Here is a 56,305-nt window from a genome sequence, read left to right as displayed (position 1 = left end):
GAGGTCGGCCGAGGTGTTCCACCTCATGCACCGCGCCAAGGAGTTCGGGCTCAAGGTCGAGAAGCCGGACTTCGACTTCGACGCCGTGGTGAAGCGGTCGCGCGGCGTGGCCAAGCAGCTGTCCTCCGGCATCGGCCACCTGATGAAGAAGAACAAGATCGAGGTGGTGATGGGGACCGCCCGGCTGGCCGGGAAGGGCCGGGTGACGGTCACCACCGCCAAGGGCACCGACGATCTCTCGGCCCCGGCCATCATCCTGGCCACCGGCGCGCGCGCACGGTCCCTGCCGGGCATGGAGCCCGATGGTGATCTGATCTGGAACTACAAGCATGCGCTCCAGCCGCCGCGGATGCCCAGGAACCTCCTGGTGATCGGCTCGGGCGCCATCGGGATCGAGTTCGCGAGCTTCTTCAACACCATGGGTGCCCAGGTCACCGTCGTCGAGGTGGCCGACCGCATCCTGCCCATCGAGGACGCCGAGGTGTCGGCCTTCGCCAGGAAGCAGTTCCAGAAGCAGGGCATGACCATCGTCGAGGGCGCCAAGGTCACGCTCACCAAGGGGCAGGGCCAGGTCACGGCCCGAATCGAGGCGGGCGGCAAGGCCGAGGACAAGGTCTTCGACACCGTCATCTCGGCGGTCGGCATCGTCGGCAACGTGGAGGATCTCGGGCTCGAGGAGGTCGGCGCGAAGGTGGAGCGGACCCACGTCGTCACCGACGAGTTCTGCCGCACCGGCGTCGAGGGGCTTTATGCCATCGGCGACGTGGCGGGGGCTCCGTGGCTGGCGCACAAGGCCTCGCACGAGGGGGTGATGGTGGCGGAGATGATCGCCGGGCAGCATGTCCATCCGATCAAGCCGGGCGCCATCGCGGGCTGCACCTATTGCTATCCGCAGGTCGCCAGCGTCGGCTACACCGAGGCCCGCGCCAAGGAGCTGGGCTTCGAGGTCAAGGTCGGGCGTTTCCCCTTCATCGGCAACGGCAAGGCCATCGCCCTGGGCGAACCCGAGGGATTCATCAAGACCGTCTTCGATGCCAAGACCGGCGAGCTTCTGGGCGCCCACATGGTCGGGGCGGAGGTGACGGAGCTGATCCAAGGATATATCGTCGGCCGCTCTCTCGAGACCACGGAGGCCGAACTGATGGAGACGGTTTTCCCGCATCCGACGCTGTCCGAGATGATGCACGAGTCCGTTCTGGATGCCTACGGCCGCGCCCTGCATTTCTAGGACCGGGGCCAGGTCCAGGGGCGCCACGATTCTGGCATTGCTGCCCTAATCTCGCCCCATTCCACCCCTGATTGAGAGCCGAACTGCCGCAACCGAGATGTCGGTTAGCGGCAGTTTCTTTATCCAATCTACTCTGAGGAGAAACATCCGGGAGTGCTGCTCCCGTCCTGCGTGAAGAGCCTCCGGTGGGAGGATCAATTTCTCTAAGCCCGTCATATGGTTAACTTATGTGTTCCAAACCGGGCTGAATTGTGGCTTTTTTGGTTGGCTGCGCTCCCAATTGTGTTACTTTCATGCTGCGCTCGCACACTGTTGGGCGAGACTTCTTGCTTGGGAATTTGGGAGGGCTTCATGCTCAAGACTTGGAAGGCAGCGGCGCTGACGGCGGCTATGCTGGCAGCTCCGCTTTCCGCTTCGGCGACGACCATGGTCTCGCCGGGCGGCAGCTACGATCTCCTTGCCGACGACTACTTCTTCGACGGTCAATTCGAGATCGGGCAGGAGGCGGGGTCCGCCACCTTCACGTTCTACAACAGCTCGGACCGGAACTACGTGCTGGCCCTCCTGGGCGGCACCGTCCAGCAGCTGTCGGCTGCCTTCGCGGGTGGCGTGAACGTGTCCTTCGGGTCGCTCGGCCCGGTGGCCATCGGCCAGGACGAGACGACCGGCTTCGAAGAGTCGATCACCGTCGCCGCCAACGAGACGATCGAGCTCGTCCTGAACTGGGGTGACGTGATCGACACCGGCCTCCGCACGGGTGGCATCGCCGACATCGACTTCGCCGTCGAAGCCGCTGTGGTGCCCGTCCCCGCCGCTGGCCTGCTCCTGCTGTCCGGCCTCGGTGGCCTGGCCGCGGTGCGCCGTCGCAAGTCCAAGGCCGCCTAAGGCCTGATCGATCTCGGAAGGGCCGGCCACCTGCCGGCCCTTCTGTCCGACCACAAAGCTCCGAAGCAGGCGGGTGCGGCAAGGCCGGACCCGCCTGTTCGCTTTTGCGGCATACTGTTCCTGTGTTCCGCTAACGTTCTCTCATTCCGCTTGGCCCGGCCAATCGTTTCCGCTATGTAACCTCGTCCATCCGGAGGCCTGCGCATGGCGGAGCAGAAGTTCATCGAGGTGCGGGGCGCCCGCGAGCACAACCTCAAGAACATCGACGTGAACATTCCCCGGGACGAGCTTGTCGTCATCACCGGGCTCTCGGGGTCGGGGAAGTCCTCCCTCGCCTTCGACACCATCTATGCCGAGGGGCAGCGCCGCTACGTGGAGTCGCTGTCGGCCTACGCCCGCCAGTTCCTCGACATGATGGAGAAGCCGGATGTGGACCACATCTCCGGCCTCTCGCCCGCGATCTCGATCGAACAGAAGACCACCTCGAAGAACCCTCGTTCGACCGTCGGCACGGTGACCGAGATCTACGACTACATGCGTCTGCTGTTTGCCCGCGCCGGCACGCCCTACAGCCCGGCCACCGGCCTGCCGATCGAGGCGCAGCAGGTCCAAGACATGGTCGACCGCGTGATGGCCATGCCCGAGGGGACGCGCGGCTTCCTCCTGGCGCCGTTCGTGCGCGACCGGAAGGGGGAATACCGGAAGGAGTTTCTCGACCTCCGCAAGCAGGGCTTCCAGCGCGTCAAGGTAGACGGCGCCTTCTACGAGATCGACGAGGTGCCCGCGCTCGACAAGAAGCTCCGCCACGATATCGACGTGGTGGTCGACCGCATCGTGGTCCGGGCCGGGCTCGAAACCCGCCTCGCGGATTCGTTCCGCACCGCGCTCGACCTGGCCGACGGCATCGCCGTCCTCGAGACCGCCCCGCGCGAGGAGGAGGGCGAGCCCGAGCGCATCACCTTCTCCGAGAAGTTCGCCTGCCCGGTCTCGGGCTTCACCATCCCCGAGATCGAGCCGCGCCTCTTTTCCTTCAACGCGCCCTATGGCGCCTGTCCGGTCTGCGACGGCCTCGGGGCGGAGCTGTTCTTCGACGAACGGCTCGTGGTTCCCGACATCACCCGCAAGCTGAACCAGGGGGCGATCGCGCCCTGGGCCAAGTCCAAGTCGCCCTATTCGACCCAGACCATCGAGGCGCTGTCCAAGCATTACGAGTTCGACAAGAGCTCCCGTTGGAAGGACCTGCCCGAGCGCGCCAAGGAGGTGCTCCTGCGCGGCTCCGGGGCCGAGGAGATCGTGTTCCGCTACGACGAAGGGGGGCGCGTCTACCAGGTGCGCCGCCCCTTCGAGGGCGTCATCCCCAACATGGAGCGGCGCTACAAGGAAACCGATTCCGCCTGGGTCCGCGAGGAGTTCGAGCAGTACCAGAACGAACGTCCCTGCCACGCCTGCGGCGGCTTCCGTCTCAAGCCCGAGGCGCTGGCCGTCAAGATCGGCGGCCAGCATGTGGGCGAGGTGGTCCGCATGTCGATCAAGCAGGCCTATGACTGGGTGCAGACCGTCCCCGGCAGCCTGTCGAACCAGAAGAACGAGATCGCCCGCGCCATCCTCAAGGAGATCCGGGAACGCCTGGGTTTCCTGAACAACGTGGGGCTCGAATACCTGACCCTGTCGCGCAACGCCGGCACGCTGTCGGGCGGTGAAAGCCAGCGCATCCGCCTGGCCTCGCAGATCGGCTCGGGCCTGACGGGGGTGCTCTATGTGCTCGATGAGCCGTCGATCGGCCTTCACCAGCGCGACAACGACCGCCTGCTCGCCACGCTCCGCTCCTTGCGGGACCAGGGAAACACCGTCGTCGTCGTCGAGCATGACGAGGACGCGATCCGCACGGCGGATTACGTCTTCGACATCGGGCCGGGCGCCGGGGTGCATGGGGGGCAGGTGGTGGCCCATGGCACGCCCGAGGAGATCGCTGCCAATCCGAACTCCGTGACGGGCGAGTATCTGTCGGGCCGCCGGGCAATCCCTGTCCGGTCCGGCCAGCGGCGGCCGGGCAATGGCAAGACCCTCACGGTGGTCAACGCCACCGGCAACAACCTCAAGAACGTCACGGCCGAGTTTCCGCTGGGCAAGTTCGTCTGCGTGACCGGGGTGTCGGGCGGCGGCAAGTCGACGCTCACCATCGAGACCCTGTACAAGAACGCGGCCATGAAGCTGAACGGTGCGCGCGAGACGCCCGCCCCCTGCGAGACGATCACGGGGTTCGAGCATCTCGACAAGGTCATCGACATCGACCAACGGCCCATCGGGCGGACGCCCCGGTCGAACCCGGCGACCTATGTGGGGGCCTTCACGCCCATCCGCGACTGGTTCGCCGGCCTGCCGGAAAGCCTGGCGCGCGGCTACAAGTCCGGGCGCTTCTCCTTCAACGTGAAAGGCGGGCGCTGCGAGGCCTGCCAGGGCGACGGCGTCATCAAGATCGAGATGCACTTCCTGCCCGACGTCTATGTCACGTGCGAGACCTGCAAGGGCAAGCGCTACAACCGCGAGACCCTGGAGGTCCTGCACAAGGGCAAGAGCATCGCGGACGTGCTCGACATGACGGTCGAGGACGCGCAGGAGTTCTTCCGTGCCGTGCCGTCCATCCGTGAAAAGATGGACGCGCTTGTCCGCGTCGGCCTGGGCTACGTCAAGGTCGGCCAGCAGGCGACGACCCTGTCCGGCGGCGAGGCGCAGCGCGTCAAGCTGTCCAAGGAGCTGTCGCGGCGATCCACGGGCCGCACGCTCTACATCCTGGACGAGCCGACGACCGGGCTGCACTTCGAGGATGTCCGCAAGCTTCTTGAGGTGCTGCACGAGTTGGTGGACCAAGGGAACACCGTCGTCGTCATCGAACATAACCTGGACGTGGTGAAGACGGCGGACTGGGTCATCGACATCGGTCCCGAAGGGGGCGACGGCGGTGGCCGGATCGTGGCCACCGGCACGCCCGAGGAGGTCGCCGTGAATGCGGACAGCCATACGGGGCGCTATCTCAAGCCGCTGCTCGACGAGCGGAAGGTCGCAGCCGAGTAACCGAACGCTCGATGCCCGGAGCGAGGGGGTCATGGTCCAGCCATGGCCCCCTTTCACTTTTGAAGATCGGGACATCATCAGTCTGACCAGAAACACGGGCAGCTGCCGCACCGAAGCTGGCGCCGACCGACCGATGGGATGAGCCGCGCGTCAGGGCGCGCAGCCAGGCCCGCTCCGGTGGCTCTGGACCAGCTTACGGCATCAGAAACGCCGTATCCGTCCCAGGTTTATGGCAGGAATACGGCAAAACTGGCCTAAACCATGGGCGCAGGGACGCCGATTGTGGCCAAACCATGTCTATTGTTGATTGGAGTGGTCCCACTACCGCCTTAGTGTAGCCAAATTGGTTAACGAAGCGTGCAGAGGACTGGGACATGAAAACGCTTGTGCTAGCGGCGGGAACGAGCCTCGCTCTGATGGCGACGGCTGCGACAGCCGCCACCGTCGACTTTACCGGGGCCGGCAACCAAGGCGGCGGCTCCTATACCGAGGATGGTTTCCAGTTCGACGATGTGCGGATCGTCAGCGGCAACTGCCCCGGCGATGCGCCCTGCGGCGCCCTGAACCCGAATGAGACCTCGACCCTGACCAGCGTCATGGGCAGCGTCTTCGACCTGACCTCGCTGGCCGTGACCATCGTGGGGAACTCGCCGGCGGTGCTGGAACTGACGACCGACTTCGGCTCCTTCCAGATCGACACGGATGGCGTCTTCGACTTCGCCAGCAACGCGCTCTTCCAGGGCATCTCGTTCCTGACGTTCGACAACGTCACGGACAAGGGCAACATCCGCTTCGACAACATCGAGATCGCGGAAGGCCCGGCTCCCATTCCGCTTCCGGCCGGCGCCGTCCTGCTCGGGACCGCTCTGGTGGGCCTGGGCGCCGTGCGCCGTCGCCGCAACGCCTGAGCGACACGACCCCCAAACGACAACGAGCGGCCCCCGGGCCGCTCGTTTCATTTCTGACCTCGGGTTCGGGCTCTGGCCGTCCCCGGAGGGCGGCCAGAGCGCCGGACGCTTACTCCATCTGGCGGAAGTTCAGCGCCGCGCCTTCCTTGATGCCCGAGGGCCAGCGCGAGGTGACCGTCTTGGTCCGCGTGTAGAAGCGGATCGAATCCGGCCCGTGCTGGTTCAGGTCGCCGAAGGCCGACTTCTTCCAGCCGCCGAAGGTGTGGTAGGCCAGCGGCACCGGGATCGGCACGTTGATCCCGATCATGCCCACGTTCACCCGGGCCGCAAAGTCGCGCGCCGTGTCGCCGTCGCGGGTGAAGATCGCGGTCCCGTTGCCGTATTCGTGGCTCATCGCCAGCCCCAGGGCTTCCTCATAGGTCTTGGCGCGCACCGTGGACAGGACCGGCCCGAAGATCTCCTTGCGGTAGATGTCCATGTCCGGGGTCACGCGGTCGAAGAGGTGCGGGCCGACGAAGAAGCCGTTCTCGTAGCCCTGCAGGTTGAAGTTCCGACCGTCCACGACCAGTTCCGCGCCCTGCTGCACGCCGGATTCGACGAGGTTCAGGATGTTGGCCTTGGCGGCGGCGGTCACGACGGGGCCGTAGTCGACGTCCTTGCCGGCGGTGTAGGGGCCGACCTTCAGCTTCTCGATGCGGGGCACGAGCTTCTCGATCAGGCGGTCGGCGGTTTCCTCGCCCACCGGCACGGCGACCGAGATGGCCATGCAGCGTTCGCCCGCCGCACCGTAACCCGCGCCGACCAGCGCGTCGGCCGCCTGATCCAAGTCGGCGTCCGGCATGACGATCATGTGGTTCTTCGCGCCGCCGAAGGCCTGCACGCGTTTCCCGTTCGAGGCCCCGCGCCCGTAGATGTACTGCGCGATCGGCGTGGAGCCCACGAAGCCCACGGCCTGGATCACCGGATGGTCAAGGATGGCGTCCACCGCTTCCTTGTCGCCGTTGACCACCTGCAGGATGCCCTTGGGCAGACCGGCCTCTTCCATCAGCTCGGCCAGCATCAGCGGCACGGACGGCGCGCGCTCGGAGGGCTTGAGGATGAAGGCGTTGCCGCAGGCGATGGCCGGGGCGAACATCCACATCGGGATCATGGCGGGGAAGTTGAACGGGGTGATCCCGGCGCAGACGCCCAGCGCCTGACGCATGGAATACATGTCGATGCCCGGGCCGGCGCCGTCGGTGAACTCGCCCTTCAGGAGGTGCGGCGCGCCGATGCAGAACTCGACGACCTCGAGCCCGCGCTGGATATCGCCTGCGGCGTCGGGCAACGTCTTGCCATGCTCGCGCGACAACGCCTCGGCCAGCTTGTCCATGTCGCGGTTGAGGAGCGCGACCATCTTCATCATCACGCGCGCCCGACGCTGCGGGTTCACGGCGGCCCATTTGGGCTGCGCGGCGGCGGCAACCTGGACGGCGTGGTCCATCTCCTCGACCGAGGCGAGCGGAAGGCGCGCCTGCACCTCGCCGGTGGCCGGGTTGAAGACGTCGGTGAAGCGGCCCGAGGTGCCCTTCACGTGCTCGCCGTTGATGTAGTGGGTCAGTTCCTGCATGGTATCCTCCCGGGGGATGTTGGGGTGTCTCTAGCCTTGCGTTTTTCGAGGTAACAGAGCCATCATCCCAAAACCGTCATGCAGGAATGCAAGATGCTGGACTGGGACGACATGCGGGTCTTCTTGGGCGTGGCCCGTGCGCGCAGCCTGTCCGGGGCGGCGCCCAGCCTTCGCATGGACCCGGCCACCGTGGGCCGCCGCATCGCCCGGCTCGAGGAGGCGCTGGGGGCCGCGCTCTTCCTCAAGAGCCCGCAGGGCTATGCGCTGACCGACCTGGGCGCCCGGCTCCAATCGCGGGCCGAGGAAGCCGAGGAAGCCATGAGGCTCGCGCTCGAGGAAGGGCAGGGCGCGTCCCAGGGCCTGACGGGGCAGGTGCGGATCGGCGCGCCGGACGGTTGCGCCAATTTCCTGCTCCCGCAGGTCGTGGCCCGCATCCAGGCCCGAAACCCGGGGCTGGAGATCCAGATCCTCGCTTTGCCCCGCGTGGTGAACCTGAGCCGTCGCGAAGCCGACATCGCCATCACGGTCAGCCCGCCCGACGCGGGCCGGCTGACCGTCCAGAAGATCGCCGATTACCGGCTGCATCTGGCCCAGCGGCGCGATGCCCCCGCCGTGGCGACGCTCTCGGATCTGAAGGGGCGGCCCGTCGTGGGCTATATCCAGGACATGATCTTCGACCGGGCCTTGGACTATCTGGGCGAGTTGGGCCTTGGGACCGTTCAGCTCGCGTCCAACTCGGTGCCCGTGCAACTCATGCTGCTCCGGCAGGGGGGGGTCGGGGTGGTCCACGACTTCGCGTTGCCCTTTGCGCCCGAACTGACGCGCATCCTGACATCCGAGGTCAGCCTGACCCGCGCCTTCTATCTCGTCCGCCACGACGCGGACCGCCGGAGCGAACGGATGTCACGCCTTGCGGCGGCAATCATCCGAGAGTTGCGGGAAGAGGTGGCGCGGCTCGAAGCTCACGTTAACTTGACAGAGGTGGGGTCGGGAGACGAGCCTTGACCCAGGCAGCGCGAGGGAGGTCGCCATGCTTGTTAGTCAGATCCTCAAGTCCAAGGCCGATGACGGCGTCCTCACGGTGCAGCCCGACGCCACAGTCGGCGACGCCGCCCGGATCCTGTCGGAACGCCGCATCGGCTCCCTCGTGGTCAGCCGGGACGGACGCCAGGCGCTCGGCATCCTGTCCGAGCGGGACATCGTGCGCGAGATCGGCCGCCGCGGTCCCGGGTGCCTGAACGACAGCGTGGAGTCGATGATGACCCGCGACCTCGTCACCTGCACGCGGTCCGACATGGCCGACACCGTCCTGGCCCGCATGACCGAAGGGCGGTTCCGGCACCTTCCGGTGGTCGAGGACGGCGACATGGTGGGCCTGATTTCCATCGGCGACGTCGTGAAGGCTCGCCTGTCCGAGCTTTCCATGGAAAAGGATGCTCTCGAAGGGATGATCAAGGGCATCTGAATGCGCATTGGACTTTACCCGGGCACCTTCGACCCGGTGACGCTCGGCCATACGGACATCATCCGCCGGGCTTGCAGTCTTGTGGACCGGCTCGTGATCGGGGTCGCGATCAACCGCGACAAGGGCCCGCTTTTCTCGCTCGAGGAACGGGTCGGCCTGCTCGAGCAGGAGATCAGCGCGATCGCGGCGGCCTGCGGGACCGAGATCGTCGTGCATCCCTTCGAGAACCTGCTGATCGACTGCGCCCGCGATGTCGGGGCCTCGGTCATCGTGCGGGGCCTGCGGGCGGTGGCCGATTTCGAATACGAGTTCCAGATGGTCGGCATGAACCGGACGCTCGACGACTCGGTCGAGACGGTGTTCCTCATGGCCGAGGCCCGCCATCAGGCGATCGCGTCCAAGCTGGTCAAGGAGATCGCCCGCCTGGGTGGCGACGTGTCCAAGTTCGTGCCCCCGGCTGTCCATGCGGCGCTGGCCGAACGGTTGGGCCGGAAATGAAAAGGCCGCCCCGGGGGCGGCCTTGAACGAATGAACCGGTCGGATCGCTCAGCCGTAGACGGCTTGGCGCGCAAGACGCTCGGCGTCGCCGGGATAGATGTTCAGGTCGTCGGCCAGATGGGCCGGGATTCCGCGAAGTTCATGGAGCGTACGACGATAAGCGGCGCGCTTCTCCATCGCGGAGCGGAGATGCGTAAGAAGGGACATTTTCTTCCTCGGGTATGCCGGGCGCAGGATCGCGTTCCGGTGACCCCCATATGGGTCATGCCGCAGCGCAGCGCCACTGACGTTTGGCGCATCCCGCCATGCATGAATCGCATATCTTTTGAGCGCAGATGTCGCAAATTCGACACATCAGTCTGATCCGGGCCGCCGGCCGTCCTCCTGGACCGTCTCCTTCTTGACAACTCGGGCCGACCGAAGGGCCGAACCGATGTCGCCATCGCATCATCCCGACCCTTTTCCCTCCTTGGACGGTCGCGATGGCGACCGCCTCGGCGCAGGCACGACCGGTCCCCCAATGACAAAGGGCCGCCCCGGAGGACGGCCCTGGCCTGACGCGCGCGTCCGCGATGGTCAGATGAGCTTGCCCATCGCAACGGCGGTGTCGCCCATGCGGTTCGAGAAGCCCCACTCGTTGTCGTACCAGGACAGAATGCGGACCAGGGTCCCGTCCATCACCTTGGTCTGGTCCATGTGGAACACCGACGAGTGCGGATCATGGTTGAAGTCGGACGACACCAGTTTCTCTTCGGTGAAGCCCAGGATGCCCCGCAGCGGGCCTTCGGCGGCGCTGCGGATCGCCTCGTTGATCTCGTCCTTCGAGGTGGCGCGCTTGGCGACGAACTTGAAGTCCACGACCGAGACGTTTGGCGTGGGGACGCGGATCGAAACGCCGTCCAGCTTGCCGTTCAGGTCGGGCAGCACCTTGCCGACGGCCTTGGCGGCCCCGGTCGAGGTCGGGATCATCGACAGCGCGGCGGCGCGGGCGCGGTAAAGATCCTTGTGCATCGTATCCAGCGTGGGCTGGTCGCCCGTGTAGCTGTGGATCGTCGTCATGAAGCCGTGATGGATGCCGATGGCCTCGTTCAGCACATAGGCCACGGGTGCAAGGCAGTTGGTCGTGCAGGACGCGTTCGAGACGACATGGTCCTCGGCGCTCAGCGACTCGTGGTTGACGCCGTAGACGATGGTCTTGACCGCCTTGTCGGTCGCCCATTCCTCGCCCGAGACGGGCGCCGACACGAGAACGCGCTTGGAGCCGTTCTGGAGGTGCAGCGCCGCCTTGGCCCCATCGGTGAAGATCCCGGTGCATTCCAGCGCGATGTCGATGTCCTGCCAGGGCAGCTTGGCGGGGTCGCGCTCGGCCGTCACGCGGATGGGGCCGCGGCCCGCGTCGATGGTGTCCGCCGTGGTCGTGACCGTCCCCGGAAAACGCCCGTGGACCGAGTCGTAGCGAAGCAGGTGCGCGTTGGTCTCGACCGGGCCGAGGTCGTTGAGGGCGACGACTTCGATGTCGGTGCGGCCCGACTCGATGATGGCGCGCAGCACGTTGCGCCCGATGCGGCCGAAGCCGTTGATCCCCACCCTGACCGCCATAACCCATCCTCCTGTGCCTGGCGCCCGACGCGCCGTCGGGCGGCAACATGGCGATTTCAGGGGGAAGGTCAACCGAGAGCCGCGTCCCCGGTGGCCCTCGGGCCGGTCCGCCCGAGGCCCGGGCCGGGCCGCGCGGGCGGACGCAGGATCACCGCCTTCCGTCCCGCGCGGGCCGTGGGGTCACAGCAGCGACTGGGCGACCCGGGCCACGTTCGCCGCGGTGATCCCGAACTGCTCGTAGAGCACTTCGGCCGGGGCCGAGGCGCCGAAGCTGTCCATCCCGACGAAGGCCGACTTGGCTTCGCGTCCGCCGTTCCCCAGGAGCCAGCGGTCCCAGGGCTGGCGCACGCCGGCCTCGATGGCGACCCGGACGGTGCCGGGCGGCAGCACGCGGCGGCGCACCTTCTCGTCCTGGGCGGCGAAGAGCTCCATCGAGGGCATGGACACGACGCGCGTGCCGATGCCCTGCGCCTCGAGCTGTTCGCGCGCCGCCATGGCGATCTCCACCTCGGACCCGGTGGCCATCAGCACGACCTGCCGCTTGCCGGTGGCGTCGGCCAGCACATAGGCGCCCTGGGCGGACAGGTTCCGGTTGGTGTGCTCGCGCCGGACAGGGGCGAGGTTCTGCCGCGACAGGGCCAGCACCGAGGGGCCGGGCTCCGTCAGGGCGAGTTCCCAGGCTTCGGCGGTCTCGACCGTGTCGGCGGGCCGGAAGACGCGCAGGTTGGGCGTGGCCCGCAGCATGGCAAGGTGCTCCACCGGCTGGTGGGTGGGGCCATCCTCGCCCAGGCCGATCGAATCGTGGGTGAAGACGTAGACCACCCGCGCGCCCATCAGCGCCGACAGGCGCACCGACGGGCGGGCGTAGTCGGCAAAGCACAGGAAGGTGCCGCCATAGGGGAACAGGCCCCCATGCAGGGCGATCCCGTTCATCGCGGCGGCCATCCCATGCTCGCGGATGCCGTAATGGATGTAGCGGCCCTTGCGGTTGCCCGGCTCGAAGATGCCCAGGTCCTTGGTCTTGGTGTTGTTCGAGCCGGTCAGGTCCGCCGACCCGCCCAGCGTTTCGGGCATGACGGCGTTGACGGCCTCGAGCACGATCTCGGAGGACTTGCGGGTCGCCACGGCCTTGGACTCGGCGGCGGCGGCCTTCTTGACGTCGCGGATCGCCCCGGCCAGGCGGCGCGGCGGCAGCCCTTCGGCCACGCGCTTGAACTCGGCCTGACGGGCCGAGGGCAGGGCGGCCAGCCGCTCCTCCCATTCGGCGCGGGCCTGGGCGCCACGCTGGCCCATCTGCTCCCACCGGGCCTTGATGTCGGCGGGGATGTCGAAGGGGCCGTTCTCCCAGCCATACACCTCGCGGGTGTCGGCGATGAGCTTGGCGTCCGTCAGCGCGCCATGTCCCTTGGACGTGTCCTGAGCCGAGGAGCCCAGCGCGATATGCGTCCGGCAGGCGATCATGGACGGGCGGGGATCGGCCTTGGCGGCGGTCAGGGCGGCGTCGATGGCGGCGGGGTCATGGCCGTCGATGGCCTGGACGTGCCAGCCCGAGGCGGCGAAGCGCGCGCCCTGGTCGGTTGCGTCGGCGATCGACACCTTGCCGTCGATGGTGATGCCGTTGTCGTCGAAGAGCACGATCAGCCGCGACAGCTGCTGCTTGCCGGCGAGCGCGATCGCCTCCTGGCTCACGCCCTCCATCAGGCAGCCGTCCCCGGCGATCACGTAGGTATGGTGGTCCATGACCTTCGCACCGAAGCGCGCCCGCAGCGCCTCCTCGGCGATGGCGAAGCCCACGGAGTTGGCCAGGCCCTGGCCCAGCGGCCCGGTGGTCGTCTCGACCCCGGCGGTGTGGTGGACCTCCGGATGGCCCGGCGTGCGGGAGCCCCATCGGCGGAAGTCCCGGATCTGCTCCAGCGTCATGTCCGGGTAGCCGGTCAGATAGAGCAGGGAATAGAGCAGCATCGAGCCATGCCCCGCCGACAGGATGAACCGGTCGCGGTCGGGCCAGAACGGCGCCTTGGGATCGAACTTCAGGTGCTTGTCGAACAGCACGGTCGCCACGTCGGCCATGCCCATCGGCATGCCGGAGTGGCCGGAGTTGGCCGCCGCCACGGCATCGAGCGTCAGGGTGCGGATCGCGGCGGCAAGCCGCCAATGCTCGAAGTGGGCGTTGCGCAGGCTCGCGATGTCCATGATCATGTCTCCTCCGGGGTGCCACCCTGACTTACCAACGTGACGGACAAGATCAAGCACGCCCTCCAAGTCATTCCCGGAAAAGGGGAGTCGCCGATTGCGACTTGCGCCTGTTTCTCTTAGGTTCGCGGAAAGCCTGGGCGGCGCGGGCTTCCGGCGCCGCAGATAACACGAGGGATGCATGGACGTATCGGGCGATCTGGGTGACCTTCTCGAGGCGCGCCGGCGCATCGTGGCCGCCTTCGAGGGGATCGCGGCCGGGGCCGAAGCTCTGGCCGAGCAGGCCGCCCTCGCCTCCGAGAACGAGCGTCTTCGCGCCGAGATCGACGAGGAGCGCGTCGCCAACGCCCAGCTTCAGGAACGCGTGCGTGCCCTGCGCGAGCGTGAGGCCGGCCGCGCCGCCCTCGAGGAGGAGCTGACCCGCCTGCGGGCCGAGGTTGCCGCCCTCCGGGCCGCCCGGGACGCCGAACGTGGCGAGCTGGACGCCGTCCTCGCCGAACTCATTCCCATCGTCGAGGAGGCCCGCTGATGCCGCAGGTCGAGATCGTCATCGGCGGCCGCAGCTTCGAGGTCGCCTGCCAGCCCGGCGAGGAGCCGTTCCTGCTGTCGGCGGCGCAGATGCTGGACACCGAGGCCTCCGCCCTGTCCGAGCAGATCGGGCGGATGCCCGAGGCGCGGATGCTCCTGATGGCGGGGCTCCTGCTTGCCGACAAGACCGCGGGGCTCGAGGACAAGCTTCGCGAGGCCGAGCAGCGGATGGCGCAGCTCGAGGCGCGGATCGCCGCCGGGCCTCCCCGGATCGAGGTGCCGGTCGAGGTGCCTGTGGAAGTCCGGATCGAGGTGCCGGTCATCCCGGCCGAGGTGCGCCAGCTCTTCATCGACGTGGCCGATGAGGCCGAGGCCCTGTCCCATGCGGTCGGCCAGCTCGTCCCCGAGGGAAGGGCGCCCGCCGCCTGACCCTCAGGGCCCGATCAGCCGCGCCAGATCGAGGGCCAGGTCCACGAAGCGCTCCATCTGGTCGGGGCGGCGGATCGGATAGCGCAGCCTCAGGCGCATGCCCTCGGGCGTCAGGATCAGGATCGGCTGGCCGCGGGCGCCGCTCGCGACCGGGATCCACTGGCTCAGCGCCCGGCTCAGGTCGTGAAGATCGATCCGCCGGGCCAGGTTGCCGTCCACGAGCGCGGTGACGCCCGCGACGCCTTCATGCCGTTCGAGCTTGGCAGCCTGACGCGCGACCTCCTCGCCCAGGAGGTCCCGCAGCGCACGCTCGCGCTGGCGGGCGGCAAGGCCGGGATCGCCCTCCGGAGACCCATCGAGGGGGGAGGGCAGGTCGGGCTCGGCCGCGATGAGGATCAGGACGCCTTCGGACCAGCGCGGCTCGGCGGAGTCGAACTCGGTGACGGGACCTTTCAGCCGGCCATCCTTTGGACGAACCTCGGTGATCCAGGGATGGCCGCCCCGTGGCACCAGCCGCAACGTTCCGGCGCGGCCCAGCCGTTCGCCGGTGACGGTCAACGCCCAGCCCCGTCGCGCGGCCAGGGCCTGGAGGCCGTCCCGCCGCACCGTCTCGAGCTGGAGGCGCCAGTAGTGGAACACGCCGCCAACGGCCCCCGTGAAGGCCACCCCCAGGATGAGGTTCAGCAGAAGCGACATGGCGCCGGGCGCGACGCCGGCACGGCCGCAACCTCTGCCCAGGGCAGCATGCAGCCGCGCAGCAGGGGCGGTGGTCGAAGGTGCAAGGCGGACGTCCAGGAGCTGTGGCAGCAGTCGCCCCCAGCTAACCATGCCGAACCTGCGCGTGCCTAGCGGCAAGGCGGTCCGGGAGTCCGGGCCGCCCAAAACTGTTGCAAATGCGCCAAGGGCTTGGGCGGCGATCCGCCCGCCACGCCTCAGGCGTTGGCCGCCCGGATCTCTTCGGCGCGGGCCTTGTCGTAAGCGACGCCCTTCTGTTCGAAGAGCGCGTCGAGCTCGCCTGACAGGGTCATCTCGGTGACGATGTCGCAGCCGCCGACGAACTCGCCCTTGACGTAAAGCTGCGGGATGGTCGGCCAGTCCGAGAAGTCCTTGATGCCCTGCCGGATATCCGGATCGGCCAGCACGTTCACGTCCTGGTACTCGACGCCCATGTAGTTCAGCACGCCCGCCACGCGGGACGAGAACCCGCATTGCGGCATGGCCTTGGTGCCCTTCATGAAGAGCACGACATCGTTGGTGTTGACCGTCTCGCGGATCTGGTCCTGCGCGGTGGTGGTGGTCATTTCGAGATCCTCTCGTCTCGGCTCTGCCCGATCGGCAGATATTGCTGAAGTCCGGCCCTGATGATGGATGGACCCGCACCGGGTCCCCCGCGATGGTCGATCCGTGTCAGGGCCCGTTCATCATTCCGGCGCCTTGGTGGTAAGCGCGAGGGCATGAAGCTCTCCGTTCGGCCCGTCCATGCGGCCCTTCAGCGCGGCATAGACGGCGCGCTGCTGCTGCACGCGGTTCATTCCGCGAAAGCTCTCGTCCACCACCTCGGCGGCGTAGTGGTTCCCGTCGCCTGCAAGGTCCGTGATGCTGATGCGCGCCTGGGGAAAGGCGGCGCGGATCAGGGCCTCGATGTCGTGGGCTTGCATGGCCATGGAAGGGGTCCTCGTGCGTTCGGTTCAATGTAGGAAAGCGCCGGGACCCCCGCAAGCGGACTAGGCCACCGCCGCTTCGAAGGCCGTCCGCCAAAGCGCGGCCAGGTCCAGCATCGCCGCGTGCTCGTGGCCCATCCGGAAGGCTCCCCCGCCGAAACGGCCGACGACGCGGACCGGCACCCCGGCCTCGCGCGCGCGGTCCAGCAGCGCCTCGGCCTGCTCGGGCGCACAGGCCAGCAGGTAGCGGCCCTGGTCCTCGCCAAAGAGGGTCGGGAGATCCCCGGCCTCGAGCTCGAGCCCGGTTGCGGCCGCGTCCGCCATCTCGAAGCCTGCCAGGGCAAGCCCCCCGTCCGCGAGGTCGGTCGCCGCCCGGATCAGGCTGCGGCTGGCCAGCACGAACTCGCCGTTCCGGCGTTCCACGGCCAGGTCGACGGCGGGCGCGTCGCCAGCCTCGGTGCCCAGGGCGGCCAGCAGCGCCGACTGGCCCAGGTGCCCCCGGGTCTCGCCGACCAGCACGGCCAGGTCGCCGGGATGGGCCAGCCCGCCGATCATCTCCTCCAGAGAGCCCAGCAGCCCGACGCCGCCGATGGTGGGGGTGGGCAGGATCGCGCTGCCGTCGGTCTCGTTGTAAAGGCTCACGTTCCCCGACACGATGGGGAAGTCGAGCGCGCGGCAGGCCTCGCCGATGCCCTGGATGGCGCCCACGAACTGGCCCATGATCTCGGGCTTTTCGGGGTTGCCGAAGTTGAGGTTGTCGGTCGCGGCCAGCGGACGCGCGCCCACGGCCACGAGGTTCCGCCAGGCCTCGGCCACGGCCTGCTTGCCACCCTCGACCGGGTTCGCCTTCACATAGCGGGGCGTGACGTCCGAGGTGAAGGCCACGGCCTTGCCGGTCCCATGCACCCGCACGATGCCCGCGCCCATGCCGGGACGGCGCACCGTGTCCGCGCCGACCTGGCTGTCGTATTGCTCCCAGACCCAGCCCTTCCAGGCAGTGCTCGGGTCGACCAGCAGCGTCTTGAGGGCCTCCACGGCACCGACCTGCGGCACGGCGGGCGCCTCGGCCGGGGCAGGGGTGGGCACCCAGGGCCGGTCGTATTCGGGGGCCGAGGACGACAGCTGCGACAGCGGCAGGTCGGCCTTCACCTCGTTGCCGAGAAGGATCAGGAACCGGTCCTCCGGGATCGTCTCGCCCACGATGGCGAAGTCGAGGTCCCACTTCTCGAAGATCGCCCGCGCGATCTGCTCCTTTTCGGGCTTCAGGACCATGAGCATCCGCTCTTGGCTTTCCGACAGCATCATCTCGTAGGCGGTCATCCCCTCCTCGCGGACCGGAACGCGGTCGAGGTCGAGCCGGATGCCCAGGCCGCCCTTGTCACCCATCTCCACGGCGGAACAGGTCAGCCCCGCCGCGCCCATGTCCTGGATCGAGATGACGGCGCCCGAGGCCATCAGCTCCATGCAGGCTTCCATGAGGCGCTTCTCGGTGAAGGGGTCGCCGACCTGCACGGTCGGGCGCTTCTCCTCGATGGTGTCGTCGAACTCCGCGGAGGCCATGGTCGCGCCGCCGACGCCGTCCCGGCCCGTCTTGGCACCGAGATAGACCACCGGCATCCCCACGCCCGAGGCCGCGGAATAGAAGATCGCATCCGTCCGTGCGAGGCCGGCGGCAAAGGCGTTCACGAGGCAGTTGCCGTTGTAGGCCCGGTGGAAGCGGACCTCGCCGCCAACCGTGGGCACGCCGAAGGCGTTGCCGTAGCCGCCCACGCCCTCCACGACGCCGGCCACCAGCCGCTTGGTCTTGGGATGCGAGGGCTCCCCGAACGACAGCGCGTTCATCGCCGCGATGGGCCGCGCCCCCATGGTGAACACGTCCCGCAGGATGCCGCCCACGCCCGTCGCCGCGCCCTGGTAGGGCTCGATGTAGGACGGGTGGTTGTGGCTCTCCATCTTGAAGACAAGCGCGTCGCCATCGCCCAGGTCCACCACACCCGCGTTCTCGCCCGGCCCGCAGATGACCTGGGGGCCTTCGGTGTGGAGCGTCCGCAGCCACTTCTTGGACGACTTGTAGGAGCAGTGCTCGTTCCACATCGCCGAGAAGATGCCGAGCTCGGTGAAGGTCGGCGTCCGGCCGATGATGCCGAGCAGCCGCTCGTATTCGTCGGGCTTGATGCCGTGGGCCGCGACGAGCTCGGGCGTGATCTCGGGTTCCGGGCGCATGGGGATCTCCGCTACGGTGACTTGGCGCCCTTTAGGGGGTCGCGGCGTCCGGCGGAAGAGAGCGCCTGCGATCCAGCGGCAGGGCGCGCCAAAAAAAACGCCGGGCACAACGGCCCGGCGAAGTCCAACAGGGAGGTTGAAGATGATGAGCGCAAGGCATCATCGGCTTCGATTGCCCAAATAGAAGGCGATCCTGGTATCATCAAGGCGCAATCGTGATCGCTAACAGCAAAGCCGCCATGCGTTTCCTGCATGACTCAACCGCAAGTTGTCATGCGGCGTCGCGAATGCGGCGCCGGTGCGCGATGACTTCCTCCTGCACGAAGTCCCGGAAGGCCGTGACCCGCTTGGACTGCCGAAGCTCCTCGGGGTAGGCCAGGAAGACCGGAACCTCGCCCGACTCCACGTCCGGCAGCACGCGGACGAGCTCGGGGAAGTCCTCGGTGATGTAGTCCGGGATCACGCCCACGCCCAGGTCGCTGAGCGTGGCCTGGAGCACGCCGAAGTAGTTGTTGATGGTCAGCAGGCTTTGCACGTCGTAGCTGAGCAGCTGCTGCGCCAGGCTCGCCCCGGCGGCGACCTGCGCCGAGCTCGGCCCCTGCGTGATCACCCGGTGATTGGCGATGTCCTCCATCTTCTCGATGGGGGCCGCGCGCTCGAGGTAGGTCTTGGAGGCATAAAGGCCGATGCGGATGCCCATCAGCTTCTTGCGGATGAGATCGGCCTGCGACGGCTCCTTCATGCGGATGGCGACGTCGGCCTCGCGCATGGGGAGGTCGAGCACGCGCTCCTCGAGCATCAGGTCGATCTTGAGGTCCGGATAGCGCTCGTAGAGCTTGGTCAGCCGCGGTGCGAGCCACAGCGTGCCGAAGGCCAGCGTGGTCGTGACCCGCAGCTCGCCGAAGACCTCCTCCTCGCTGTCGCGGATGCGGGCGGCGGCGGTCTCGAGCCGCTTGTTCATCGCCCGGGTCGCCTCGAACAGCAGCTCGCCCTGCTCGGTGAGGATGAGCCCCCGCGCATGGCGGTGGAACAGGGTGGTGTTGAGGCTCTCCTCGAGCGCCCGAATCTGGCGGCTGACGGCGGATTGGCTCAGGTGGAGGCTGTCGCCCGCATGGGTCAGGCTTCCGGCATCGGCGACCGCGTGGAAGATGCGTAGTTTGTCCCAGTCCATCATCGATGGTCTCCCGCCCCTTCGCGAACCGCATGACAGTAGCACGGAACTAGGTAGTCCGTGCGAAATTTGCAAAGGTGCCATGCAAATCCTGCGTAGTTGGCTGCGCAACTGCATGTTTCCAGATGGTGGCACAAGAGCGGCTGCGGCCTGCCGTGGCGCTAGTCCCGAGGGCTCCGGCGCTCGGCCGGCGACGCCGGGGCGCAGGGGGCAGGGCCGCGATGGATTTCCGCCGCGACTCCTCCTATCACCTGTCCTCACGGCCAGGGCGGGCCAACGACCCTGGCGGGCGCTTTGACGGCAAAGGGGCAGGCGATGGCGGTAGGCATCTTCGACAGCGGCTTGGGCGGTCTCACGGTTCTGGACGCGGTGGCGCGGCGCCTTCCGGACCTGCCGCTCGCCTATTTCGGGGACAACGCCCACGCCCCCTACGGCGTCCGGGACGCCGAGGACATCTACCGGCTCACCACCGCCGCGACGCAGCGCCTGTTCGACGCGGGCTGCGATCTCGTGATCCTGGCCTGCAACACCGCGTCCGCCGCCGCGCTGCGCCGGATGCAGGAAACTTGGGTGCCGCCGCACAAGCGCGTGCTGGGCGTCTTCGTGCCCCTGATCGAGGCACTGACCGAACGGCAGTGGGGCGACAACTCCCCCCCGCGCGAGGTGGCGGTCAAGCACGTCGCCCTCTTCGCCACCCCCGCCACCGTCGCCTCCCGCGCGTTCCAGCGCGAGCTGGCCTTCCGCGCCATCGGCGTGGACGTCGAGGCGCAGGCCTGCGGCGGCGTGGTCGATGCGATCGAGGACGGGGACATGATCCTCGCCGAGGCGCTGGTGCGGTCGCATGTCGACGCGCTCAGGCGCAAGATGCCCGACCCGGACGCGGCGATCCTGGGCTGCACCCATTATCCGCTGATGGAACAGGTCTTCCAGGACGCCCTCGGGCCGCAGGTGAAGGTCTTCTCCCAGGCCAACCTCGTGGCCGAAAGCCTGGCCGACTACCTGCGCCGGCATCCCGGCATGGTCGGGCCGGGCACCGAGTCGATGTTCCTGACCACCGGCCGGCCCCGCCAGGTGTCCGACCGGGCGACCCAGTTCCTTCGGCGCCGGATCGAATTCCAGCCCGCCTGACCTCCGGACGCGCTTGCGTGGCACCAAACCGCACCGGCCCGCGTTGGGGGGCCAGCCGCTCACGCGGCATGCGCCACAACAAGGAGACCGCAGGATGGCGGATGCAAGCAGCATCAGGGAGCACATGGAAGTCATCGGGGCCGATGACGTCCATGTCGGCACGGTGGACAAGGTCGAGGGCGACCGCATCAAGCTGACCAAGCGCGACAGCGGCGAAGGCCAGCACGAAGGCCATCACCACTTCATCTCGCTCGGCCTCGTGGCCGACGTGGAAGGCGACCGGGTCCGGCTTTCGGCCAACGGCGCCGTCGCGGCCGAACTCTTCGAGGAAGAGGAAGGCGGCAGCTCCACCTGAGCGCCTCCGGCCCGGCACGGCCCGCGACACCCTGCGCCGTTGCGCGCAGGGGACGCAGGTCGTAGATCCCCCTTCCAACGAAGGGGGACTCGCATGACCGCCAATGTCGCCATCCTGGGCGCCTCGGGCTACACGGGGGCGGAGCTTGTCCGCCTCATCGCCACGCATCCCGACATGCGGATCGCCGCCCTGACCGCGGACCGCAAGGCCGGCCAGTCGATGGCGCAGGTCTTTCCGCATCTGCGGCACCTCGACCTGCCGCAGCTCACCACCATCGACCAGGTGGATTTCGCCGGCATCGACCTGGCCTTCGTGGCGCTGCCGCACGGCCTGAGCCAGGCGCTGGTCAAGGACCTGCCGCGCACGCTCAGGGTCGTGGATCTCGGCGCCGACTTCCGCCTGACCCCCGAAGGCTACCGCAGCTGGTACGGCGCCGACCATGTCGCGCCCGAGCTCCAGCAGGAGGCCGTCTACGGCCTGACCGAGTTCTACCGCGACCGCATCCGGGGCGCCCGCCTCGTGGCCGGGACCGGGTGCAACGCCGCCACGGTCCAGTTCGCGCTCCGGCCCCTGATCGAGGCTCGCCTGATCGACCTCGACGACATCGTCTGCGACCTCAAGAACGGCATCTCCGGCGCCGGCCGCTCGCTCAAGGAGAACATGCTCTTCGCGGAACGCAGCGAGGACGTCGCCGGCTACTCCCAGGGGGGCAAGCACCGCCACCTGGGCGAGTTCGACCAGGAGTTCTCGGCCCTGGCCGGGCGCGAGGTGCGCATCCTTTTCACGCCCCATTTGATTCCGGTCAATCGCGGCATCCTCGCGTCGTGCTACGTCAAGGGCGATCCGCAGGCGATTCATGCGGCCCTCGCGGCCCGCTACGCCCCGGAGCCGTTCTGCGTCGTCCTGCCCTATGGGGAGCTGCCCGCCATGTCCCATGTCCAAGGCTCCAACTTCGTCCACCTGGGCGTGGTCGGCGACCGGGTGGCGGGCCGGACGCTGGTCGTCTCGACCCTCGACAACCTCAACAAGGGCTCCTCGGGCCAGGCGATGCAGAACGCCAACCTGATGCTGGGCCTTCCGGAAACGGCGGGCCTGATGCTCGCCCCCATCTTCCCATGAGGCGCCTGCCATGATGCCCCTCAAGAAGAAGCGCCGCATCCAGATCATCGCCCTGGCGGCGGCGTCCCTCCTGCTGTCCACGGGCCTGATCGGCTACGCGATGCGCGACGGGATCAACTACTTCCGCTCGCCCAGCCAGCTCCTGGCCGAGCCGCCCTCCGCCGCCGAGGTGTTCCGCCTGGGCGGCCTCGTGAAGGACGGCAGCATCAAGCCGGACGAGGGCGTGCACTTCTTCTTCACCGTGACCGATGGCGGGGCCGAGATCCCGGTCCACTACGTCGGCGACAACCTCAAGCCGGACCTCTTCGACGAAGGGCAGGGGACCGTGGCCACCGGGCGCTTCGTCGACGGCACCTTCGAGGCGACCGAGATCCTGGCCAAGCACGACGAATCCTACATGCCCAAGGAGGTCATCGACGCGCTCAAGGACCAGGGCGTCTATGTCGAGCCGGGCGCGGACGGCGCAACGCACGGTGCTCCAGTAACCAATTAACCCGTCGGCGCGATCCTGGCCCCCATCCACAACAGGGGGACCCCCATGCCGACCGTCGAAGACATCGCCCGAGAGATCGTCGCCCGCGAGGGCGGCTGGTCCGACCGCCCCGGAGACCCGGGCGGAGCCACCCAGTACGGCGTCACCATCGAGACGCTGCGGCGCCTTCGCCTCGATCTGGATGGCGACCGCCGCGTGACCGAAGCCGACCTGCGCCGGCTGACGCCCCAGCAGGCGGCCGCCATCTTCATCCGCCATTACTTCCAGCAGCCCCGGCTGGACGAACTGCCCCAGGCGCTGCAACCCAGCGTCTTCGACATGCAGGTGAACGCGGGGCCGCAGGCCATCCGCATCCTGCAGACGATGCTGACCGGGATGGGGCATCCCTGCGCCGCCGACGGGATCGTCGGGCCCCGGACCATCGCGGCTGCCCACGAGGCGGCCCGGACCGCGCCCGACCACATCGTGGACGCCTACGGCATCGCGCGGCGCAACTACTACTACGCCCTGGCCGAGGCCCGGCCCGCCTGCCGGCAATTCGCCTGCCGCCGCGACGGCGGAAAGGGCGGCTGGATTACCCGGGCGGAGTCCTTCATCGCCCCGCGCTACCATCTGACCGACGCCGAGCACCGCGAAAGGACCAGGTCATGGCACTGATCGTGAACCCGCTGGGCTGGCTCTCGGGGGCGCAGGCCATCGACATCGCCGACCAGCTTCGGCGGCAGGCCGAGACGTCGGGGATGCCCCCGGCCGTCGACCACCTCGGCCAGCGGCCGCGCGCCGCCTTCGACCGCGTGGTGGACGCGCTGAACCGGCTGCCCCGGCCCGTCTCCGCCCTGGGGACGCTCGCGCTCCTGGGCGCGGCCGTCGTCGCGCCGGACTGGTTCTCGGACCGCATGGAGGCGCTGGCCCGCATGCCCGAGGGGCTTTGGTGGCTGATCGGGGCGGTGCTGTCGCTGCATTTCGGCGCACGCGTCCAGGCTCATGCCCAGGAGTTCCAGCGCGAGATCCTCGCCTCCGCCACCGCGCCCCGGCCGGTCGCATCCCTTCGGGCCGACAGCCCGTCCGCCGCCGAGCCGGGGGGCGACGCCGCTCTCACCCTCGGGACGCTGGCTCCCGCCGCGAACGCCGCCCTGGCCGACTGGCAGCGCGTCCGAGCGTGACGATCTGCCCCGGCCCGCCGTGCTTGGCGCGCCGGGGCCCAACATGTATATGCGCAACATGATCGTCGAACTCGGACATTTCGCCCTTATCCTGGCCTTCGGGACCGCCCTGCTCCAGACCGTCGTGCCGCTCGTCGGGGCGCAGAAGGGCTGGCGCGGCTGGATGGAGATGGCCACGCCTGCCGCCACGGCGCAGTTCCTGCTGATCGCCTTCGCCTTCGGCGCGGTCAGCTGGGCCTTCCTCACCTCCGACTTCTCGGTTCTCCTCGTCTACGAGAACTCGCATTCGGCGAAGCCCTGGCTCTACAAGCTGACGGGCGTCTGGGGCAACCACGAGGGCTCGATGCTCCTCTGGGTGCTGATCCTGTCCGCCTTCGGGGCGGCGGCGGCGATGTTCGGGACGAACCTGCCGCTCCCCCTCAAGGCGCGGGTGCTGGCGGTCCAGGCCTCGATCGGTGTGGCGTTCCTGGCGTTCATCCTGTTCACGTCGAACCCGTTCCTGCGGATCGAGGTGCCGCCGATGGACGGCCGGGATCTCAATCCGCTCCTTCAGGACCCCGGTCTCGCCTTCCATCCGCCCTTCCTTTACCTGGGCTATGTCGGGCTCTCGATGTCCTTCTCGTTCGCCGTGGCCGCCCTGATCGAGGGGCGGGTGGACGCGGCCTGGGCCCGCTGGGTCCGGCCCTGGACGCTCGCCGCCTGGATGTTCCTGACGGTCGGCATCGCCCTCGGAAGCTGGTGGGCCTACTACGAGCTCGGATGGGGCGGCTTCTGGTTCTGGGACCCGGTCGAGAACGCGAGCTTCATGCCCTGGCTCCTTGCCGCCGCGCTGCTCCATTCCGCGATCGTGGTCGAAAAGCGCGAGTCGCTGAAATCCTGGACGGTCCTTCTCGCGATCCTGGCCTTCGGATTCTCGCTCCTGGGGACGTTCATCGTCCGCTCGGGCGTCATCACCTCGGTCCATGCCTTCGCCATGGACCCGGCCCGCGGCGTCGCCATCCTCATCGTGCTGGCCCTGTTCGTGGGCGGCGCGCTCACTCTCTTTGCCGCGCGCGCGACGGCGCTCGAGGCCAAGGGGGTCTTCGGCATGGTCAGCCGGGAGGCTGCTCTCGTGCTCAACAACATCCTGCTGGCCGTGGCCGCCTTCGTGGTCTTCGTCGGGACGATCTGGCCGCTGGTCGCGCAGATGCTCCTGGGCCGCGTCCTGTCGGTCGGCGCGCCATTCTTCGAGGCTGCCTTCACGCCCTTCATGGTGGTCCTGGCCATCGTCCTGCCTGTCGGCAGCCTCCTCGCCTGGAAGCGGGGTGACCTGACACGCAGCCTGCGGGCGCTGCTGCCGGCGCTGATCCTCGCCTTCGCGCTGGCCGCCCTGGCCTGGACCGTCGGAACCGGGCGCTCGATCCTGGCTCCCGTCGGAACGGCGCTGGGCGTCTGGATCATCGCCGGCGCGGCCGTGGACCTGTGGCAGCGCACCGGCACGTCCGGGGCCTCGCGGCTCCTTCGCCTGCCGCGCGCGGATTGGGGCAAGGCGATCTCCCATGCCGGGCTGGGCGTGACGATCCTTGGCATCTCCCTCCTCATGGCCTGGCAGGAGGAGGACATCCGGACCGCGGCCCTGGGCGAGTCGTTCCAGGTCGGCGCCTACGAGCTGACCCTGAACAGCGTGGACGAGGTGCCCGGGCCCAACTACCGCAGCCTGATGGCGGACGTGACCGTGACCCGCGACGGAGCCCAGGTCGCCCGCCTCCATCCCGAGAAGCGGTTCTACCCCGTCGCGGCCATGCCGACGACCGAAGCCGCGATTCAGAACGGCGTCCTGCGCGACATCTATGTCGTGATCGGCGACGCGCAGGAGGGGGGCGGTTATGCCGTGCGGACCTACATCAAGCCCTTCGCGAACTGGATCTGGGGCGGAGCCATCCTGATGGCGCTGGGCGGACTCATGTCGCTGTCGGATCGGCGCCTTCGCGTGGCAGCCGGCGCCGCCCGACTGTCCCGCGCTGCGGTGGCCGCGGAATGAGGGCCCTTCTGTTCGCGCTCCTGTTGTGGCCCACGGCGCTCCTCGCCGTGGAGCCGGACGAGGTGCTGTCGGACCCGGGGCTCGAAGCGCGGGCGCGGGAGATCTCGACCGGCCTGCGTTGCCCGGTGTGCCGCAACGAATCCATCGACGAATCGCACGCCCAGGTGGCCCGGGACATCCGCCTCCTCGTGCGGGAGCGTCTCGAGGCTGGCGACAGCGACAATCAGGTCCAGGCGGCGGTGGTGGCGCGCTACGGGGAATACGTGCTCCTGCGCCCGACCGCCGAGGGGGCGAACCTCCTGCTCTGGCTCGCGGGGCCGGCGATGCTGGTCGCCGGGCTCGGGATCGGCTGGGCCGTGGTCCGCGGCCGAAGCAGGGGGCCGGAGCCGGAAAGCCTGACCGCCGACGAGAAGGCCCGGCTTGAGGATCTCCTGCGCCACTGACGCGAAGGGTGCCCCAGGAAAGTGAAGGGCCGCCTTGTGGCGGCCCTTTGGGTGGTCAGCGGTTCTCGATCTCGATGTAGTCGCGCAGCGACTCGCCCAGGTAGAGCTGCCGCGGCCGCCCGATCTTGAGCTGCGGATCGGCAAGCTGCTCCTTCCATTGCGAGATCCAGCCCACCGTTCGCGCGAGCGCAAAGATCGGAGTGAACATCGCGGTCGGGAAGCCCATCGCCTCGAGGATGATGCCCGAGTAGAAGTCCACGTTCGGATACAGCTTGCGCTGGATGAAGTAGTCGTCCTGCAGCGCGATCCGCTCCAGTTCCTGCGCCACCTGCAGGAGCGGGTTGTCATGGACGCCGAGAAGCTCGAGCACCTCGTCGGCGGTCTGCTTCATGACCTTGGCGCGGGGGTCGAAGTTCTTGTAGACGCGGTGCCCGAAGCCCATCAGCCGCACGTTGGACGACTTGTCCTTCACCTTGGCGATGAAGTCGGGGATGTTCTCGGGCGTGCCGATCTGGCGCAGCATCTCGAGGGTGGCCTGGTTCGCGCCGCCATGGGCCGGACCCCAGAGGCAGGCGATCCCGGCCGCGATGCAGGCGAAGGGGTTCGCCCCCGAGGACGACGCCAGCCGCACCGTCGACGTCGAGGCATTCTGCTCGTGGTCGGCGTGCAGCGTGAAGATCCTGTCCATCGCACGGGCGAGGACGGGGTTCACGTCATAGGGCTCGGCCGGGACGGCAAAGCACATGTGCAGGAAGTTGGCCGCGTAATCGAGGTCGTTGCGCGGGTACACGAAGGGCTGGCCGATCGAGTACTTGTAGGCCATCGCCGCGATGGTCGGCATCTTGGCGATCAGGCGGTAGGCCGCGATCTCGCGCTGGCGCGGGTCGTTGATGTCGAGGCTGTCGTGGTAGAAGGCCGACATGGCCCCGACCACGCCCACCATGGTCGCCATCGGATGCGCGTCCCGCCGGAAGCCCCGGAAGAAGTTGTGCATCTGCTCGTGGATCATGGTGTGCCGCGTCACCGTGGTCTCGAACTTCTCGAGCTCGGCGGCGGAGGGCAGCTCTCCGTACAGGAGGAGGTAGCAGACCTCGAGGTAATGCGAGCGTTCGGCCAGTTGCTCGATCGGATAGCCCCGATGGGTCAGGATGCCCTTGTCCCCGTCGATGAACGTGATCGTCGAGTCGCAGGCGGCGGTCGAGGTGAAGCCGGGGTCGTAGGTGAAGACGTCCGCCTGGCCATAAAGCTTGCGGATGTCGATGCAGTCGGGCCCCTCGGTGGGGCTCAGGATCGGCAGGGCGTACTCCTTGCCGTCGATGGTGAGCGTGGCGGTCCTGTTCTCGGCCATGAAGGCGCCCCTCTGTTGTTCCACGGTCTCTCTACCCCTGGCGTGCTAAGGTGTCGTGAAGTCGCGCGACGGTCTCGTCCCGGCCAAGCACAAGCATCATGTCGAACACGCTGGGCGCCACGGCCCGCCCTGCCAGAGCCGCCCGCAGCGGCCCGGCCAGCTTGCCGAGCGTCGTCCCGTGCGCCTGTGCCCCAGCCGCCACGACCCCCTCGAGGGCCTCGCGCTCCCAGCTAGCATTTTGCAGCTGCGGCGTCAAATCCGCCAGTATACCGTGGGATACCGGATCGAGCGTCTTGGCTGCCGCCGGGTCGACCTCGATCGGACGATCGACGACGGCGAAATGCGCCTGATCGAGCAATTGCGGGAGGGTCTTGGCCTTCAACTTGGCGAAGGGCAGGGCGCGAAGGATCCGGTCCCGATGGCCGTCGGGGAGCGGAGGCTGGCCGGTCGCCGCGAGGAACGAGTCCAGCTCGGCCAGGAGGATGTCATCGGGGGTCCGCGCCATGTGCTGGCCCGAAACGTTCTCAAGCTTCTTGAAGTCGAATCGGGCCGGCGACTTCCCGATTCCATCCAGCGAGAAGACGGCCATCGCCTCCTGGTCGTTGAAGACCTCCATGTCGCCGTGGCTCCAGCCCAGGCGGGCGAGGTAGTTGCGCATGGCCGAGGCCAGGTAGCCCATGGCCTGGTAATCGGCCGTTGCCGTGGCGCCGTGGCGCTTGGACAGCTTTTTGCCGTCCGGACCGAAGATCAGCGGAACATGGGCCATCACCGGCACCGCCCAGCCCATGGCTTCGTAGATCATCTTCTGCCGGAAGGCATTGGTGAGGTGGTCGTCCCCCCGGATCACATGCGTGACGCCCATGTCGTGGTCGTCCACCACCACCGCCAGCATGTAGAGCGGCGTGCCGTCCGCGCGCAGCACCACCATGTCGTCGAGCTGGTCGTTCTGGATCGTGACCTCGCCCTGCACGGCGTCGTGGATCGTGGTCGCGCCATCGCGCGGAGCCTTGACCCGGATCACGTAGGGGGCGTCGGGATGGTCGGAGTCCGGCACGTCGCGCCACGGAGAGCGGTAGAGGGTCGAGCGCCCTTCGGCCCGGGCCTGCTCGCGGAAGGCCTCGATCTCCTCGGGCGTGGCGAAGCACTTGTAGGCCTGTCCCCGCGCCAGCATCTCGCGGGCGACCTCGGCGTGCCGGCCGGCCCGGGCGAACTGGCTGATCGGCTCGCCATCCCAGTCGAGGCCCAGCCAGTTGAGGCCGTCGAGGATCTTCTGCGTGTTCTCGGGCGTGGACCGGGCGCGGTCGGTGTCCTCGATCCGGAGCAGGAACTTGCCCCCGCGGCCCCGGGCGAAGAGCCAGTTGAACAGCGCCGTCCGCGCGCCGCCGATATGGAGCGCGCCCGTCGGCGACGGGGCGAAACGGGTGACGACGGGGGCGTCGGTCATTGCGGTTAACCTCTCGTTCATCATCCGCGATGTAACTTCATGCGTGCGGATTAAAGAGCGGTTGAGAGCAGGACAAGTGGACCTCGACCCGTCCGTCGATCTCGGATCTGGTGCGGCGGGCGCCATCGCGCGCCTTCGCGGTCGGGCCGAAGCCGTCCTTCTGGCGCAGAGCGGCCATCTGCTCCCCTGGGCTCCGGTCGCCCTTGGGGTCGGCATCGGGACCTACTTCGCCCTCCCGGTCGAGCCCGGCCCCTGGGCCTGGGTGGCCCTGGCCTGCGTCACGGCCCTGGCCTTGCTGGCCACGTGGTGCCTGCCTGCCGCGTTTGCGCCCCTGGCCCTCGGCCTTGCGCTGGCTGCCGCGGGGCTGGGCCTCGCGGGTTGGCGGACCTGGGTCGTGGCCGCGCCGGTCCTGGAGTTCCGGTACTATGGCCCGATCGAGGGCCGGATCGTCGAGATCGATCGCTCGGCCTCGGACGCCCTCCGTCTCACGCTGGATCGCGTGGTGCTGGAGGATGTGCCGCCCGACCGCACACCGGAGCGCGTCCGCATCTCGGTGCGTGGCGATCAGCGCTGGCTCGTGGCAGAGCCGGGGCGGACCGTGATGCTCACCGGGCATCTGTCGCCGCCGTCCGGACCCGTGGAGCCGGGCGACTTCGACTTCCGGCAGTTCGCGTGGTTCGACCGCCTGGGCGCGATCGGCTACACCCAAAGTCCGGTCCTGACCCGCGCGCCCCCGGATGGGAGCCTCTGGATCGGGCGCCTCCGGACTGGCTTGTCCAAGGGGATCCGCGATCGGATCCCGGGCGATGCCGGCGGGCTCGCGTCGGCGGTGGCCACAGGCGACCGGTCCGGCCTGTCCGCGCGGGCGAACCAGGCGATGCGGGATTCGGGACTCTACCACCTCGTGTCGATTTCCGGCACCCACATGGGCCTGCTCGTGACGTTCATCTTCGGCCTGGTGCGGTCGGGGGTGGCCCTGGTGCCTTCACTGGCGCTCCGGGTCAACGGAAAGAAGCTGGCCGCGCTGCTCGCTTTGCCCGCTGGCGCTTTCTACCTGGCGCTCGCAGGCCGCGACATGGCGACCGAGCGGTCATTCATCATGGTCGCGGTGATGCTGGGGGCGATCCTGTGCGACCGGCGGGCGGTGACCCTGAGGTCCGTTGCGATCGCCGCGCTGATCGTTCTCGTGACCCGGCCCGAAGGCCTCGTGAATGCCGGGTTCCAGATGTCCTTCGCCGCGGTCACGGCGCTTGGCGTCGTGTTCGGCTCGGCGACCCAGGCCTGGGCGCGGCGGTGGCGCTGGGCGGGGCCGGTCGCCCTCGTTCTGCTGTCCTCGGTGGTGGCTGGCCTTGCCACCGCGCCCTATGCCGGGGCCCAGTTCAACCGCTACAGCGCCTACAGCCTCGTCGCGAACCTGCTTGCCGCGCCGGCCATGGGAATCCTGGTCATGCCGGGCGCGGCGCTGCTGGGACTGGGCGCGGGCCTTGGCCTGGCCCAGCCCGCTCTCCTCATGCTGGAGCTTGGCTGCCGCTGGATCCTGCTGGTGGCCGAGCTTGTCGGGGGCTTGAAGGGCGCCGTGGGTGGCGTCCCAAGCGCACCCTCGGCCGTCCTGCCGCTGCTGACCATCGGCGGGCTCATCGTGATCCTCTGGCAAGGACGGGGCCGCTGGATCGGACTTCCCGTTCTGGTCCTGGCCCTGGCCCTGTGGAGCGCCGCGAGCCGCCCGGACCTGCTCATCTCCGGCTCGGGCGGGATCATGGCCGTCCTGGGGGCCGAGGGGCGTGCGGTGTCCCGACCCACCGGGGCCGGCTTCGAGGTGGAGCAATGGCTGGCCGGCGATGGGGACCTCGCCCCCCAGGACGAGGCGGCTGGACGCCCCGGCGTGATTCGAGGGGACCGCACGGCCCAGGCCGTGGTGGGCGGACGTGACATCCTCCTCGTGCGCGGGGCGCGTGCCCTGGCGCAGGTCAAGGGATGCGACGGCGCGGATCTCCTCGTCACGGATCAGGTGGCCGAGGGGCGGCCGTGCCTGGTGCTGGATGCGTCGATGCTGGCCCGCACCGGAGCGGTGGCAGGATGGGCGGAGGGGGGCGGGCTGCGGCTGATCGCGACGGAGCTTTGGGCCGGGGATCGCCCCTGGACCCGCCATCGGAGGCAAGAGCCGCCTCCGCCGCTTGAGTTCGGCCCCTAGCGCCGTCCAAGGCCGGCCATTAGGTTGGAAGACCCGAGGAGGACGATATGCAGATTACCGGAGACAAACTGATCGCTGCCGCGCCGGACGTGGTCTGGGACGCGCTGATCGATCCGGAGTTCCTTAAGACCCTGATCCCAGGCTGCGAGTCGATGAAGGGCAGCCCTGCCAAGGGCTACGACATCACGGTGGCCCGCAAGGTGGGCGGGATGGAGGCACGCCTGTCCGGCCGCTTCGACCTGACCGAGGTGGAGCCCGGCCGCGGCTGTCTCCTGATCGGCGAAGGGCGGGGCGGGGCGGCGGGCCTGGCCAAGGGGGCGGCTCGCATCCGGCTTGATCCCGCGGACTCGGGCACGAAGTTGTCCTGGGACCTGACGGCGGAACTGGGGGGCAAGCTGGCCAGCATGCCCAATTTCCTGGTGGAGATGGCGGCCCGGAAGGTGGCCGACGGCTTTGTCGAACGCTTTGCCGCCGCCATCGAGAACCGCCCGGTGCAGGCCAAGGGGTGGCTGGGCCGCCTGACGGGCCGGTCCTGATCCGACCCGCTCCGGCCGGCCGCAGCACGCGGCGGGCCGTGCTGGCCTTCGTGGGGCGCGTCCAGGAAGGCCCGGGCGCGACGCGGAAGGGTCAGACCCCCAGCTGAGCGGTCAGGCCGCCATCGATGCGGACATCCGTGCCGGTGACGAAGGCGCCTTCCGAGGAGCAGAGCCAGGCCACGAGGCCTGCAACCTCCTCGGCCGTGCCGATGCGGCCGATCGGGTGGCCCCGTCCGAACATCGCGATCACATCCTCGGGGTCGCCGTCCGGTCCGGCGATCTGCGCCGCGCCATACTCGAGCAGCGGCGTGCGAACCGAGCCGGGGCTGATCGACACCACGCGCACCCCGTGCCGGGCGCAGTCCACGGCCATGGCGCGCGTCATGGCATGGACCGCGCCCTTGGTGGTCGCGTAGCCGAGGACGTTCTTCTGGTTCGCGAAACCCTGCACGGAGGAGATGTGGATGATCGCGCCGTTGCCCCGGGCCTTGAGATAGGGCCAGGCGAAGTGGCTGGCGGTGAAGAAGGCCCGCAGGTTGACCGACATGACTCGGTCCCAGTCGGCGATCGTCGTCGTGTCGAGGTCGCCGTAGGTCTGGATCCCGGCGGCGTTGACGAGGTGGTTGATCCCATCGGCGTCGCCCGCGGCGCGAACCCAGGCGTCCACATCGTCGTCGCGCGTGAGGTCCACGCGGGTCACGGTCACGGGCAGATCCCCGACCGCCTCGCGGGCGGCCTCGTTCAAAGCCTCGTCGATCCCGCAAAGATGCACCCGGGCCCCCTCGCGCGCGAGGCGCAGGGCCGAGGCCAAGCCCATGCCGCTCGATCCGGTGATCAGGGCCGTCTGGCCCTCGAAGCGGCCGGTCATTGGAGCACCCCATAGGTCGGGTGGGTCAGGGTGGCCAGGATTCCGCGAAGCTCGGCCAAGCCCTTCAGCCGACCGATGGCCGAATAGCCGGGCAGGGTGGTCTTGTCCTGATCGTCCAGCAGCAGGTGGCCGTGGTCCGGACGGAATGGGATCAGGTGGTCGCTCCGGCCCTCCTCGCGGCGGCGAGCCTCCTCCCGGAGGAGAAGGGCGAGCAGCCGCACCATGTCGGCGTTTCCGACCAGGTGGTCGTCCTCGACGAAGGAGCCGTCGGGCTCCGTGGACACGTTGCGGAGGTGCACGAAGTGGACCCGCTCCAGATGCGCCTCGAGCAGCGCCGGAAGATCGTTGTCGGCCCGTGCGCCGAAGCTGCCTGCGCAGAAAGTCAGGCCGTTCTCGCGTTCGGGCACCGCGCCGAAGATGGCGTCAAGGTCCTGGGCGGTGGACACCACCCGCGGCAACCCGAAAAGCGAGAAGGGCGGATCGTCGGGGTGGATGCAGAGCCGGACCCCGACCTCGCGCGCGACGGGCACGACGGTCTCGTGGAACGTCCGCAGGTTGGCCCTCAGGTCGTCGGGGCTCAGGTCGGCGTAGCGGGCGATGACGTTCGCGATGCCTTGGCGGCTGTGACTGTCCTCGGCACCCGGAAGGCCCGCGATGATCGTGGCCTCGAGCCGCTGAACCTGCTCGGGCGTGAGGACCCCGACGCGGGCCTCGGCCTGCCGGAGAAGGTCCGGCGGATAGTCCCTGTCCGCGCCAGCCCGGGCCAGGATGTAGGCGTCGTAGGCCACGAAGTCCGTCATGTCGAAGCGAAGCGCGAGGCCCGTGGACGGCATCGGGTGACGCAACTCGGTCCGTGTCCAGTCCACGACCGGCATGAAGTTGTAGCAGATGGTCTGCAGCCCGGCGCGGGAGAGGCGTCGCATCGTCTCGGCAAAGGCGGCGGTCGCCTCGCGCGCGGGTTCGCCGCCCAGCTTGATGGCGTTGGGCACGGGAATGCTTTCGACCACCGACCAGCGCAGGCCCGCGGCCTCGATCACGGCCTTGCGCTCGGCGATGGCGTCCTCGGGCCAGACTTCGCCGCGGTAATGGTCGTGCAGGGCCGAGACGATTCCCGTCGCGCCCGCCTGCCGCACATGGCTCAGGGGAATCGGGTCCTTGGGTCCGAACCAGCGCCAGGTTTGTTCCATGTCGTGCCTCCTTCGTCGGGCGCGAAGAAAGCGGAGCCCGCGTCCGCTGTAAACCCTGCGGCCATTGACCAGGAGGTCGTTTGAGGGTTCCTTCGCGACCGGACAGGCCGGGCCCGCCCCGGGAAGAGGAGAGATCGACATGCCGAACGTCACCCGTCTGGGGGAGCCCCGGGGCGAACCCATGACCGACGACCTGAAGGGTTGGGTCAAGATCGAGGGAAACCCGAGCATGCGGACTTGGGTCCAGCATACGGCCGCCGACGGGACCATGATCTCGGGCACCTGGGAGGCGACGGTCGGCTCGTACCACACGACCTATGCGGCCTACGAGTTCGTGCACATCATCGAAGGGCGCATCACCATCACCGAGGACGGCGGCGAGCCCGTCACCGTGGGGCCGGGGGATGCCTTCGCCGTCGAGGTCGGCTTCAGAGGCGTCTGGCGGATCGAGGAGCCGGTGCGCAAGCACTTCGCGATCCGGCTCAAGTAGTCAGGGGGCCGGCATCTCGGGCCGGAGCGGCAGCCGCCCGTCCTCGGTCAGGAGCCAGACATCCCGTCCGTCCACGACGGCCGGGACGAGGGGGCGGCCATAGCCCGCCCCCGCATCGAGATTGACGCGGTTGCCGTAGTGGAACGGCTCGTCGAGCGCGGTATGGCCGTGGACCACCAGAAGGCCGTGGTCGGTCCTGTCGTCGAGCCACCCCTCGCGGATCCACATCAGATCCTGCGGCACCTGGGCGATCAGGGGAACGCCCGGGCGGATCCCGGCATGGACGAAGACGACCTGATCGGTCCTGTGCAGCAGGGGCAGGTTGTCGAGGAACACGCGGTGGGCCACGGGCACCCTGGCCCGCGCTTCGGCCCAGAGGTCCATGGGGTCGCGGTCCGGGGACGCGTCGACGCCATAGCTCGCCAGGGTCTGAAGGCCGCCCAGGCGTTCATGCAGCCAGGTATAGGCCGGGTTCAGGCCGGGGTCGCGCGCCAGGGGATCGTCAAGGAACAGCCGGAACATGAAGTCGTGGTTCCCGCGGATCGTGATCCAGGGACCACCCTGCATGGGACCCTGGCGCAGGTAATCGACGACCTCGGCGCTGGCCGGGCCACGGTCGGTCAGGTCGCCAAGATGGACGACGGGCGCATCCTCCCCGGTTTGGGCGCGGTCGGCCGCGATCAGGGCGTGGGCATGCCGAAGCTGGTCGATCTGCCCATGGATGTCGCCCAGGACGTAGGTGCGCGCCATCAGAACACGAGGTCGGGGAGAGAGTCGAACGCCTGCTTCAGCGCATCGCCCCAGCCGTGGCTGATGGTCTGGAAATAGGCGTCGTTCCCCTTGATCCGTCGTGTGAGCCCGCGCTTGAGGCTGTCCTTCTCATAGACCTGGAGATCCAGGGGAAGGCCGACCGACAGGTTGGCCTTGATCGTGGAGTCGAAGCTGACCAGCAGGAGCTTGACGGCGGCCTCGAAGCTCATGTCCGGGTCGAAGGCGCGGACCAGGATGGGACGGCCGTACTTGAACTCCCCGATCTGGAGAAAGGGCGTGTCCTCCCCGGCCTCGATGAAGTTGCCTTCCGGGTAGATGAGGAAAAGGCGCGGCTCGCTGCCCTTGACCTGGCCGCCGACGATGATCGTGGCATTGAAGTAGCTTTCCGCCCGTTCGCCCGCCTCGGCGTGCTGGGCGATCACCTCCTTGAGGGTGTTGCCGACGTATTTGGCCACCTGGAACATCGATGGCAGCTGCAGGATCGCGGGGTGCCGTTCCGAGGGGGCCCGGTTGCGTTCGTCGATCAGCGACACGACCGACTGCGTGGTGGCGAGGTTGCCGGCGGTCATGATGGTGATGACGGTTTCGCCGTCGTCCACCCAGGTGAACATCTTGCGATAGGTCGAGATGTTGTCGAGCCCCGCATTCGTGCGCGTGTCCGACATGAACACGAGCCCCCGGCTGAGCCTGAGCCCCACGCAGTAGGTCATGAATCCTCCTCCGGGCGCCTACTGCGCCCGTACCTCGACCGAGACGGACAGTTTCTCGCCTCCGGTCCCGTGACGCGCGCCTGATACAGGAGCGGCCTCGCCATAGTCGAGACCCGTCGCGACGCGCACGTAACGGTTGTCCGGGGAGATCCCGTTCGCCACATCGAAGCCGACCCAGCCCAGGTCCGGGACCCAGGCTTCGGCCCAGGCATGGGATGCATCCTGCTCCTCCTTTTCCATGAGGAGGTAGCCCGACACATAGCGGGCCGGAATGCCCATGGCCCGGGCGCAGGCGAGGAAGACATGGGTCTGGTCCTGGCAGACGCCCCGGCCCTCGTCCAAGGCCTGCTCGGCCGTCCAGCCGACCTGGGACACGCCGGTTTCGTAGCGCACGGCCCCGGCCACGGCCGCGGACAGGTCATGGAGGCGAAGCAGGAGCTTGGGCTCTGCCTTCACCGAATCGACGAGGGCGGCGCAACCCGGGCCGGCCTCGGTCCGGGGAGTGGGCCGCTCAAAGAGCCAGAGCGGGCAGTAGCCGGCCTGCGGGCCGACGATCCCGGCCGTATCGATCGCCTCCACCTCGCCTTCGCAGGTGATGCGGAGCGAGGTGGCCCCGGGCTCGACGCTGACCAGGTCCACGGTGTTGCGGTGCTGATCCTCGAAGGTCGCCTCGTGCTGCGCCCCCTCGTAGGACAGGGTCCAGTTGATGATGCGCTGCCATTTGTGCGCCTGCGGGGTCAGTCGGAGCTGCTGGAGGCCCCAGGGAACGGGGGTCTCGTAGTCGTAGGTCGTGACGTGACGGACATGGAGGCGCAGGGGGTCATGCATAGAAGCGGTAGTCCACCTCGGTCTGGGAGCCCACCTCCGCGACGTCGCGGAGGAAGGCCTGGATGAACTCGTGGAGCCCCGCATCGAGGATCTCGTCGATCCCGACCGCCAGGAAATCCGAGTGCAGAGCACCCGCCTTGGCGTGGCTGTCCAGGCGGGTTCCGTAGCAGTCGGCCAGGTAGCCGTAGTTGTCGACCAGCTTGCCCACCGAGAAGGCCAAAGAGCGGGGCATCCGGCGGTCGAGGATCAGGAACTGCGCGATGTTGCGGGCCCGCACGTCCTGGCCGTAGGTCATCCGGTAGGCCCCTTCGGCCGACACGGAGCGAAGGATCGTCTCCCACTGCACGTTGTCCAGCGAAGAGCCCACCGCGCTGGCCGAAGGCAGCAGCACGTAGGATTTCACGTCCAGAAGGCGGGCGGTGTTGTCGGCGCGTTCGATGAACGTGCCGAGCCGCGCGAAGTTGTAGATGTCGTTGCGCAGCATCGTGCCGGCAAAGGCCCCACGCACATGGGCGCTGCGGTTGCGGATGAGCGTCAGGACCTGGGGAAGCTCCCGCTCGCCCACTTTCTGGGACAGGGCGTCCTTGAGCGTCATCCAGGATTCGTTGACGCTTTCCCAGACCTCGCGCGTGAGCGCGGTCCGCACGAGGCGGGCGTTGTTGCGGGCGGATTCGATGACCGTCATCACCGACGAGGTGTTGTCCCGGTCGCACAGCATCCATTGAATGGCGTTGTCCCGCGTCACCTCGCCGTAGCGCGCGCTGTACGAATCCAGCGTCGCGGTGGTCTCGAGGACCGAGATCCATTCGTCGTCGGCGTGGCTGCGGGTCAGGGCGATCCGCTGTCCCGCCGCCATCAGTCTCGCGGTGTTCTCGCTCCGCTCGAGGTAGCGGAACATCCAGTACAGGCCCCCGGCCGTCTTTCCGAGCATCACTCTTCCAGCACCCAGGTGTCCTTGGTGCCGCCGCCCTGGGACGAGTTCACGACGAGGCTCCCTTTCTTCAGCGCAACCCGGGTCAGGCCTCCGGGCGTGATCGTCACCCCGTCAGGAGAGACGAGGACATAGGGCCGCAGGTCCACATGGCGTGGGGCGAGGCCCGCGCGCGTGAAGATCGGCACGGTGGACAGCGCCAGCGTGGGCTGCGCGATGTAGTTGCCGGGATTGGCCAGCAGCTTCTCGCGGAAGGTGGCGATCTCCTTCTTGGAGGAGGTCGGGCCCACCAGCATCCCGTAGCCGCCCGAGCCGTGGACCTCCTTCACGACGAGGTCATGGAGGTTGTCGAGCACGTAGCGCAGGGCCTGCGGCTCATTGCAGCGCCAGGTGGGGACGTTCTGGAGGATCGGCGCTTCGCCCGTGTAGAAGCGCACGATCTCGGGCATGTAGGAATAGACGGCCTTGTCGTCGGCGATCCCGGTGCCCGGGGCGTTGGCGATGGTGATGCCGCCGGCGCGGTAGACGTCGAAGATGCCGGGCACGCCGAGCCCGCTCTCTGGGTTGAAGTTCAGCGGATCGAGGAAGTCGTCGTCCACGCGGCGGTAGAGCACGTCGATGGGCTTGTAGCCCTCGGTCGTCCGCATGGCGACGCGGCCGCCCACGACGCGGAGGTCGTGCCCTTCGACCAGCTCCACGCCCATCTTGTCCGCAAGGAACGAGTGTTCGTAGTAGGCCGAGTTGTAGAGCCCCGGCGTCAGGACCGCGACGACCGGGTCGCCCCGAGTGGCGGCCGGGGCGCAGGCCGCCAGGCTGCGGCGCAGCGCCAGCGGGTAGTTCGACACGGGCCGCACCCGGTTCCGGGAGAACAGCTCCGGGAACATCTGGAGCATGGTCTCCCGGTTCTCGAGCATGTAGCTCACGCCCGACGGGGTGCGGGCATTGTCCTCCAGGACGTAGAACTCATCCTCGCCGGTCCGCACGAGGTCGATGCCGACGATGTGTGTGTACACGCCGCCCGGCGGCTCCACCCCGATCATCTTGGACAGGAAGGCCGCGTTGCGCGCGATCATCTCCACGGGGATGCGGCCGGCGCGGATGATTTCCTGGCGGTGGTAGATGTCGTGCAGGAACGCGTTGATGGCGCGGACGCGCTGCTCGATGCCCTTGGCCAGGCGGGCCCATTCGCGGCCCGAGATGATGCGCGGGATGATGTCGAAGGGGATGAGCCGCTCGGCCGCCTCGGCCCGGCCATAGACGTTGAAGGTGATCCCGGTGAGACGGAACACCTCCTCGGCCTCGTGCTGCTTGCGCAGGAGACGTCCCGGGTTCTCGCCCTTCAGCCATGCGTCGAAGGCGGCGTAGGGCGGGCGAAGCCCTTCGTACATCGTCTGGGCCTGGGTCATGCGGCTGGAGCGGGAGTTCGGTCCGCCGGACGCGCCATCGTCGCTGGCCGTGGCGCTGTGGCCCTGGGACTGGCCCATGCCGCGTCCCCACATTTCGTCGAAGGTCGTCGTCATCTGCATGAATCGGATCATATGGGTCGCCGTGGAGGGCACAATGCCCCAGTGGGGTCCGCTTCCACGAGGGGGAAGCCGCCGGCCCCGTGCGGAACGGCACCGACGGCCGGCATCGGCTGGCGTCCGGCTCAGTGGAAGTCGCGGCTTTGGGGCACGATCCGGGCGTCCCGGGGGTGGCCCTGGGACGAGCCCCGCGCGCTGCCCTGGACCGGCTTCACGACCTCGTCCGCATGGCTGAGGGCGGGTGAAAACCCTTCGGGCGCAAGGCGGAACAGCGCGTCCGTGCGGTCGATGAGCCGCTCGGCCACTATGTGGACGATCTCGACCTCGCGCTGGACATAGCCTTCTATGACAAGAAGACGGGCCTGCATGACCACCTTGCGGAAGGTTTCCATGACCTTGGGCCAGACCACGAGGTTGGCGCTTCCGGTCTCGTCCTCGAGGGTGATGAAGCACACGCCCTTGGCTGACCCGGGCCTTTGGCGCACCAGCACGAGCCCGGCCAGCTTCACGCGCTGAAAGGGCCGGCTGCCCGCAAGTTGGGCGGCGGTGATGTAGCCTTGGGCAGACAGCGAACGCCGCAGAAAGCTCAGGGGGTGCGCCTTCAGCGAGAGTCGCAACGTCTGGTAGTCGGCCACGACCTGCTCGGGCAGGGGCATGGGCGGAAGGGGGACGGCCGGCTCCTCGCCCTCGTCGGGGGAGCCTTGGAACAGCGGCAGGTCCGGGGCATCGCGGAGCGCCCCGGCCTCCCAGAGCGCCTGCCGCCGGTCGATGAACAGGGAGCGCATCGCGTCGGCCTCGGCCAGGCGCCGGACCCAGGCGGCGGACAGCCCGGCGCGGCGCTGGAGGTCGGGGATGTCGCGGAAGGGCTCGGCGCGCGCGTCGAGAAGGCGTCGGGCCGCCGCCCGGGGGAAGCCGCCGATGGTGCGGAAGCCCAGGCGCACCGCCACGCCGCCCTGTCCGTCCGGGACCAGCGTCGTGTCCCAGTCCGAGAGGTTCACGTCGGGCGCGCGCACCTCCACCCCATGCTCGCGCATGTCGCGGACGATCTGCGCCGGGGCGTAGAAGCCCATCGGCTGCGAGTTGAGGAGCGCCGCCCCGAAGGCGCCGGGGTAGTGGCACTTGAGCCAGGACGAGACGTACACAAGGAGCGCGAAGCTTGCTGCGTGGCTTTCGGGAAAGCCGTATTCGCCGAAGCCCTTGATCTGGTCGAAGCAGCGCCGGGCGAAGTCGGGGTCGTAGCCGCGCTCGACCATGCGGGAGACCATCTTCTCCTCCAGCTTTTCGATCTGGCCCTTGGAGCGGAAGGTGGCCATGGCCTTGCGCAACTCGTTCGCCTCGGCGGGGGTGAAGCGGGCGGCCTCGATGGCGATCTTCATCGCCTGCTCCTGGAAGATCGGGACGCCCAGCGTGCGGCCCAGGATCTGCTTGAGCTCGGCCGGGTCATGGGGCGGCGCGGGCGAGGGGTATTCGACCGGTTCCCGCCCGTCGCGGCGGCGGAGGTAGGGGTGGACCATGTCGCCCTGGATGGGGCCGGGGCGGACGATCGCGACCTCGATGACGAGGTCGTAGAAGGTGCGCGGGCGCAGGCGCGGCAGCATGTTCATCTGCGCGCGGGACTCCACCTGGAACACACCGATCGAGTCGCCCTTGGACAGCATCGCGTAGACGCGCGGATCCTCCTGCGGGACGCTCGCCAGGTCGTGCCGGACGCCGTGGTGGACCGCCACGAGGTCGAGGCATTTGCGGATGCAGGTCAGCATCCCCAGCGCAAGGATGTCGACCTTGAGGATGCCCAGCGCGTCGATGTCGTCCTTGTCCCATTCGATGAAGCTGCGATCGGGCATCGCGCCGTTGCCGATGGGCACCGTCTCGGTCAGCGGGCGTTCGGTCAGGATGAAGCCGCCGACGTGCTGGCTCAGGTGCCGGGGCATGCCGATCAGTTCGCTCGCCAGCCGGACCGCGCGGCGCAACACGGGGTCCGACAGGTCGAGCCCGGCCTCCTTCACGTTCCGCTCCGCCACCTCATGGCCCCAGGAGCCCCAGACGGTCTTGGCCAGCGCGCCGGTCACGTCCTCCGACAGGCCCATGACCTTGCCGACCTCGCGGATGGCGCTGCGGGGGCGGTAGTGGATGACGGTGGCGCAGAGGCCCGCGCGGTCGCGGCCGTATTTGTCATAGATGTGCTGGATGACCTCCTCGCGCCGCTCGTGCTCGAAGTCGACGTCGATGTCGGGCGGCTCCTTCCGCTCCTCCGAGATGAAGCGCTCGAAGAGGAGCTGGTGCGCGGCGGGGTCCACGGCGGTGATGCCCAGGACGTAGCAGACGGCGGAGTTGGCGGCCGAGCCGCGCCCCTGGCACAGGATGCCGCGGTCGCGGGCATAACCGATGATGTCGTGGATGGTCAGGAAATAGCGGGCGATGTCGAGCTTGGCGATCATCGCCAGCTCCTTGCGGAGCGTGACCTTCACCGGAGCGGGCACGCCGGCAGGGTAGCGCGTCGCCGCGCGGTCCCAGGTGAGCGCCTCGAGATGCTCCTGCGGCGTGCGGCCCTCGGGCGTGACCTCGCGGGGGTATTCGTAGGACAGCTCCTCGAGGGAGAAGGTGCAGGCATCCGCCACATCGCGGGAGGCCGCGATTGCATTCGGCCATTCGGAAAAGAGCCGCACCATCTCCTCGGGTGACTTCAGGTGCCGCTCGGCGTTGGGTTCGAGAAGGAACCCCGCCTCGCTCAGCCGCACCTTCTCGCGGATGCAGGTCATCACGTCCTGCAGCGGGCGGCGCTGCGGGACATGGTAAAGGACGTCGTTGGTGGCGAGGATCGACAGCCCGAGCCGCGCGGCGATCCGGTCGAGCGCGTTGATCCGCGCCCGGTCGTCGCCCCGGTAAAGATGGCTCGCCGCGACATGGCGCAAGCCGGGCAGGCGGCGCGCCAGGCTGCGAAGCGCCTGGGGAAAGCCGGTCAGGTCGTCGGGGGGAAAGAGGACGAGCTGCACACCCTCGGCGTGATTGGACAGATCGTCCAGCGTCAGGTGGCAGATGCCCTTGGCCTGCCATGCGCCGTCCTTGTCCTGCATCTTGCCCTTGGACAGGAGGCCTGCGAGCCGGCCGTAGGCGGCGCGGTCGCGGGGGTAGGCCAGGAACTCCTCTCCCGTCAGCAGGACAAGACGGCAGCCGATCACCGGCCGCATCATCGCCTTGCGCGCCTCGACATGGAGGCGGACGACCCCGGCCAGCGTGTTGCGGTCGGCGACGCCCAGGGCGTCGTAGCCCAGGGACCATGCCGTCGTGGCGAGGTCCACGGCGTCCGACGCCCCGCGCAGGAAGCTGAAGCAGGTGGCGAGCCCCAGCTCCACGAAGGGTGCGCGGGCGTTGGGCGTGAACTCGTTCTCGTCGGCGAGCGTCCGCTTGGGGTGCTGGTGATCGTTCTCGGGCATGGGCTCAGGGTGCCGATGACGGAAAGGGCGGGCGCCTCATGCGAAGGCTCCGTGCATGAACCAGCGTGGCGTGCCCCCGCGCCCGTCGCCCACGACCCCCTCCCGGTAGAGCCAGAAGCGTCGCCCTGTGTGATCCTCGACGCGGTAATAGTCGCGCAGGCGCGTGCCGGGGCGGTCGCGCCACCATTCGGGCGCGATCCTCTCGGGACCTGCAAAGCGGGTGACGCGGTGGGTCATCCGCCGCCAGACGAACTGCGCGGGCGGACCTTCGGGGACGGCGTAGACGACCTGCACCTCCTCGGGGGGGTCGAAGAGCCGGAGAGGGCGCGGCGCGTGGGGCACAGGCGGCAGCGGCGGCTGGGGGCCGAGCGCCGGGGTCCAGGCCTCGCGCCGCTCGGGGATGTGGCTTTCCTGGAACCCGGGGCGGAGGAGGGCCTGTGGCCCGAAGCGTGCGCTGACGCGGTCCACGAAGCGGGCAAGCTCTTCGCCCTCGTCCCGGCGGCTGTCGAGGCCGGGCTGGCGCGAACGCAGCTCCTCGGCCCCCGTCGCGCCCAGCGTCACCAGATCGAAGCCGAAGCCGGGGTCGAGCCGTTCCAGCTTGCCCTCGAAGAGCCGGGCCAGGTGCAGAGGATCTCGGGTCGCGCGGGCGGTCGCGGCCTCGACCGACGACACCGCGCCGTCGCTGCGGAACAACGCGAGCATCACGCGCCGCGCGCCGAAGCCCTTGGCGGCCAGCATCGCGCAAAGCTCCCCTGCGAGTGCGGGAAGAAGGGGCGTGGGGTCCAGCATCGGTTCGGAGAGCACGGCGCGGGCCAGGAAGCGGGGCGGCTCGTCGGGGCAGTGGAGCGGTTCGGGCAGGCGCCCCATCATCTGGTCGAGCCGGACGAGCGGGTTGTCCCCGGCTTCGGCGCGCGCGAAGCGGCGGGCGAGCGACAGGCGCGGGACGGCCGAAAGGTCGTCCACCGTCCTGATGCCCAGGCGTCGGAGCAGCAGGGCCGTATCCTCCCCGAGGCGAAGGGCGCGCACCGGCAGCGGTCCTGTGCGCGCCGCAAGGTCCGGCGCGTCGCAGATCTCCCGCCCCGTTCCGAACCGGGCCAGCGCCCAGGCCGCGCCGCGCGTGGGCGCGATGGCGAGGCGGCAGGACAGCCCCAGCCCGGCGAGCCTTCCGCCGATCTCCTCCAGCATCGCGGCCTCGCCGCCCTGGAGGTGCGTGGAGCCCGTGACATCCATCGCGATCCCGCCGGGACCATCGACCGCCGTCCATGGGCACCAGCGTCGTGCCCAAAGCGCGAGATCAAGGAGGGCGGCCTCGTCGCCGCGCGGGTCGGCTTCGTCCACCCGGAGGCTGGGGCAGACGGCGCGGGCGTCCACCGCGCGCAGCCCGGGCCGGACGCCCGCCTCCTCGGCGGCGGGGGTCGTGGCATGGACGACGGGACCGTGCGGGCCGTCGAGGACAAGGGCAAAAGGCATGTCGTCCGCCCCCCCGTGTCCGCGCCGGGCCAGCAGCGCCAGCCGCCGCTCCATGGCAAAGCGGGGAAGATGGAGCGACAGGAACCGCCGTCCGGGTCCTTCATCCGAACCGGTTGGCCGGAAGGGACGGGTCTCCTGCGATCCTGTCGCGCCGCCTGCCCCCCGAGGGCCGGCAGGAGCCGGGAATCCGGTCCGCTGGAGGACAAGGAAGCCTGTCCGCCCTGAGGGAAAACGGAGGACCTGGCCCGTCCTGCCGCTCACGACCGTTCCCGCCTCCTTTCTGTCCCGCCCGCACTTTCCTCAGCCGAGGGCGCGCAAGGGCGGGGCGGGGTCGGCCAAGGGCGTGAGGTGCCCGAAATCGAGCCGTCCCGTCCCTTGGTCATGGCGTGTCACCCAGGCCCCGGGCATCCGACCCCGGGCACGGAACAGGTCGGCCTGCCAGATCGGGGCGCCCGGCGCGCGCAGGTCGTCCGGCGCGGGTGGCGAGGGCAGGCCGGACACCCGCCAGCGTTCCCGCGCGGCGCTGAGATCCGCACGCGCCGCGCGGCGCAGGAGCCAGGCCTGGACCCCGGATCCTTCGGCCCGGAGCGCGAGCCGCTTCGTGGCCGTGAAGTCGAGCGCGGGCGGATCGCCCCAGACCTCCCCGATCACGGCAGCCAGGGCGGGGCAGCCCAGCGCCTCCTCCATGGCCCAGAGCACGTCCACGGCGCGCCTCGCTTCCAGATAAAGGATCTGCACCGGGCGCCGCAGCAAGGATGCCAGACCAGTGGCATAGGGCCGTCCCCCTTCGCGGCGCGACAGCCGGTCCTGCACCCAGAGGATCGGTCCCCGTGCCGGATCCGGCACCTGCGCCAGCACGAAGCCCGTAGGCGCGGCATCGGTCGGCGTCAGGGCAAAGACCTCGCACAGGGTGGGTGAACGGTCCGGGACGGGGGTGGCGGGGGCGAAAGGATCGGCGCACTTCACGAAAACCTCTCGGGTGTGTGTTCATGTTTTGTTCTAGGGCGAGTCGTTCGGGCCGTCAAATGCCCCGTCGCGACATTTCCCCAAGACCGTTGCAACGTTAATAGGTTAACGCGAGGTTCAGGCCCCCAGGACCTCGTCCGTCGCCGCCATGAGCGCCAGCGCCGCCGCCCCTTGGGCCCAGACGAGGTCGCCCCAGGCATGGACCTCCACGCGCACTGGAGGGCGCCCCCCTGGCAGGACCAGGCGCTGCATCTCGGCCAGGACCTCCTCGGCGTAAAGGAAGTCGTAGCGCATCCGCTCCCCCGAAAGGATCACGAGGCCGGGATCGAAGAGCTGGACGACGTTCGCCAGCCCCAGCGCCAGATAGCGCCCGGCCCGGACGAAGATCTCCCGCGCGGGCTCGTGGCCGGCCTTGGCCTCGCTGAACAGGGTGTCCAGCATCGCGCGCGGGCTCTGGGACTGGCGGGGATCGCGGCCTAGGGCCGTCGCCGCCTCGCGCGCCAGCGCGTAGTCCGCCAGATAGGCCTCCAGGCACCCGCGCTGCCCGCAGCGGCACAGGGCCCCGTCCAGCCGGACCTTGATGTGGCCAAGCTCCAGCCCCATCCCGCGCGTGCCCCGGAACAGCCGCCCGCCCTGCACGAGGCCCATGCCCACCCCGTGCTCGATGGTCACGACGGCAAAGTCCGACGAAGCCCGCCCCGCTCCGAACCAGAGCTCGGCCAGCGTCAGGAGGTTCGAATCGTTGTCGATCTGGACCGGGCTCCCGAGCCGGGCGGCGAGGATGTCGCGCAGGTCGAGGTCCCTGCCATCGAGAAGCGGCGACCAGGCCACGCGTCCCGCGCGATGGTCCACGAGGCCCGGAAGGCCGATGCCCAGGGCCGCGGCCTCCTGCCCGGGAGCATGGCTCCGAAGGTCCGCGACAAGGGCCGCCACCTCCTCCAGGAGTTCCTCCAGGGGACGACGGCCTGGCCTGGCCGGGCGGGCCGCATCGGCCAGGATGCGGCCGCCGAAGTCCGCAAGAACGGCGGTGTGCCTTTCGTCGCCCAGCTTCACGCCGATGACGTGCCGCCCCTCGGGCACGATCTCCAGCGCGACGGGCGGACGTCCGCGCGCGGCCTCCCGCCCGTCGAGCGACACGCCCTCGACCTCGCGCAGGAGGCCCAGTCCGATCAGGTCCGCCGTGATGGCTGTCACCGAGGCGGCGCTGATCCCCAGCGCGCGGGCCACGTCGGCCCGCGCCGCCCGGCCCTGGGCGCGGACATGGTCGAAAACCTGCCGGCGCAACGGGGGCTGGGTGCGGGCCGAGGCGGGCAGCACGGGTCCTGCGCCATGCGGGCCCTCAGATCCGTCGTCCAAGCCTCCTCCGCCTCCTTATCTTCAGTTCATGAATGATCTTCACGTCGGCAAAAGAGGTGCTCTCCGGTCTGCCTTGTTTTACAGCGACCATCTTCCGAGATCATGAGCTAATCTGACAGCATCGCAAATTCTTCCTTTGACAGCCGAACTTAACTGGGCGCATCTTCGCCGCACCAGTCAGGTCCCGGGGAGGGGACAAGCCGCTGGCTCCTGCACCGCCTGGCCCGGATCCCCCAAGGGTCCGCCAGTGGCTTGGAGATGGCGGGGTGCGGGTCCTTATCCGGAGGCGTCCGGCAAGGCTCTGCGGACCTGGACGGAGAACAACAGGGGCCGGTTCAACGAAACCGGTCCATGCAAGGGAGAGAAAGATGAGGAAAACCATTCTGCTGGCGACCGCCATGGCGGCCCTTTGCGGGTCCATGGCCTTTGCCCAGGATGACGGCCTGACCATCGGCGTGAGCTGGTCGAACTTCCAGGAAGAGCGCTGGAAGACCGACGAGTCCGCGATCATGGCCGCCATCGACGCCGCTGGCGCCACCTACGTGTCCACCGATGCGCAGTCCTCCTCCTCCAAGCAGCTGGCCGACATCGAGTCCCTGATCTCGCAGGGGGTGGATGCGCTGCTGGTGGTGGCCCAGGATACGGCCGCGGTGATCCCCGCCGTGCAAGCCGCCGTGGACGAGGGCATCCCCGTCATCTCCTATGACCGCCTGATCGAGGATCCGCGCGCCTTCTACATCACCTTCGACAACGTCGAGGTGGGCCGGATGCAGGCCCGCGCCGTGCTCGAGGCGGCGCCCGAGGGCAACTACGTCATGATCAAGGGCTCGCCCACCGACCCGAACGCGGACTTCCTGCGCGGCGGCCAGCAGGAGGTGCTGCAAGACGCGATCGACGCCGGCAAGATCACGATCGTCGGCGAGGCCTACACCGACCAGTGGCTCCCCGCGAACGCGCAGCGGAACATGGAGCAGATCCTCACCCAGAACAACAACGAGGTCGATGCCGTCGTCGCCTCGAACGACGGAACCGCCGGGGGCGTCGTGGCGGCGCTGACCGCCCAGGGGATGCAGGGCATTCCTGTTTCGGGCCAGGACGGGGATCATGCCGCCCTCAACCGCGTCGCCGCGGGCACGCAGACCGTGTCCGTCTGGAAGGACGCGCGTGAACTGGGCCGCCAGGCGACCGAGGTGGCGCTCCAACTGGCCGGCGGCACCGCGCCCGAGCAGGTCGAAGGCGTGGAGCAGTTCAGCACGCCCGGCGGCAACACCGTGAACGCCCTCTTCCTCGACCCGATCCCGATCACCCGGGACAACCTGCAGACCGTCGTGGACGCAGGGTGGATCACGCAGGACGAGCTCTGCCAAGGCGTCACGAACGGCCCGGCGCCCTGCAACTGATCGCCGCCCCAGACGGCGCGTCCCCCAGGGGCGCGCCGATGCGATCCTTCCCGGAGGAAACACCATGACCGATGCAGCCGACACCGGCTCGGGCCTCGCCCCCCGGAGGGGCTTCCTGTCCCAGCTCGAGATCGACCTGAGGCTCCTTGGCATGATCGGGGCCTTCGCGCTCCTGTGCGTGGCTTTCGGGGTCTATACCGGGGGCACGTTCCTGACCCCCCGGAACATCTTCAACATCACCATCCAGACCGTGTCGGTCGCGATCATGGCGACGGGGATGGTGTTCGTGATCGTCACCCGTAACATCGACCTGTCGGTGGGCTCGGTGCTGGCCATGTGCTCGGCCGTGATGGCGGTGGTGCAGGCGCGCTGGCTGCCGGGTGCCGTGGGGCTGGGCCATCCGATGATCGCCCCCGTCACGATCCTGACGGGGCTTGCCGTGGGGACCGCCATCGGCGCGTTTCACGGCTGGCTGACCGGCTACCAGGGCATCCCGTCCTTCATCGTCACGCTGGGCGGGCTGCTCGTGTGGCGGAACGTGTCGTGGTACACGACCAGCGGCCAGACGGTCGCGCCGCTCGACCAGACCATCCTGCTGTTCGGGGGCGCCGAGGGCACTCTCGGCCCGACCTGGTCCTGGGTGGTCGCCGCGCTGCTTTCGCTCGGCGTGGTCTGGGTGATCTGGTCCGGGCGCGCCAGCAAGACCGCGCACGGCTTTCCCGTGAAGCCCCTCTGGGCCGAAGGGGCGCTGACGCTCGTCCTCGTGGGCGCGATCCTCGGCTTCATCGCCATCCTGAACGCCTACCCGGTCCCCGAAGCCAAGCTGCGCCGCCTGTTCGAGGCGCGCGGGCTCACGCTGCCCGAGGGCTACACGGTCGGGCACGGGCTTCCGATCTCGGTGCTGATCCTGATCCTCGTGGCCGTGGTGATGACGGTGATCGCCCGCAAGACCCGCTTCGGCCGCTACATCTACGCCACCGGCGGCAACCCCGAGGCGGCGGCGCTGTCGGGCATCAACACCCGCTGGCTGACGGTCAAGGTCTTCGCCCTGATGGGCTTCCTCGCCGGCCTGTCGGCGCTCGTGGCGCAGTCGCGCCTCCAGAGCCACGCCAACGACATCGGCACGCTGGACGAGCTTCGCGTCATCGCCGCCGCGGTGATCGGCGGGACCGCCCTGGCCGGCGGCGTCGGCACGATCTGGGGCGCGATCCTGGGCGCCCTCATCATGCAGTCGCTCCAGTCCGGGATGGGCATGGTGGGCGTCGACACGCCCTTCCAGAACATCGTCGTGGGCCTTGTGCTCATCGGAGCGGTCTGGATCGACATCGTCTACCGCAAGCGCCTGGGAGTGAGATGACATGGCATCCGAGGTGAACCGCACGGGCACCCCCCTGGTCGAGATGCGGGACATCCGCATCGCCTTCGGCGGCGTGCGCGCCGTGGACGGGGTCTCGATCGACCTTTATCCGGGGGAGGTCGTGGGCCTTCTGGGCCACAACGGGGCGGGCAAGTCCACGCTGATCAAGATCCTGTCCGGCGCCTATCAGATGGACTCGGGCGAGATCCGCATCAACGGCACGCCCGTCGAGATCCGATCGCCCCGCGACGCCCGGGCGGCGGGGATCGAGACGATCTACCAGACGCTGGCTTTGGCCGACAATCTGGACGCCGCCTCGAACCTGTTCCTCGGACGCGAGATCCGGACGCGCCTCGGCCTCGTGGACGACGCCCGGATGGAGGCCGAGACCAAGAAGATCATGGCCCGGCTCAACCCCAACTTCCGCAAGCTCAAGGAGCCTGTCTCCGCGCTGTCGGGCGGGCAGCGGCAATCCGTGGCCATCGCGCGGGCCGTCTATTTCAACGCGCGCATCCTCATCATGGACGAGCCGACCGCCGCCCTTGGCGTCCACGAGACGGCGATGGTCGCCGACCTGATCAAGGAGCTGAAGGCCCAGGGCCTCGGCATCTTCCTCATCAGCCACGACACCCGCGAGATGATGGAGCTCTGCGACCGGGTTTCGGTGATGAAGAACGGCAAGCTCGTGGGGACGGAACGGGTCGAGGATGTCACCGAGGACGACATCCTGTCCATGATCATCCTGGGCCGGAATCCCCGGCGCGAGGCGGCCTGAACGGGTCGCATCGGGGGTGAACCCCGTCGGGCCCGCATGTTAGACCCAGGCCAGGGACAGGAGAATCAAGACATGTACATCGGCCTCGACCTCGGCACCTCCGGGCTCAAGGGAGTTCTGATCGACGACGGACAGGCGATCCGGGCGGAGGCGACGGCTCCGCTCGAGGTGTCGCGTCCCCATGACGGCTGGTCCGAGCAGGACCCGGCGAGCTGGCTTGCGGCCGCCGACCGGGTGATGCGGGAACTGGGGTCCCGGGCCGACCTGTCGGGCGTGCGCGGGATCGGACTTTCGGGGCAGATGCACGGCGCCACCCTCCTGGACGCGGGACACGAGGTGCTGCGGCCCTGCATCCTGTGGAACGACACGCGCAGCCATCAGGAGGCCGCCGCGCTCGATGCCGATCCGCGGTTCCGCGCCATCACCGGCAACATCGTCTTCCCGGGCTTCACGGCCCCCAAGCTTGCCTGGGTCCGCAACCACGAGCCCGATCTTTTCGCCAAGGTGGCGCTGGTGCTCCTGCCCAAGGATTACCTACGGCTCTGGCTCACGGGGGAGGCCGTGGCCGAGATGTCGGACGCGGCGGGAACCTCCTGGCTCGACACCGGGCGGCGCGACTGGGATGACGGGCTACTCGACGCCACGCACCTGACCCGGGCGAACATGCCCCGGCTCGTCGAGGGGGCCGAGGTGTCGGGGACGCTGCGGGCCGACCTGGCGTCGCAGTGGGGGCTGCCTCAGGGCGTCGTCGTCGCCGGGGGAGGGGGGGACAACGCCGCCTCCGCCGTGGGCGTGGGCGTCGTGCAGGCGGGCGAGGCCTTCGTGTCGCTTGGCACTTCGGGGGTCCTGTTCGCGGCCTCCGGGGCCTATCAGCCCGACGCCGCCAGCGCGGTGCACACCTTCTGCCACGCGCTGCCCCGGACGTGGCACCAGATGGGCGTGATCCTCGCCGCCGCGGATGCCCTGAACTGGTATGCCAAGCTCGTGGACCGCAAGGCGTCCGACCTCACCGCCGAGCTGGGAGATCTGCACGCGCCCGGGCGCACGCTGTTCCTGCCCTACCTGGGCGGAGAGCGGACCCCCCACAACGACGCCACCGTGCGGGGATCGTTCCTGCACCTCGATCACGCCACCGACCGGGTGGCCCTGACCCGGGCCGTGCTGGAAGGTGTGACGCACGCCTTCCGCGACAGCTTCGACGCGCTGGTCGGGACCGGAACCCGGATCGAGCGGCTGATCGCCGTCGGCGGGGGATCGCGCTCCGACTACTGGGTCAAGGCGATCGCGACATCCCTCGGTCTCCCGATCGGAATCCCCGTGGCCGGAGATTTCGGCGGTGCCTTCGGGGCCGCGCGCCTGGGCCTGATGGCCGCGACGGGCGCCGGGGCCGAGATCGCCACCGCCCCCGACATCGCCCGTATGGTGGAGCCCGACCCCGCGCTGACCACCGCCTTTGCCGAGTCCCACGCCCGTTACCGCGACGCTTACAAGGCCCTCAAGGGCCGCGCCTGATCGACAGGAGTTATCATGGCTGGCTATTTCGACGGCATTCCCGAGGTCCGCTACGAAGGACCCGATTCCCAGAACGACTTCGCCTTCCGGCACTACAATCCGGACGAGGTCGTGATGGGCAAGACGCTTCGCGACCACCTGCGTTTCTCGGTCGCCTGGTGGCACAGCTTTGCCTGGCCCGGCGGCGACCCCTTCGGCGGCCAGACCTTCGAGCGGCCCTGGTTCGGCGACACGATGGAACTGGCCAAGCTCAAGGCCGACGAAGCCTTCGAGATGTTCCGCATCCTGCAGGCCCCGTTCTTCTGCTGGCATGACGCCGACATCCGTCCCGAGGGCGACAGCTTCGCCGAGAACCTGTCGCGCCTCGAAGAGATCATCGACTACATCGGCCAGAAGATGGAGGGCACGGACATCAAGTGCCTTTGGGGCACGGCGAACCTGTTCTCGCACCGCCGCTTCATGGCCGGGGCCGCGACGAACCCCGACCCCGAGGTCTTCATGTTCTCGGCCGCGACCGTGAAGGCCTGCCTCGACGCGACCCACAAGCTCGGCGGCGCGAACTACGTCCTGTGGGGCGGACGCGAGGGCTACGAGACGCTGCTCAACACCGACCTCAAGCGCGAGCGCCAGCAGGCGGGCCGCTTCCTGAGCATGGTGGTGGACTACAAGCACAAGATCGGCTTCGACGGCACCATCCTGATCGAGCCCAAGCCCCAGGAACCGACCAAGCACCAGTACGACTACGACGTCGCGACGGTCTACGGCTTCCTCAAGGACTTCGGCCTTGAGAACGAGGTCAAGCTCAACATCGAGCAGGGGCACGCGATCCTGGCGGGCCACTCGTTCGAGCATGAGCTGGCGCTCGCCGCGTCGCTGGGCGTGCTGGGCTCCATCGACATGAACAAGAACGACTACCAGTCCGGCTGGGACACCGACCAGTTCCCGACCAACATCCCCGAGATGATGCTGGCCTACTACGAAGTGCTGAAGGCCGGTGGCTTCACCACGGGCGGCACCAACTTCGACGCCAAGGTGCGCCGTCAGAGCCTCGACCCCGAGGACCTGATCCTGGCGCATGTGGGCGCCATGGACTGCTGCGCGGCGGGCCTCAAGGCGGCGGCGCGGATGCTGGAGGACGGCAAGCTGGAGCAGGCCCGGTCCGAGCGTTATGCCGGTTGGGACCAGACGCAGGAGCTGCTGAACAGCGACCTTGCCACCCTGCAGGAGCGGGTCCTGAGCCAGAACGTCAATCCCGAGCCGCGTTCGGGCCGCCAGGAACGGCTCGAGAACCTCGTGAACCGCTATCTTTAAAATCGACAGGACCGGCCGGAGCAATGCCCGGCCGGTCCTTCGGACCCCGAGGGCGCGCATGGCGCCCAAGGCGGGACAGGCGTCGAGGCGCGTGTCCCCCCAAAGGGAAGGTGGGCGTCAGGGCTCGGCTTCCGGCCTCGGATGGCGCTCGCTGGTGGCGTCGAAGCCGCCGTAGCGGCCTCCCTGGAAGACCAGGGGCAGGCCTTGGCGGATGCTCACGGCCCAGACCCGGCCCAGGATGATCGCATGGTCGCCGCCATCGAGCAGCGCCTCGCGGCGGCACAGGAATCGCGCCAGGCAGCCATCGATGAGGGGCAATCCCTCGGGTCCCTCGCTCCAGGCGATGTCGTCGAACCAACCCTGGGCGCGAACGAAGGCATCGCAGACGGCCTGCTGGTCGCGTGCCAGGACATGGATCGCGAAGGTCTCCGCCTCGGCGAAGATCGGGAAGCGCCGGGAGCTTCGGGCCGGCGACCAGAGCACCAGAGCGGGATCGAGCGAGACCGAGGCGAAGCTGTTGGCGGTGATTCCGGCAGGTTGGCCGGCAACGTCCCGCGCCGTGACCACGGTCACCCCCGTCGCAAAGCTGCCCAGCGCGCTACGGAAGCCACGAGGGTCGCCCTCGGGTGCGAATTCTTGCATCGATGACGCCCTCAGATGTTCCGGCGGACTGTGTCGCCGGCCCGGCGGCAAGTAAAGGGCTCAGGGCCGAGGGGCAGGGCACAGCAAAGGTGCTCGGGCGCACGGCGCGCTCGGGTCCGCCAGTCAGTGCCCGGGCCCAAGGAGCATCCGCAGCGCATAGACCATGGCGCTGAACGCCAGCAGGCTCGCGAGATAGAGGCCCACGAACCAGAGCAGCCGCCGGGTTCGTTCCCGCATCAATGATAGCCGCTGGACTCGACATCCTCCGCCACCTGCCCGCGGAACACCCAATAGGCGTAGACCGTGTAGGCGAGGGTCGCGGGAAGGGCGAAGCTGAAGCCGATCAGCGTGAACATCTGCGACGAGGGCGTGTTGGCCGCCTCCCAGATCGTCACCTGATGCGGCACGATGTTCGGGAACAGGCTGATCCCCAGGCCGAGGTAGCCCAGGAGGAACAAGGCGACCGCCAGCAGGAAGGCCCAGTATCGCGCGTTCCGGTGGACGGCTCGCCAGAGAGCCAGGGCGACCACGGCGGTGACCAGCGGCACAGGCAGGAGGTAATAAAGGTTCGGCCGGTCGAACCACCGTTGCCGTATGTCGGTGTCGAGGAACGGCACCCAGAGGCTGACCACCGCCATGGCCGCGAGCGTCGCCAGGAGATATCTCATGGCCATTCGCCGGGCCCAGAGCTCCAGGTTCCCGCTGGTCTTCATGATCAGCCAGGTCGATCCCAGAAGGCCGTAGCCGGCGATCAGGGCAAGGCCCGTCATGACGCTGAAGGGGGACAGGAAGTCCCAGGTGGTGCCGGTGAACTGGCGGCCGTTGGTGGCGAAGCCCTGCACGAAGGCCCCCAGCACCATGCCCTGCGCGAAGGTGGCCACGAGCGATCCGTAATGGAAGCTCCGGTCCCACCAGTGCTTGGACCGCTCGGCCTTGAAGCGGAACTCGAAGGCGACGCCCCGGAAGATGAGCGCGATCAGCATGACGAGGATCGGGACATAAAGCGCCGGCATCAGGACGGCATAGGCGATGTGGAAGACCGCAAAGAGGCCGGCGCCGCCCAGGATGAGCCAGGTTTCGTTGAAGTCCCAGACCGGTGCGACCGAGAGCATCATCCGGTCGCGCCAGTTCTCGCTCTCGGCGGCCGTGAACATGATGCCGATGCCCAGGTCCAGTCCGTCCAGGAGGACGTACATCGCCACGGCAAGGGCGATGATCCCCGCCCAGACCAGCGGCAGCCAGAGCGCCGGTCCGGACAGGTCGGGGGGAAGCTGAATCAGGTCCATGGTCCTCACTCCGCCGGGTGATCGGCTCGGGAACCCGAGCGACTCTCGATTCCCTCCGAGGTCATCGAGAGGGGGCGTTTGGGCTTGCGGGCGACATCATCGCCTTCGATCGCCTCGACCGGGTCCGGCCCTCGTCGCAGCAGCTTGAAAAGATAATAGGTCCCAGCCCCGAAGATGATCGAATAGGCGACCACGAAGGCCGCCAGGGATCCGGCGATCGTCGTCGCCTCGACGGTCGGGGAGAGCGCCTGATCGCGGTGCAGGAGGCCGTACACGACCCAAGGCTGCCGCCCGATCTCGGCCGTCAGCCAACCGAACACCACCGCGGCAAAGCCCGACGGCGTCATCGCGAAGCAGGCCCAGAGGAACAGGGGGCTGTCGAACAGCCGGCCTTTCCAGCGAAGCCACAGGCTCCAGGCGCCAAGGATCACCATCAGGAAGCCCAGCCCGACCATGATCCGGAACGAGAAGAAGACGGGGAGGACCGGAGGTTGCTGCTCGCGCGGGACATCCCGCAGGCCGGGGATCTCCCCGTTGGGATCATGGGCGAGGATGACGCTGCCCAGGTAGGGGATGGCGATCTCGAACCGGTTCTCCTGCGCCTCCTGATCGGGCCAGGCGAACAGGATCAGGGGGACGCCGCGCTGCGTTTCCCAGTTCGCCTCGATGGCAGCGAGCTTCGTAGGCTGCTGGTCGAGGACGGCCAGCCCCTGCAGATCGCCCAGCACGATCTGGACGGGGGCGAAGATCGCCGCGAACCAGAGGGCCATGGACAGGGACGCGCGTGCGCCCGCGATGCGTTCGGGCGCCTCGGACTGCCGCCGCGCCCGGAGCAGCATATAGGCCGACATGCCGGCGATCGCGAAGGCCGTCGTCAGGTACATGCCCGTGATCAGATGGGCGTAGCGGTTCGGGAAGGACGGGTTGAACACGATCTGCCACCAGTCCACGGGCACGGCGACGCTGTTCTCGATCGCGTAGCCCGCAGGCGTCTGCATCCAGCTGTTGGCCGCCGTGATCCAGAACGAGGAAAGCAGCGTCCCGAGGGCCACGGCGCAGGTCGCGACGAAGTGCAGGCGGTTGCCGACCTTCTCCCAGCCGAAGAGCATGATGCCGAGGAATGCCGCTTCGAGGAAGAAGGCCGTTATGACCTCGTAGGCGATGACAGGGCCAAGGATGTTGCCCGTGAACTCGGCATAGCCGGACCAGTTGGTCCCGAACTGATAGCTCATGACGATGCCCGACACGACTCCGAGGCCGAAGGAGACCGCGAACACCTTGGCCCAGAACCGGCACAGGTTCTTGAAAAGCAGGTTGCCCGTGCGCAGCCATCGAGCCTCGAGGATCACGAGCCAGCTGGCCAGCCCGATGGTGAAGGCCGGGAAGATGATGTGGAAGGCGATGGTGAAGCCGAACTGGATGCGCGACAGCATGAGGGCGTCGGGGTCGATCATCTTCGGGACCTGTCCGTGTTCGCAATGAGGTTGGGGCGCTCCCGCAACGGGTCGTGGCGATAATCTAGGATGATCCGCCGCTTTGTCGTTCTTCCTCCATACAGGAAGCGGGAGAAGGCTCGTCCGGACAGGGTTCGATCCGGGAAATGTGGGACCGGAGCTCGCCCTCTCCTGTGTGGGCGGCGTTGGCGATGTGGGGGTCACGGCTCTGTGTTCTGGGGGTGGGGGATGGGGGTCAAAAAACTTTGGGGTGGGGAGTGGTTTTACTCTTGCGCGGGGTGGGGGCAATCCGTAGATAGCCCGTCACCGGCGGCGCTGAGGGCGC

Annotated in this window: 50 protein-coding genes (1 of these 50 cut by a window edge); 25 read left to right on the top strand and 25 right to left on the bottom strand. The window is 68.6% G+C overall.

The annotated features are described in order from the left end of the window. The 4 genes from lpdA to J3P31_RS07080 all read left to right on the top strand — a co-directional run. Positions 1–1,228, top strand: partial view of a dihydrolipoyl dehydrogenase gene (gene lpdA, locus J3P31_RS07095; RefSeq protein WP_210527733.1) — the 3' portion only. 164 nt of this gene lie to the left of the window's left edge; the window shows 1,228 of its 1,392 coding nt (coding positions 165–1,392); its start codon lies off the left edge, out of view; its stop codon occupies positions 1,226–1,228. Positions 1,229–1,579: 351 nt separating this feature from the next. After that, positions 1,580–2,113 (top strand): VPLPA-CTERM sorting domain-containing protein, encoded by a 534-nt coding sequence (locus tag J3P31_RS07090; RefSeq protein WP_210527732.1) that lies wholly within the window; start codon positions 1,580–1,582, stop codon positions 2,111–2,113. Between the two features lie 204 nt (positions 2,114–2,317). Then, positions 2,318–5,185 (top strand): excinuclease ABC subunit UvrA, encoded by a 2,868-nt coding sequence (gene uvrA / locus J3P31_RS07085; protein WP_210527731.1) that lies wholly within the window; start codon positions 2,318–2,320, stop codon positions 5,183–5,185. A 374-nt stretch (positions 5,186–5,559) separates the two neighbouring features. Continuing rightward, positions 5,560–6,093, top strand: coding sequence for a VPLPA-CTERM sorting domain-containing protein (locus J3P31_RS07080; protein WP_210527730.1), 534 nt, complete (start codon positions 5,560–5,562; stop codon positions 6,091–6,093). Between the two features lie 109 nt (positions 6,094–6,202). Here J3P31_RS07080 and J3P31_RS07075 read toward each other — a convergent pair whose 3' ends face one another. Continuing rightward, complete coding sequence (locus tag J3P31_RS07075) at positions 6,203–7,702, bottom strand: CoA-acylating methylmalonate-semialdehyde dehydrogenase (protein ID WP_210527729.1); 1,500 nt, start codon at positions 7,700–7,702, stop codon at positions 6,203–6,205. A 93-nt stretch (positions 7,703–7,795) separates the two neighbouring features. Here J3P31_RS07075 and J3P31_RS07070 point away from each other — a divergent pair, with 93 nt between their 5' ends. The 3 genes from J3P31_RS07070 to coaD are packed head-to-tail and all read left to right on the top strand — an operon-like array spanning position 7,796 to position 9,665. After that, positions 7,796–8,707: a LysR family transcriptional regulator gene (locus J3P31_RS07070; RefSeq protein ID WP_210527728.1), complete on the top strand. Its 912-nt coding sequence runs from the start codon at positions 7,796–7,798 to the stop codon at positions 8,705–8,707. A 25-nt stretch (positions 8,708–8,732) separates the two neighbouring features. Then, on the top strand, positions 8,733–9,167 hold the full coding sequence (locus J3P31_RS07065; RefSeq protein ID WP_210527727.1) for a CBS domain-containing protein: 435 nt from the start codon (positions 8,733–8,735) through the stop codon (positions 9,165–9,167). Then, the gene (gene coaD / locus J3P31_RS07060; protein ID WP_210527726.1) at positions 9,168–9,665 is read left to right on the top strand and encodes a pantetheine-phosphate adenylyltransferase; all 498 of its coding nucleotides are present in this window, start codon (positions 9,168–9,170) and stop codon (positions 9,663–9,665) included. Between the two features lie 48 nt (positions 9,666–9,713). Here coaD and J3P31_RS07055 read toward each other — a convergent pair whose 3' ends face one another. From J3P31_RS07055 to tkt, 3 genes are all read right to left on the bottom strand, one after another. Continuing rightward, positions 9,714–9,872, bottom strand: coding sequence for a hypothetical protein (locus tag J3P31_RS07055; protein ID WP_210527725.1), 159 nt, complete (start codon positions 9,870–9,872; stop codon positions 9,714–9,716). A 369-nt stretch (positions 9,873–10,241) separates the two neighbouring features. Next, complete coding sequence (gene gap, locus J3P31_RS07050; protein ID WP_210527724.1) at positions 10,242–11,264, bottom strand: type I glyceraldehyde-3-phosphate dehydrogenase; 1,023 nt, start codon at positions 11,262–11,264, stop codon at positions 10,242–10,244. A gap of 180 nt (positions 11,265–11,444) precedes the next feature. Beyond that, positions 11,445–13,457: a transketolase gene (gene tkt, locus J3P31_RS07045; RefSeq protein WP_210527723.1), complete on the bottom strand. Its 2,013-nt coding sequence runs from the start codon at positions 13,455–13,457 to the stop codon at positions 11,445–11,447. Positions 13,458–13,638: 181 nt separating this feature from the next. Between tkt and J3P31_RS07040 the strand changes: the two genes are divergently transcribed. Both J3P31_RS07040 and J3P31_RS07035 read left to right on the top strand, forming a co-directional pair. Next, positions 13,639–13,986 carry a hypothetical protein gene (locus J3P31_RS07040; RefSeq protein ID WP_210527722.1) on the top strand — a complete coding sequence of 116 codons (348 nt, stop codon included), beginning with the start codon at positions 13,639–13,641 and terminating at the stop codon, positions 13,984–13,986. Continuing rightward, the gene (locus tag J3P31_RS07035; RefSeq protein WP_210527721.1) at positions 13,986–14,414 is read left to right on the top strand and encodes a cell division protein ZapA; all 429 of its coding nucleotides are present in this window, start codon (positions 13,986–13,988) and stop codon (positions 14,412–14,414) included. The genes J3P31_RS07040 and J3P31_RS07035 overlap by 1 nt, the downstream gene beginning before the upstream one ends. Before the next feature lie 3 nt (positions 14,415–14,417). Here J3P31_RS07035 and J3P31_RS07030 read toward each other — a convergent pair whose 3' ends face one another. The 5 genes from J3P31_RS07030 to J3P31_RS07010 all read right to left on the bottom strand — a co-directional run bounded on the left by J3P31_RS07030 (position 14,418) and on the right by J3P31_RS07010 (position 19,469). Continuing rightward, positions 14,418–15,110, bottom strand: coding sequence for a hypothetical protein (locus J3P31_RS07030; RefSeq protein ID WP_210527720.1), 693 nt, complete (start codon positions 15,108–15,110; stop codon positions 14,418–14,420). A 236-nt stretch (positions 15,111–15,346) separates the two neighbouring features. Continuing rightward, entirely contained in the window at positions 15,347–15,715 is a 369-nt protein-coding gene (grxD, locus tag J3P31_RS07025) for a Grx4 family monothiol glutaredoxin (protein WP_210527719.1), read from the bottom strand. A 120-nt stretch (positions 15,716–15,835) separates the two neighbouring features. Then, the gene (locus tag J3P31_RS07020; RefSeq protein ID WP_210527718.1) at positions 15,836–16,078 is read right to left on the bottom strand and encodes a BolA/IbaG family iron-sulfur metabolism protein; all 243 of its coding nucleotides are present in this window, start codon (positions 16,076–16,078) and stop codon (positions 15,836–15,838) included. A 60-nt stretch (positions 16,079–16,138) separates the two neighbouring features. Further along, on the bottom strand, positions 16,139–18,298 hold the full coding sequence (gene purL, locus J3P31_RS07015; protein WP_210527717.1) for a phosphoribosylformylglycinamidine synthase subunit PurL: 2,160 nt from the start codon (positions 18,296–18,298) through the stop codon (positions 16,139–16,141). A gap of 271 nt (positions 18,299–18,569) precedes the next feature. Continuing rightward, complete coding sequence (locus J3P31_RS07010; RefSeq protein WP_210528071.1) at positions 18,570–19,469, bottom strand: LysR family transcriptional regulator; 900 nt, start codon at positions 19,467–19,469, stop codon at positions 18,570–18,572. Between the two features lie 315 nt (positions 19,470–19,784). On the opposite strand from J3P31_RS07010, the gene J3P31_RS07005 reads away from it, so the two are divergent. From J3P31_RS07005 to J3P31_RS06970, 8 genes are all read left to right on the top strand, one after another. Further along, a complete protein-coding gene (locus tag J3P31_RS07005; protein ID WP_210527716.1) occupies positions 19,785–20,597 on the top strand; it encodes a glutamate racemase in 813 nt (270 codons plus the stop codon). 94 nt (positions 20,598–20,691) lie between these two features. Then, complete coding sequence (locus tag J3P31_RS07000; RefSeq protein ID WP_210527715.1) at positions 20,692–20,952, top strand: DUF2171 domain-containing protein; 261 nt, start codon at positions 20,692–20,694, stop codon at positions 20,950–20,952. A 93-nt stretch (positions 20,953–21,045) separates the two neighbouring features. Beyond that, entirely contained in the window at positions 21,046–22,071 is a 1,026-nt protein-coding gene (gene argC, locus J3P31_RS06995) for an N-acetyl-gamma-glutamyl-phosphate reductase (RefSeq protein ID WP_210527714.1), read from the top strand. Positions 22,072–22,081: 10 nt separating this feature from the next. Next, positions 22,082–22,564, top strand: a complete 483-nt coding sequence (gene ccmE / locus J3P31_RS06990; RefSeq protein ID WP_210527713.1) for a cytochrome c maturation protein CcmE — start codon at positions 22,082–22,084, stop codon at positions 22,562–22,564. A gap of 45 nt (positions 22,565–22,609) precedes the next feature. Further along, on the top strand, positions 22,610–23,221 hold the full coding sequence (locus J3P31_RS06985) for a holin-associated N-acetylmuramidase (RefSeq protein ID WP_210527712.1): 612 nt from the start codon (positions 22,610–22,612) through the stop codon (positions 23,219–23,221). Then, positions 23,212–23,727: a 3TM-type holin gene (locus tag J3P31_RS06980; RefSeq protein ID WP_210527711.1), complete on the top strand. Its 516-nt coding sequence runs from the start codon at positions 23,212–23,214 to the stop codon at positions 23,725–23,727. Before J3P31_RS06985 ends, J3P31_RS06980 begins: the two co-directional genes overlap by 10 nt. A gap of 58 nt (positions 23,728–23,785) precedes the next feature. Then, the gene (locus J3P31_RS06975) at positions 23,786–25,747 is read left to right on the top strand and encodes a heme lyase CcmF/NrfE family subunit (RefSeq protein WP_210528070.1); all 1,962 of its coding nucleotides are present in this window, start codon (positions 23,786–23,788) and stop codon (positions 25,745–25,747) included. Further along, positions 25,744–26,190: a cytochrome c-type biogenesis protein gene (locus J3P31_RS06970; protein WP_210527710.1), complete on the top strand. Its 447-nt coding sequence runs from the start codon at positions 25,744–25,746 to the stop codon at positions 26,188–26,190. The genes J3P31_RS06975 and J3P31_RS06970 overlap by 4 nt, the downstream gene beginning before the upstream one ends. A 55-nt stretch (positions 26,191–26,245) precedes the next feature. Here the strand turns inward: J3P31_RS06970 and J3P31_RS06965 are convergent, their stop codons facing one another. Then, on the bottom strand, positions 26,246–27,538 hold the full coding sequence (locus tag J3P31_RS06965; RefSeq protein WP_210527709.1) for a citrate synthase: 1,293 nt from the start codon (positions 27,536–27,538) through the stop codon (positions 26,246–26,248). 31 nt (positions 27,539–27,569) lie between these two features. After that, entirely contained in the window at positions 27,570–28,982 is a 1,413-nt protein-coding gene (gene gltX, locus J3P31_RS06960) for a glutamate--tRNA ligase (protein ID WP_210527708.1), read from the bottom strand. 76 nt (positions 28,983–29,058) lie between these two features. On the opposite strand from gltX, the gene J3P31_RS06955 reads away from it, so the two are divergent. Next, the gene (locus J3P31_RS06955; RefSeq protein ID WP_368373032.1) at positions 29,059–31,173 is read left to right on the top strand and encodes a ComEC/Rec2 family competence protein; all 2,115 of its coding nucleotides are present in this window, start codon (positions 29,059–29,061) and stop codon (positions 31,171–31,173) included. 47 nt (positions 31,174–31,220) lie between these two features. Next, a complete protein-coding gene (locus J3P31_RS06950; RefSeq protein ID WP_210527707.1) occupies positions 31,221–31,709 on the top strand; it encodes an SRPBCC family protein in 489 nt (162 codons plus the stop codon). Between the two features lie 91 nt (positions 31,710–31,800). On the opposite strand, the gene J3P31_RS06945 is transcribed toward J3P31_RS06950, so the two are convergent. Further along, on the bottom strand, positions 31,801–32,577 hold the full coding sequence (locus J3P31_RS06945; protein ID WP_210527706.1) for an SDR family NAD(P)-dependent oxidoreductase: 777 nt from the start codon (positions 32,575–32,577) through the stop codon (positions 31,801–31,803). Next, the gene (gene uxuA, locus J3P31_RS06940; protein ID WP_210527705.1) at positions 32,574–33,764 is read right to left on the bottom strand and encodes a mannonate dehydratase; all 1,191 of its coding nucleotides are present in this window, start codon (positions 33,762–33,764) and stop codon (positions 32,574–32,576) included. The genes J3P31_RS06945 and uxuA overlap by 4 nt, the downstream gene beginning before the upstream one ends. Before the next feature lie 139 nt (positions 33,765–33,903). Here uxuA and J3P31_RS06935 point away from each other — a divergent pair, with 139 nt between their 5' ends. After that, complete coding sequence (locus J3P31_RS06935) at positions 33,904–34,254, top strand: cupin domain-containing protein (protein WP_210527704.1); 351 nt, start codon at positions 33,904–33,906, stop codon at positions 34,252–34,254. Here J3P31_RS06935 and J3P31_RS06930 read toward each other — a convergent pair whose 3' ends face one another. The 9 genes from J3P31_RS06930 to J3P31_RS06890 form a co-directional block, all read right to left on the bottom strand. Beyond that, entirely contained in the window at positions 34,255–35,004 is a 750-nt protein-coding gene (locus tag J3P31_RS06930; RefSeq protein WP_210527703.1) for a metallophosphoesterase, read from the bottom strand. Further along, entirely contained in the window at positions 35,004–35,735 is a 732-nt protein-coding gene (locus J3P31_RS06925; protein ID WP_210527702.1) for a proteasome-type protease, read from the bottom strand. Before J3P31_RS06925 ends, J3P31_RS06930 begins: the two co-directional genes overlap by 1 nt. An 18-nt stretch (positions 35,736–35,753) precedes the next feature. Then, positions 35,754–36,563 carry a transglutaminase family protein gene (locus J3P31_RS06920; protein WP_246849364.1) on the bottom strand — a complete coding sequence of 270 codons (810 nt, stop codon included), beginning with the start codon at positions 36,561–36,563 and terminating at the stop codon, positions 35,754–35,756. Then, a complete protein-coding gene (locus J3P31_RS06915) occupies positions 36,556–37,494 on the bottom strand; it encodes an alpha-E domain-containing protein (RefSeq protein ID WP_210527701.1) in 939 nt (312 codons plus the stop codon). Before J3P31_RS06915 ends, J3P31_RS06920 begins: the two co-directional genes overlap by 8 nt. Next, positions 37,494–38,900, bottom strand: coding sequence for a circularly permuted type 2 ATP-grasp protein (locus J3P31_RS06910; RefSeq protein WP_210528067.1), 1,407 nt, complete (start codon positions 38,898–38,900; stop codon positions 37,494–37,496). The genes J3P31_RS06915 and J3P31_RS06910 overlap by 1 nt, the downstream gene beginning before the upstream one ends. A 242-nt stretch (positions 38,901–39,142) precedes the next feature. Then, positions 39,143–42,451: an error-prone DNA polymerase gene (locus J3P31_RS06905; protein ID WP_210527700.1), complete on the bottom strand. Its 3,309-nt coding sequence runs from the start codon at positions 42,449–42,451 to the stop codon at positions 39,143–39,145. A gap of 36 nt (positions 42,452–42,487) precedes the next feature. After that, positions 42,488–43,921 (bottom strand): Y-family DNA polymerase, encoded by a 1,434-nt coding sequence (locus tag J3P31_RS06900; RefSeq protein ID WP_246849365.1) that lies wholly within the window; start codon positions 43,919–43,921, stop codon positions 42,488–42,490. A gap of 300 nt (positions 43,922–44,221) precedes the next feature. Next, positions 44,222–44,887, bottom strand: a complete 666-nt coding sequence (locus J3P31_RS06895; protein WP_210527698.1) for an ImuA family protein — start codon at positions 44,885–44,887, stop codon at positions 44,222–44,224. Positions 44,888–45,004: 117 nt separating this feature from the next. Then, complete coding sequence (locus tag J3P31_RS06890; protein ID WP_210527697.1) at positions 45,005–46,243, bottom strand: ROK family protein; 1,239 nt, start codon at positions 46,241–46,243, stop codon at positions 45,005–45,007. A gap of 368 nt (positions 46,244–46,611) precedes the next feature. On the opposite strand from J3P31_RS06890, the gene xylF reads away from it, so the two are divergent. From xylF to xylA, 5 genes are all read left to right on the top strand, one after another. Further along, complete coding sequence (gene xylF / locus J3P31_RS06885; protein ID WP_210527696.1) at positions 46,612–47,643, top strand: D-xylose ABC transporter substrate-binding protein; 1,032 nt, start codon at positions 46,612–46,614, stop codon at positions 47,641–47,643. 64 nt (positions 47,644–47,707) lie between these two features. Then, the gene (locus tag J3P31_RS06880; RefSeq protein WP_210527695.1) at positions 47,708–49,000 is read left to right on the top strand and encodes a sugar ABC transporter permease; all 1,293 of its coding nucleotides are present in this window, start codon (positions 47,708–47,710) and stop codon (positions 48,998–49,000) included. 1 nt (position 49,001) lies between these two features. After that, positions 49,002–49,775 carry an ATP-binding cassette domain-containing protein gene (locus J3P31_RS06875; RefSeq protein ID WP_246849366.1) on the top strand — a complete coding sequence of 258 codons (774 nt, stop codon included), beginning with the start codon at positions 49,002–49,004 and terminating at the stop codon, positions 49,773–49,775. Between the two features lie 72 nt (positions 49,776–49,847). Further along, entirely contained in the window at positions 49,848–51,287 is a 1,440-nt protein-coding gene (xylB, locus tag J3P31_RS06870) for a xylulokinase (RefSeq protein WP_210527694.1), read from the top strand. 15 nt (positions 51,288–51,302) lie between these two features. Next, positions 51,303–52,598: a xylose isomerase gene (xylA, locus tag J3P31_RS06865; RefSeq protein WP_210527693.1), complete on the top strand. Its 1,296-nt coding sequence runs from the start codon at positions 51,303–51,305 to the stop codon at positions 52,596–52,598. Positions 52,599–52,715: 117 nt separating this feature from the next. On the opposite strand, the gene J3P31_RS06860 is transcribed toward xylA, so the two are convergent. The 3 genes from J3P31_RS06860 to J3P31_RS06850 form a co-directional block, all read right to left on the bottom strand. After that, a complete protein-coding gene (locus J3P31_RS06860) occupies positions 52,716–53,240 on the bottom strand; it encodes a flavin reductase family protein (protein ID WP_210527692.1) in 525 nt (174 codons plus the stop codon). Between the two features lie 236 nt (positions 53,241–53,476). Then, positions 53,477–54,526 carry a cytochrome d ubiquinol oxidase subunit II gene (gene cydB / locus J3P31_RS06855; protein ID WP_210527691.1) on the bottom strand — a complete coding sequence of 350 codons (1,050 nt, stop codon included), beginning with the start codon at positions 54,524–54,526 and terminating at the stop codon, positions 53,477–53,479. Positions 54,527–54,531: 5 nt separating this feature from the next. Continuing rightward, the gene (locus tag J3P31_RS06850; RefSeq protein WP_210527690.1) at positions 54,532–55,980 is read right to left on the bottom strand and encodes a cytochrome ubiquinol oxidase subunit I; all 1,449 of its coding nucleotides are present in this window, start codon (positions 55,978–55,980) and stop codon (positions 54,532–54,534) included. Positions 55,981–56,305 lie beyond the last annotated feature (325 nt).

This window comes from Rubellimicrobium arenae (genome assembly GCF_017916275.1).
Classification (GTDB): domain Bacteria; phylum Pseudomonadota; class Alphaproteobacteria; order Rhodobacterales; family Rhodobacteraceae; genus Rubellimicrobium; species Rubellimicrobium arenae.
This window is presented reverse-complemented; position numbering and strand designations above follow the sequence as displayed.

Excerpts from the sequence above, each read along its gene's own strand:
- J3P31_RS07070 (WP_210527728.1), top strand. The coding sequence starts at position 7,796 with ATGCTGGACTGGGACGACATGCGGGTCTTCTTGGGCGTGGCCCGTGCG.
- J3P31_RS07090 (WP_210527732.1), top strand. The coding sequence starts at position 1,580 with ATGCTCAAGACTTGGAAGGCAGCGGCGCTGACGGCGGCTATGCTGGCA.
- J3P31_RS06985 (WP_210527712.1), top strand. The coding sequence starts at position 22,610 with ATGCCGACCGTCGAAGACATCGCCCGAGAGATCGTCGCCCGCGAGGGC.
- J3P31_RS06875 (WP_246849366.1), top strand. The coding sequence starts at position 49,002 with ATGGCATCCGAGGTGAACCGCACGGGCACCCCCCTGGTCGAGATGCGG.
- uxuA (WP_210527705.1), bottom strand. The coding sequence starts at position 33,764 with ATGGAACAAACCTGGCGCTGGTTCGGACCCAAGGACCCGATTCCCCTG.
- grxD (WP_210527719.1), bottom strand. The coding sequence starts at position 15,715 with ATGACCACCACCACCGCGCAGGACCAGATCCGCGAGACGGTCAACACC.
- J3P31_RS06910 (WP_210528067.1), bottom strand. The coding sequence starts at position 38,900 with ATGACCCAGGCCCAGACGATGTACGAAGGGCTTCGCCCGCCCTACGCC.
- argC (WP_210527714.1), top strand. The coding sequence starts at position 21,046 with ATGACCGCCAATGTCGCCATCCTGGGCGCCTCGGGCTACACGGGGGCG.
- J3P31_RS06925 (WP_210527702.1), bottom strand. The coding sequence starts at position 35,735 with ATGACCTACTGCGTGGGGCTCAGGCTCAGCCGGGGGCTCGTGTTCATG.
- J3P31_RS06880 (WP_210527695.1), top strand. The coding sequence starts at position 47,708 with ATGACCGATGCAGCCGACACCGGCTCGGGCCTCGCCCCCCGGAGGGGC.
- xylB (WP_210527694.1), top strand. The coding sequence starts at position 49,848 with ATGTACATCGGCCTCGACCTCGGCACCTCCGGGCTCAAGGGAGTTCTG.
- J3P31_RS06850 (WP_210527690.1), bottom strand. The coding sequence starts at position 55,980 with ATGATCGACCCCGACGCCCTCATGCTGTCGCGCATCCAGTTCGGCTTC.
- J3P31_RS07010 (WP_210528071.1), bottom strand. The coding sequence starts at position 19,469 with ATGGACTGGGACAAACTACGCATCTTCCACGCGGTCGCCGATGCCGGA.
- gltX (WP_210527708.1), bottom strand. The coding sequence starts at position 28,982 with ATGACCGACGCCCCCGTCGTCACCCGTTTCGCCCCGTCGCCGACGGGC.
- J3P31_RS06900 (WP_246849365.1), bottom strand. The coding sequence starts at position 43,921 with ATGCCTTTTGCCCTTGTCCTCGACGGCCCGCACGGTCCCGTCGTCCAT.
- J3P31_RS07055 (WP_210527725.1), bottom strand. The coding sequence starts at position 9,872 with ATGTCCCTTCTTACGCATCTCCGCTCCGCGATGGAGAAGCGCGCCGCT.
- cydB (WP_210527691.1), bottom strand. The coding sequence starts at position 54,526 with ATGGACCTGATTCAGCTTCCCCCCGACCTGTCCGGACCGGCGCTCTGG.
- J3P31_RS06860 (WP_210527692.1), bottom strand. The coding sequence starts at position 53,240 with ATGCAAGAATTCGCACCCGAGGGCGACCCTCGTGGCTTCCGTAGCGCG.
- xylF (WP_210527696.1), top strand. The coding sequence starts at position 46,612 with ATGAGGAAAACCATTCTGCTGGCGACCGCCATGGCGGCCCTTTGCGGG.
- J3P31_RS06980 (WP_210527711.1), top strand. The coding sequence starts at position 23,212 with ATGGCACTGATCGTGAACCCGCTGGGCTGGCTCTCGGGGGCGCAGGCC.
- J3P31_RS07035 (WP_210527721.1), top strand. The coding sequence starts at position 13,986 with ATGCCGCAGGTCGAGATCGTCATCGGCGGCCGCAGCTTCGAGGTCGCC.
- J3P31_RS06915 (WP_210527701.1), bottom strand. The coding sequence starts at position 37,494 with ATGCTCGGAAAGACGGCCGGGGGCCTGTACTGGATGTTCCGCTACCTC.
- J3P31_RS06920 (WP_246849364.1), bottom strand. The coding sequence starts at position 36,563 with ATGCATGACCCCCTGCGCCTCCATGTCCGTCACGTCACGACCTACGAC.
- uvrA (WP_210527731.1), top strand. The coding sequence starts at position 2,318 with ATGGCGGAGCAGAAGTTCATCGAGGTGCGGGGCGCCCGCGAGCACAAC.
- xylA (WP_210527693.1), top strand. The coding sequence starts at position 51,303 with ATGGCTGGCTATTTCGACGGCATTCCCGAGGTCCGCTACGAAGGACCC.
- J3P31_RS07030 (WP_210527720.1), bottom strand. The coding sequence starts at position 15,110 with ATGTCGCTTCTGCTGAACCTCATCCTGGGGGTGGCCTTCACGGGGGCC.
- J3P31_RS07040 (WP_210527722.1), top strand. The coding sequence starts at position 13,639 with ATGGACGTATCGGGCGATCTGGGTGACCTTCTCGAGGCGCGCCGGCGC.
- J3P31_RS06935 (WP_210527704.1), top strand. The coding sequence starts at position 33,904 with ATGCCGAACGTCACCCGTCTGGGGGAGCCCCGGGGCGAACCCATGACC.
- coaD (WP_210527726.1), top strand. The coding sequence starts at position 9,168 with ATGCGCATTGGACTTTACCCGGGCACCTTCGACCCGGTGACGCTCGGC.
- J3P31_RS07005 (WP_210527716.1), top strand. The coding sequence starts at position 19,785 with ATGGCGGTAGGCATCTTCGACAGCGGCTTGGGCGGTCTCACGGTTCTG.
- J3P31_RS06975 (WP_210528070.1), top strand. The coding sequence starts at position 23,786 with ATGATCGTCGAACTCGGACATTTCGCCCTTATCCTGGCCTTCGGGACC.
- J3P31_RS07000 (WP_210527715.1), top strand. The coding sequence starts at position 20,692 with ATGGCGGATGCAAGCAGCATCAGGGAGCACATGGAAGTCATCGGGGCC.
- J3P31_RS06965 (WP_210527709.1), bottom strand. The coding sequence starts at position 27,538 with ATGGCCGAGAACAGGACCGCCACGCTCACCATCGACGGCAAGGAGTAC.
- gap (WP_210527724.1), bottom strand. The coding sequence starts at position 11,264 with ATGGCGGTCAGGGTGGGGATCAACGGCTTCGGCCGCATCGGGCGCAAC.
- J3P31_RS06905 (WP_210527700.1), bottom strand. The coding sequence starts at position 42,451 with ATGCCCGAGAACGATCACCAGCACCCCAAGCGGACGCTCGCCGACGAG.
- J3P31_RS06950 (WP_210527707.1), top strand. The coding sequence starts at position 31,221 with ATGCAGATTACCGGAGACAAACTGATCGCTGCCGCGCCGGACGTGGTC.
- J3P31_RS07065 (WP_210527727.1), top strand. The coding sequence starts at position 8,733 with ATGCTTGTTAGTCAGATCCTCAAGTCCAAGGCCGATGACGGCGTCCTC.
- purL (WP_210527717.1), bottom strand. The coding sequence starts at position 18,298 with ATGCGCCCGGAACCCGAGATCACGCCCGAGCTCGTCGCGGCCCACGGC.
- J3P31_RS06945 (WP_210527706.1), bottom strand. The coding sequence starts at position 32,577 with ATGACCGGCCGCTTCGAGGGCCAGACGGCCCTGATCACCGGATCGAGC.
- J3P31_RS07020 (WP_210527718.1), bottom strand. The coding sequence starts at position 16,078 with ATGGCCATGCAAGCCCACGACATCGAGGCCCTGATCCGCGCCGCCTTT.
- J3P31_RS07075 (WP_210527729.1), bottom strand. The coding sequence starts at position 7,702 with ATGCAGGAACTGACCCACTACATCAACGGCGAGCACGTGAAGGGCACC.
- J3P31_RS06970 (WP_210527710.1), top strand. The coding sequence starts at position 25,744 with ATGAGGGCCCTTCTGTTCGCGCTCCTGTTGTGGCCCACGGCGCTCCTC.
- ccmE (WP_210527713.1), top strand. The coding sequence starts at position 22,082 with ATGATGCCCCTCAAGAAGAAGCGCCGCATCCAGATCATCGCCCTGGCG.
- tkt (WP_210527723.1), bottom strand. The coding sequence starts at position 13,457 with ATGGACATCGCGAGCCTGCGCAACGCCCACTTCGAGCATTGGCGGCTT.
- J3P31_RS07080 (WP_210527730.1), top strand. The coding sequence starts at position 5,560 with ATGAAAACGCTTGTGCTAGCGGCGGGAACGAGCCTCGCTCTGATGGCG.
- J3P31_RS06930 (WP_210527703.1), bottom strand. The coding sequence starts at position 35,004 with ATGGCGCGCACCTACGTCCTGGGCGACATCCATGGGCAGATCGACCAG.